Below are 56,222 nucleotides of genomic sequence, written 5' to 3'. Positions count from 1 at the left end.
GTCGACTGGATGGTTTATGATCGGGATCGCAAGGGGGCGGCCCAACTGAAGGATTACAGCTTGGCTGAGAAGCTGACGAAGGAACAAGCTGAGCAGATTAAGCAGCGGCTGGAGACGGCTTGACCGACGTTTGCAAGGACTGGTGCTCGCACAACGTCCAGATGGACGCGGCGAGATGGCCGGACGAGATGCAGCTATCCGATCTCCAGCCGCGGTTCACTTGCACAGTCTGAGGCAAGCGCGCAGCTCAATCATTCGTTCGGTCGATGAGCCGCCAAGGATGGGTACGCGCGGCTGACGGGGGCTACCCTGCCCAAGTTTGGCCGAAACGGCCCCCATGCTGGTACGAGCCATCTAAGGGGCTATCCGTTGTGTGGTTGAGCCTTGGCGGTGTCGTCCGGCAACGTCGTCGCCAAGGCTCTCACGCGCGCATTCGGTCAATGGGTGCGAAGTGGTGGCGGCCGGAGTGTGCAGGCTAGCTGAAGCATCATTCCAACGGGCCGCGCTAAACTCGCGAGCGTTTGTGATCTTACAAATGTCACAGCCGCTGGTTAGAGCGTTTTCCGATCACGTTGCGTCGTAACCAGCCGCGACGAGATAATTTTGACATTCCTCGGGTGAGAAGCGTTTGAGAGCGTTGGCGATTGCTTGCCAGAGATCGGGCATGGTGCGGGCTGCGGCGGCCCGCAACAGCGCTTTCAGTTTGGAGAAGGCCATTTCAATCGGGTTGAAGTCTGGACTGTAGGGCGGAAGATAGAGCAGGCTAGCTCCGACCGCCTGGATGGCCTCTCGAACGCCATGGACCTTGTGAGCGGGCAAGTTGTCCATGATAACGGTATCGCCCGGCCGCAGCGATGGGGCGAGCAATTGCTCGACGTAGGCCAGGAAAGCGTCGCCATCCATTGGACCGTCCAGAACAAGCGGCGCGATCAGACCGTCGGAGCGCAATCCAGCGGTGAACGTCGTCGTCTTCCAATGTCCGTGTGGGATAGCTGCACGACATCGCTCGCCGCGTGGCGAGCGCCCGTAACGCCGCGCCATTTTGGTGTTGGCGCTGGTTTCGTCGATGAAGACGAGACGCTCAGGGTCAAGGTCGATTTGCCCTTCGAACCACTCCTCACGTGCGGCATTTATATCGCCGCGCCGTTGCTCGGCGGCGTGCGCTGTCTTTTTTTAAGTGTGATCTTTCTGCGCTGGAAAAAACGCCAGAGCGACGCGATGCCAGTCGATATTCCATGACGTTTCAACAGTTCTCGCAACTCGGCAAGCGTGATATCCGGCCTCGCTGTCACCGCCTCCAGAATCAATTGCGAATGCGCTTCGATGCGCTGCGATTTGCGGTCACCGCCCTGGCGTTTAGGAACGATGTCGCCAACTTTCTTGAGGCGAGCGCGCCAGCGGATCAGCACTGGCCGCGCTGACACCAAAGCGCTCAGCAGCCTGTCGACAGGACATGCCACCGTCAATCGCGGCTACCACCCTTTGGCGAAGATCAACCGAAAGCGCCCTGGCCATACATGCTGGCCTCCCTCGCCAGCATGCAGCTTGAATCTGGCTCGCGCCGTTTTGGGAATCCCCACCCGATTCTTTCCGGTCGGAAAATGCTCTAGATACGTATCTACTGATTAGCACGGGCTCTTTCAATTGGCCATATTGCGATGGCGGCGAGCGAAGAGCGCGCTCGCCGAATCCGCGGCGGCGCATCGCAAAGGAAGAGTACAGATGTTCAAGAGACAGGTGTCGGGCCGCAAGCTTAAGTGCGCAACCAAGCGACGTCGAGCGAAGCCGAAGCGGACAGCGCGTCGTCAACTTGACGGAGCGTTCAACTTTGCAACGCGCGTATTTTCAGATTTCGACCCGACCACGGGGGTCGAGGGTGAAATACGGGACCGCATGGTCAGGACGGCTGAAGGGCGCTTCTCTTTGATAGAAGGTCCAGACATCAAGCCGAGTGCTCGTGAAGTCGTAACGCCTTATAGGCTCGAAGATGTCTTTGCGTGGTTGCAGGATTGTCCGGAGCAAATCGAGCGGACAGTGATCGTCGGCAACGCCAACTGCAATCTTTTTGAGCGCTGAGTTCTGCTTTGGGCGACTAAGGCGCGGGGCGTCAGACGACGCCCTGCGTATAACCGAACTCCCGTGGGTTTCGTCAGCTTTCCGAAAGCTTGTCCGAACAAGCTGTTGCAATGAGAATCAATTACGATAACGCCCCCTCCGACGGGCAGAGTCCGGCCCAGCAGCGCGATGCGCTGGCCGGCGCTGCTTACGGCCGCTTTAGCTGCTCAAGGACCAACCTTTTTCGCTGCTGACGAGAAAGGGAGTGAGCCAGTCAGGCGACCCCCGAGCGCGCCCCCAAGGGAAAACCCACCGGGAAAATGTCTCGTCAATGCATTGTCGGAGACTCCTCGGCAGCAATTCAAGTCACATGGTCGTCTTCGTCTCGGTCCGCCTCGAGTTGGTCGGCCTCGTCCGACGCCAGCACAGGAAACTCCCCCGCCAGCATTTTGTCCTTGCTGAGCAGGCCGGCCTCCTCGAGCATTTCCATGTCCGGAAGATCGCGCAGCGTCTCCAGGCTGAAGTGCGACAGGAACGCCTTGGTCGTCACGTAGGTGTAGGGTGCGCCGAGCTGCGGGCTGCGCGGCCCGGCTGCGACGAACTCCAGTCCGCGCAGACGGGCGATGGTATCGCGGCTGACCTCTTTGCCGAAGAAGGATGACAATTCGCTGCGATTGATCGGCTGATAATAGGCGATGCAGGCAAGGATCAGTGCTTCGGTCTGCGACAACGCCTTGTGGTCGCCGGCAGCGCCGATCGCAGCCCGGATCGCCTCGGCGAAGTTTTTCCGGGTCCGGTGCTGCCAGCCGCCGGCGACGGATACGAGCTCGTAAGGCCGGCCGCGCAATTCGTCGCGAATGTCATCGATCAGCAGGTCGATGCTGCAGTCGCGACCGACAACGCGCGCAAGGGCCTCGCGCGTCACCGGTCCGGGCGAGGCGAAGATCACCGCTTCGACCCGGCCCATCCATTCGCGCCAGCGCAGCTCCGGCGGCAGGTCGGCCAGCTCGGTGTCGAGATCCGCTTTTGGCCGCGCGCGCCGGCCCATGTCAGAGCCCGTACAATCGGAAGGTCGGCCGGCCGGTGAGCTCGCGCACCGCGCCGAGCGAGACCAGCCGCTCGAACAGCCGCCGTGTGCTGCGGTCGCTCGCCGTCTTGCCGGGGCCGGCGGACTGGGCGTCTTCCACCATCAGGATCCCGACCATGATGTCGGCATCCTTGCCACGCAACTTCGGCGCGACCGCGAGCAGGCGTGTCGCCCGCCGTGCGAGATCACTGTAGAGGTCGATCGCTGCCACGGCCGCCGTCGCGTAGGCCGCACAGAGTGCGTTCATGAAGACAGTCTCCCCTTCGAGGTGCTGCTGCGCCTTGCGCAGCGCACCGCGCGATAGATGCACCGCGAGCAGCGGCACCGGTGCCGGCCAGCGCAGCTGGTGGGCGAGGACGGCGTCGGCCAGCCACAGCGGCACCAATTCTTCGTTCGGCAGGACGCGGCCACTCGCGGCGATGATCTCCGCGGCGGCCAGCACCGGCATGGCGTGCTGCCGCTGCGTGTGCCGGCTTGCAAGTTCGACGATCTCGCTCGGCAGCGAGCCGAGCGGATGGCCGAGCGCGGTCGCAAGGGCAAAGATCCATCCCTCCACGTCGCTGGAGGAGGCGCGTTCGCCGAGCTTGCGCCAGGCGGCGAGAATACGCCCGCCCGGTCCGGGGTCGTCGGCGTCGCGGCGCAAGTACCAGTGGTCGCGCAGCGCCGCCTCGTCCTCCGTCCGCCCGCCCTGACGCGCGAGCGCGGCCGCGCAAGTGAGCGCGAGACGTTGGCGCCAAAGACTGCCGAGCGGGTGCTCGTCACGGGCGATCGGATGCAGCGCCGCCAGCGCCGCGCCGGCATAAAACACCGCTTCCGTGACGAAGTCGGGCGGTGCGCGACGACGCAACCAGGCCGGCGCGGGGGCGAAGGTCGGCGGCGGGTCGGGGACGATTCGGCGACGCGCGAGCATGCGAAAGGGTAAGCCTACGCGGCGCTTTTTGCTATCCATTTTACATGAAACCGCCGGACCTGTCAGTGGATAACAACGACCGATAATGTTGCCTTATCGATCGTTTTGCTCTTATAGAGGGCATGCGCGATATCGCCGTCCCGAACGCCGAAAACCACCCTGCAGAAGGCTCCGCACCGCCGGAAAGCCCGGCCACCGACGCTGCTCTGTCTGCGGCGGAGGCGTCGACTGAGACCCGCGGCGGCCTCCCCGCCCCGCTTCCGGCCGCGCAACCCCTGCCGACGCATCTTGCGCGCCTCGCCGAGCGCGCACGCGACTATGTCGACGCCGCGAGCTCGGCCAACACCCGCCGGGCCTATGCGTCAGACTGGAAACATTTTGCCGCCTGGTGCCGGCGCCAGGGCCTCGAGGTCTTTCCGCCCGCCCCGCAGACGGTCGGGCTCTACATCACCGCCTGCGCCTCCGGCGCCGCGACCGCCGACCGCAAGCCGAATTCGGTGTCCACGATCGAGCGCCGCCTCTCGGCCCTGACCTGGACCTACGCGCAGCGCGGCACGCCGCTCGACCGCAAGGACCGTCACATCGCCACCGTCCTGGCCGGCATTCGCAACATCCACGCCGCCCCGCCCCGACAGAAGGAAGCCGTTTTGCCGGAGGACGTCATCGCCATGCTCGAGACGCTCGATCGCGGCACGCTGCGGGGCTTACGCGATCGCGCCATGCTGCTGCTGGGCTTCGCCGGCGGCCTGCGGCGCTCGGAAATCGTCGGCCTCGACCTCCACCGCGACGACACCGAGGACGGCCGTGGCTGGGTCGAAATCCTCGACCAAGGCCTGATTGTCACCCTGCGCGGCAAGACCGGCTGGCGCGAGATCGAGATCGGCCGCGGCTCGTCGGACTCGACCTGCCCGGTCGTCGCGCTACAGATCTGGCTGAAACTGGCCCGGATCGGCCACGGCCCGCTGTTTCGGCGGGTGCGCGGGCAAGGCAAGGACGTCGGGCCCGATCGCCTGACCGACCAGCAGGTCGCCCGACTGGTCAAACGCGCGGCGCTCGCTGCCGGGGTGCGCGCCGACCTGCCCGAAGGCGAACGAGAGACGAAGTTCGCTGGACATTCGCTGCGCGCCGGCCTCGCCTCCTCGGCGGAGGTCGACGAGCGCTACGTCCAAAAGCAGCTCGGCCACGCCTCCGCCGAGATGACCCGGCGCTATCAGCGCCGCCGGGATCGGTTCCGCGTCAATCTGACCAAGGCGGCAGGCCTCTGAGGCCGCTCTCCGCTGATTAGAACCGATATGCCCAATCGCGCATTCCGATAAACATGGTGCGCCACGGCTGGTCGATAAGTTTGTTCCACGCGTAGCAACAGTGATCGAGGATGTCGTTGTAGGATTTGAACACGCGGTTCGAAAGCCAGTTGTCACGAAGGAACTGCCAGACGTTCAAAAGCCAGGATCAACTCGACGTGCAGACTCTACACAGTTCGAGAGAACGGTTAGTCGCCGATTCTTTTGGAGCGTGGATTGGCGGCTTGCCAAGGCTCAGTGTCTTCCAGTCGAAGATGATCTTCATCGGGCCTTCCCCTCTTTATTGCTGTCCAATCAGTCGGCGAGCCCGATCATCACGGACAGCATGTTGTTCAGCGCCAGCATATCGGCGCCTGACAGATGGCCTATCACCGGGCCGCATTTGGCCCGCGGATAGGCCAGAACCTTGTCGACCATGACCTGTGAGACGAGTTTGAGACCGTTCGAGGCCGTCGGCTCGATGGTGAGACGATATAGCGGGGCATCGGCGATCGTGCCCGTGAGCAAGACCACGAGCACGCTGTCCGCCGCATTGAGCACATCGGACTGGATGACGACCGCCGGACGGGGCTTCCCGTAGTCGCCCTGTGCCGAAACCGTGACGAGATCCCCTCTCCTCACGATTCAGGCCATTCAGTCGCGGCGGCAATGAAATCCAGCGCCTCAGCTTCCTCGGGCCGGCCGCGCAGCAGCAATCCCTGCCGCCTCGCTTCGGCGGCAAATTCCGGCTTGTGGGGATCAGGCACCCAGATGCGCAGCTGCTTCATGCCGCGATGCTGCTGCTGTTGGCGGTAGCGCTGAAACTTGGTCAGGCCGTCATCGGTATGCTTGGGCCGCGCCATATGAGATCTCCATCAGTTGCGCGCTACTTTACTATAAAGGTTGCGCGCGACCAAACCGTTTGACGCTGGTGACCGCCGATATCGACGAGTTCAGCCGTGTCGACGGCCTGATCGTTGAGAACTGGCTCGACTGAGGCCAAGATATCAATCTCCTAGCGTAGATATTTAATTTGCGATATTCAGATATCTCGGAAGGGATATCTGATGCCTCTGTTCATTCGTGATGATGATGTCGACGCCCTTGCGGCGAAGCTGCAGGCGGCCACAAAGTCTAGGACCAAGACCGAGGCTGTGCGTCTCGCGCTCGAGCATGAGCTGCAGCGCGTCCGTGAGAAACAGCCGGCAAGCGAGCGCGCGGCAGCGAGCATTGCCATATCCAGGACAATGGGGCCGGGTGGCGGCTCCTTCGACATGAAAACCTTCACCGACGACATGTGGGGCGACATCTGATGTATATCGATGCCTCCGCGATCGTGGCCATCCTGGGAGAAGAAAATGACGCCGGGGATCTGCTGGCGCGGCTTGATAGCTCCTCGTCCCAGTTACTCGTGTCGCCGCCGACCGTCTATGAGGCGGTGATCAGCCTCGCCCGGAAGAAGGCGGACGAGAATGGCATGAAGGGTAAGCCAGTGCCTGTGCACTTCATCGAAACCTCACAGTCGGCTGTCGCAAAGTTCTTGGAGGATTTCGGCATCAAGGAGATCATGGTTTCAGCCGATATCGGCCGAAAGGCTGTGGATGCCGCCAAATGCTACGGGAAGGTGGTCGGCCACAAGGCGGACCTGAATTTCGGCGACTGCTTCGCCTATGCCGGCGCCAAGGCCTATCACCTGCCCCTGCTCTACAAGGGCAATGATTTCGCCGAAACGGATCTGGCGTAGCGCCGCGGCTTCCGTGGAAGATGAATTCGGCCCTCATCGCGATTTTGGCCTTTGCAGGTTTTTCAGCAGCGCTTCCGACACGCGGAGGCTTGGCGCGGTGCCAACCGAACGTTCAGATCGAGGTCCGCCGGCATTCCCCGCGGTCCTCTGCGCATCGAGTTTCGCCCGCAGCAGCGCCATGACCATCGGCCAGGTCGAGAATTTACCGTCCCTCGTCCTGTCGGTCAGGCTGCGGAGATACCCTCCGGCGCTGTTGATCTGATCCGCCCGCTGGTAGATAGCGGCCAGCGTGATCGCCGCATGCTGTTCACCCATGGCCTCACGTGCTTCGCGCCAGGCGCTGGGACTGATCCCCAGTAGCGGCCGAGCAATCTCCGCCGCCGCCAGGAAGTCACGCCAGTGGCGGATTTCGCCGCCTCGTGCCAATTCCAGCAGATTCGGACAGGCATCGAGCACGATTCCCAAGGGCAGCTCACGTTTCGGCAAGCTCCGAACGTTGTCGGTTTCCTCGACGGTGCAGCTCGCTTCAACCTGTTTTGGAAGGCTATATTCAGATTCAAAATTAGGGTCTGGATTTGAATTCTGTATGTGACGACCAGAATGGGACTCATTGGCGTCCGGATTCTGTGATTTCGTGAATGTTTCCAGCTCCGCGCGTATGTCCGCATAGAGCGCATGCAAATCCATGCAGACGTCATCTAGAAGCTGCCTGGGCGCCGATCGTGGTAGCCGACCGATAATCGTCTGGTAGTTTTGCTGAACCCTACCCCAGTTGCCTGGCACCCCCTCCTCAATGCCGGCCTCAATCAGCTTGACGATGTCCCGGCGCAGCAGTGTGAGGCGTTCCTTTGCAACACGGCACGCCTTCTTCTCGGCCCCAACAGCCTCCGCTAGGTCCTTGAACTCCTCAGCCCGAGCCACGATCGGCGAGAGGTCGAAGCCATAGGCCTGCTCGATCTCCCCGCCCCGGCCCTTCCGGGCGAAGCGCTTGCCGTTCGGGCTGTCGCGCCGGACGACTAAACCGCAGTCGACCAGCACAGCGATGTGACGCCGCAGCGTCGTCGCCGGCATGCCGTTGGCCCGCGCCATGAGCTGAACGTTTGAGGGCCAAACCACGATCTCGGCATCCCCCGTGAGCGCCGTCTCCGGATGAAAGGTCAGGAGCGCGTTGAGAATCGTGAGCGATCGATCCGTCGCGCCGAGAAGTTCCCTCGCCTCCCGGATGTTCTGGAAGACCTGCCACTTGTGCACGATCGCTTCGGGCTTCGCAGTCCGTGCAGCCATCTGATTTGAGATTTGGCCGAGCGTCATCGGCCGCCGCCCGAAGGGCGTCGTTGTAATGTGCGTCTGCATTTTTCCTTCACCTATGTGTCAGGCAAAGAAAATCCGCTCACCAAAACGGCGCTAAGCTCAGCGCGAGCTCTTGACTGCGATTCGGGGAAGTGCGATTCTCAAAGTCGCCAAACTAGTGAGAAAGGGCTTCCGGAATCCGTTTCGGGGGCCTTTTTTCTTTGCTGTTTGCGTGGTGTCAGGCGATGCATATGCGCCTCGCCGTCACCACGACGAATTCACTCCTTCTTAGTTTGCGCCTCCTCTTCCTTTGCGGCCGAGAATTCCGCGTAAAGTTGGTCCAACCGAGACGAAACCCACGTCGCAAACTCCGGCACTACTTTCTCGTTGAACACCAACGCGGTCTTGCCCGCTGAGCGTTCGACGCGCCCTGCTCGTTTGCCTGCCTGCGTAACCCATACATCGGATCGCTTGGCTGTACTTTTCGGCTGCTTGTCGACGGCCTTCCACACAGCCTGAAACCGACTATCGCTGTCGAGACCGACGACTTCGGGAGCGTTCAGGAGGTTCTCGATTGCGGTCACGACCTTCCCGTCGTCCAGCTTCTCGGCGAGCCCGAGCCACCGGGCCCTGCCGGCTTTTGGAGCCGGCCCGATGCGCAAGACGAACTGCTCGGGGATACGACGCGCGATCGCAATATACCGGCTAAGATCCGCCTTATCGGTTGAAAGGGCCGCGATGATCGTTGCGCGATCATAACCGGCATCCTCGAGGCGCTTTGCGAAAAACGCCTTCTCAATGAACGACAGATCGGCGCGATCAAGATTCTCGCGCCCTTGGGCGATGACGAGCTCGGCGTCAGACAGACTTCGAACGATCGCCTTGACCGATTGACCCAGCCGGACAGCAGCGCGAAGCCGTCGACGGCCATAAGCAATCTGGAAGCGCTCAATTTTCTCGGGATGCGGGCGAACAAGGATCGGCACCTGCTGCCCGTATTCGGAGATACTGGAAACCAGTGCTTCAAAACCCGGATCGACGTCGATGGCAATTCGATCGGCAATCCTGGACCCGTCAATTTGGCCTGGATCGAGTGCGATAACTGTCTCGCCGGCGGCTAGTTGCTGTTGCAGCCGCTCGGCAGCTTTGGCCCCCTCGGTCATTTCCTGGAGCGAAGAGCCCATTGCAGCGATGGCGCCTGTGCGGACCCGATCGGTATGCTTCACCTGTGGCGTCGACGCAGCTTCGGGCTTTTTCAGAAAAAGGGAATTGATCGCATCCTTCCGGCTCATACGCGACCTCCTGCCTTGCGCAAAAGGCCACGCCCCGGGTGTTGGGAGCTCCCAACAGCAAGAAGCCAACGGGCCGAATGATGCTGATTCGGGGGAAGGGCAGTGATCGTGTTGGGAGCTCCCAACACCCCAATGGTGGAACCGGATCCCGGCGCACCAACAGAGTTTGAGGCGGTCATGCTCGCCCCCACGCGGCCTTGATGAGCCCTTCAATCTCTCCATTCACGGCCTGAAGTGATTCCATGGCGCGATCATATGTCGACCGCGTCAGGCTTTCTCGACCGATCTCGTAGAGTGTCTGCTTCGTCAGTCCCGCATCCGAAACCGCGGCGGATTTGACCATCGTATTGGTCAGAACAAAGTCATCAAACATGTTGCGCAAGAGCGCCGCCACCTTGGTCTGCGGGGCGTCCTGCGGCTCAAAGCGAGTCAGCAAATAGCGGACAAAATCGTACTTGAGCTCACCGCCGGCGTCTCGAACCACGCCAAGCAGATCGCGCGTCATCAGGAGAAACTGGCTCATGGAGGCGATATCGAGCATCTGGGGATGCACAGTTACGACCATGGCCGTCGCCGCGCAAAGCCCACTCAGCGTCAGGAAGCCAAGCTGAGGGGGGCAATCGATGACGACGATGTCATACTGATCCGCGACATCATCGAGAGCCTTGGCGACGCGCGTAAAAAACAGGCCGTCGCGCATTTGACCACCAGAGGTGAGGGCCTTTGGCGTCGTATGCTCGAACTCCATCAGCTCCAGATTACCGGGGACAAGATCTAGCCCATCGAAATAGGTCGTCCGGATGACCTCCTTCAACGACTTCTTGTGGTCGTCGTATCGGATCGCCGCATACAGGGTCTGGTTGGCGAGAACTTCCGTCTCTGGAAGCACGCCCAAAAGAGCAGAGAGGCTTGCCTGCGGATCGAGGTCCACCGCCAGAACCCTATACCCTTGGAGGGCCAGGTACTGAGCGAGGTGCGCTGATGTCGTTGTCTTGCCAGAACCGCCTTTGAAGTTGGTCACGGCGACCACCTGCAGGTGTTCACCCGGGCGGCGATGGGGAACCACGTCGATCCTATCGCGGCCGCGAAGCGACTCGGCGAGTAGTTGGCGTATCTCGTTGATCTGCGCCAACGTATAAAGACGCCGCCCATTACTCGCGAGATAAGGTTGCGGGCCCTCGCCGGCTAAAGTCATCTTTCTCAAGGTCGAGTCGGAGATGGAGATTAGCCGCGCTGCTTCCCCAGAAGTAAACTTGCGAAGCACCTTTTTTGAGGTGGGGGGAAAGAGCGCCTCACTCATAGCCTGAAGCTGCGAGCTAAGGAGATCGGCTTGGGCTCCGATAATCTCGTCGACCGAAGGAATCAGCTTTCGCGCGTGCTCGGCAGCAGGGCTCACGTTGAAATCTCTCATCACGGAAAATCAGGCGAATGCCCAATCTATCCGTGACGGTACCATCGAAACATGCCCCTGCAAGAGAGTAATGGTTAACGAGGCGTTAACAATGCCTCCCGAATCGGAGCTCTTTCAAGGCAATTCATCAATAACTTCAACACCATGGCTAAGCTGGACATTTATGAACGGCCGACGCTGCACTCATACTTTTATTAGGGGTCCGGAGCCCGGTTTTTCCGTGTTCCACGACCTTTACGGGGCCATTTTGCCCCGACTCACCCCTGCGGAGCCCGAATCGCACTCATAATTTCATTAGTCGCGCCGCCCTGACGATGATGGCCTTTAGGCCTCCGAACCCGACAGATTCGGAGCAACACGCATGCGGGCAATCGCCGTCCCACCCAAAACATACAGCAACTCGGCTGTCCTTCTCGATTCGATGCATAGACTTCGCGCCCGCGCCTTCCGCGAGCGGATGGATTGGGACGTCGACGTCAAGGACGGCCGGGAGGCCGATCAGTTCGACAACCGCCGGCCGACCTGCATCCTGGCGCTATCCGACCGAAACGAGGTCGCGGGCTGCGCCCGATTGCTTTCCACGGCAGGGCCGACGCTGCTGTCCGTGCGCTTTCCCGAGCTGATCGGGTCGGGCCTGCCTCACGCCGCCATGATCGAAAGCTCGCGGTTCTGCGTCGACACTTCGATTGAGACGGGGAGGGCAGGGAAGGCGCTCCATGACGCCACCTGGACGATGTTCGCCGCGATCATCGAATGGTCGCTAGCGAACGGCTACCGCGAACTGGACACCGAAACCGACGTTCGCATCGAGCGGATCCTGCGCCGCGTGGGCTGGCCGATGGCCCGAATCGGAGCACCCAAGCCGATCGGCAATACCACAGCGGTCGTCGGCCTGCTGCCGACCGACCAGGCAAACTTCGAGCGTGTGCGGCCAGCCTGCTACCGCTCTTCGATCAATCGCTCCCGCAAGCGGCCTGAAGGGAGCCCGTCGCGATGACGCAATTGCGTTCCCATCCGCGCCTGATCCGCAAGCTTCAGGAGGCCCTGGGTGACCAGCTCTGCGTCGCCCTCGATGATGCTTCGGTGGTGGAGATCATGCTCAACCCGGACGGCCGATTGTTCATCGAACGGCTCGGCCACGGCATAGCGGCGACCGGAGAGATGACAGCGGCTGCTGCCGAGATCGTCATCGGGAGCGTGGCGCACGCACTCAATTCCGAAGCCGATGACGAGCAGCCGATCATCTCCGGCGAATTGCCGATTGGCGGCCACAGGTTCGAGGGGTTGCTGCCCCCGATCGTCAAGGCGCCGGCCTTCACGATCCGCCGGCGCGCGTCGCGGCTGATTCCGCTCGACGACTATGTGAAGAGCCGGGTGATGACGGAGCGCCAGGCCGGCATCATTCGTAACGCCGTCGCCTCCCGCCTCAACATCGTCATTTCTGGCGGCACGGGCTCGGGCAAGACGACGCTGGCGAATGCCATCATCGCGGAGATATCCGAAGCGGCCCCCGACGACCGGATTCTGATCCTCGAGGACACCGCCGAGATCCAGTGCCCGGCCGACAACATCGTCGCGTTGCACACCAGCGACACCGTCGACATGGCCCGGCTCCTCAAGAGCACCATGCGCCTGCGGCCCGACCGCATCATCGTCGGCGAGGTTCGCGACGGCGCCGCACTCACGCTGCTGAAGGCCTGGAACACGGGGCATCCCGGTGGCGTCGCCACTGTCCACGCTAACACCGCCGAGTCGGCCCTGCGCCGGCTCGAGCAGCTCACCGCAGAGGTGAGCCAGCAACCGATGCGTGAGGTGATCGGCGAAGCCGTCGACCTCATCGTCTCGATCGAGCGGACCACGAGGGGCCGCGTCCTGCGCGATATCCTCCACGTCGAGGGCTTCGTCAACGGCCGCTACCAGACCGAATCCTATGTCCCAAAGGAGGAAGCCGATGTCGTCTGAACGCCTTGCCGCCCGCATCGTGCTGGGGCTCGCGCTCGGCCTGCTGATCGCTCATCCCGCGCTTGCCTCCTCGGGCGGCAGCCTGCCGTGGGAAAGTCCGCTCGAGCAGATCCAGAAATCCATCACCGGCCCGGTCGCCGGCTTCATCGCGCTCGCGGCCGTGGCGGTGGCCGGCGGCATGCTGATCTTTGGCGGCGAGCTCAACGATTTCGCGCGGCGGCTGATGTACATCGTGCTTGTCGCCGGCATCCTGCTTGGTTCGACCCAGATCGTCGCCTTGTTCGGCTCGACCGGCGCCTCCATCGGCATACCGGTGACGGCACCCCCCGCTTCGTCCGACATCAGGGCAGGGGAGGGGGCTCATGGCTGAAGCCGGCTCCGCGCTCGCCCGCTCGCGCATCCACCGTGCTTTGTCACGCCCCAACCTGCTGATGGGCGCCGACCGCGAACTCGTGCTGCTGACGGGGCTTGCGGCCGTCATCCTGATCTTCGTGGTGCTCACCTGGTACGCGGCGCTGTTCGGCATCGCGATCTGGACCTTCACCGTCGGTCTGCTGCGGATGATGGCGAAGGCCGATCCGGCGATGCGGCGCGTCTACATGCGTCATGTCGGCTACCGCCAGCTCTATCGCCCGACCTCATCGCCCTGGCGGCGCTTCTGAGGACCTGGCATGGTTGCGCTGCATTCCTTCCGCCATTCCGGTCCGTCCTTCGCCGATCTCGTGCCTTACGCGGGACTGGTCGACGACGGCATCGTCCTGCTTAAGGACGGATCGTTGATGGCCGGCTGGTATTTCGCCGGGCCGGACTCGGAGAGCTCGACCGACGCCGAGCGCAACGACGTCTCCCGCCAGATCAACGCCATCCTGGCCCGCCTCGGCTCGGGCTGGATGATCCAGGTCGAGGCGCTGCGCATTCCGACCACGGACTATCCCGCCCGCAAGGACGGCCATTTTCCCGACGCGGTCACGCGCGAGATCGACGAGGAGCGGCGCGCGCATTTCGAACGGGAGAGCGGACATTACGAAAGCCGCCACGCCCTGATCCTGAGCTGGCGGCCGCCGGAGCGGCGTAAGTCGGGGCTCGCCAAATACGTCTATTCCGACAAGGACAGCCGCTCGGCGAGTTTTGCCGACACGGCGCTCGGCAATTTCAGGGCATCGGTTCGCGAGATCGAGCAATATCTGTCGAACCTGCTCTCGATCCAGCGCATGCGGACCCGCACAGTCGAGGAGCGCGGTGGATCCCGCAGCGCACGCTATGACGAACTCTTTCAGTTCGTGCGCTTCTGCATCACTGGCGAAAACCATCCGGTTCGGCTGCCCGAGGTCCCGATGTACCTCGATTGGCTCGTCACCGCCGAATACCAGCACGGGCTGACGCCGACGGTCGACGGCCGCTATGTCGGCGTGGTGGCGATCGACGGCCTGCCGGCGGAAAGCTGGCCCGGCATCCTCAATGTCCTCGACCAGATGCCGCTGACCTACCGCTGGTCATCGCGCTTCATGTTCCTCGACGAGATCGAAGCGCGCGAACGGCTCGAGCGAACCCGGAAGAAATGGCAGCAGAAGGTTCGGCCCTTCTTCGACCAGCTGTTCCAGACCCAGTCGCGTTCGGTCGACCAGGACGCCATGGCCATGGTCGCCGAGACGCAGGACGCGATCGCGGAAGCCGCCTCGCAGCTCGTCGCCTACGGCTACTACACGCCCGTCATCGTGCTGCAGGATCACGATGCCGAACGGCTACGCGAGAAGTGCGAGGGCATTCGCCGTGTCGTCCAGGCCGAGGGTTTTGGCGCCCGCATCGAGACGCTGAACGCCACGGAGGCCTTTCTCGGCTCGTTGCCCGGCAACTGGTATGCGAACGTCCGCGAGCCGCTGATCCACACCCGCAACCTCGCCGACCTTCTGCCGCTCAATTCTGTCTGGTCGGGAAGCCCGATCGCGCCATGCCCGTTTTATCCGGAAAGTTCCCCGCCGCTGATGCAGGTCGCATCCGGCTCGACGCCGTTCCGGCTGAACCTTCACACCGACGACGTCGGTCACAGCCTGATCTTCGGTCCGACCGGCTCGGGCAAATCGACCCTGCTGGCGCTGATCGCCGCGCAATTCCGCCGCTACAGGGACGCGCAGATCTTCGCCTTCGACAAGGGCCGGTCGTTGATGCCGCTGACGCTGGCGGCTGGCGGCGATCACTATGAGATCGGCGGCGGGGCCGGGGAGGGGCTACAGCTCGCCTTCTGCCCGCTCGCCGAACTTGCGACCGACGCCGACCGCGCCTGGGCGTCGGAATGGATCGAGACACTCGTGGTGCTGCAGGGCGTCAGCGTCACGCCGGATCATCGCAATGCCATCTCGCGCCAGGTCACCCTCATGGCGGCGGCACCGGGACGCTCGCTCGCCGATTTCGTGTCGGGCGTGCAGATGCGCGAGATCAAGGACGCGTTGCACCACTACACGGTCGACGGCCCGATGGGGCACCTGCTCGACGCCGAGCGCGATGGGCTGACCCTCGGCGGCTTCCAGACTTTCGAGATCGAGGAGCTGATGAACATGGGCGAGCGCAGCCTCGTGCCCGTGCTCACGTATCTGTTCCGGAGGATCGAGAAGCGCCTGACCGGCGCTCCGAGCCTGATCCTGCTCGACGAGGCCTGGCTGATGCTGGGCCATCCCGTCTTCCGCGACAAAATTCGCGAATGGCTGAAGGTGCTGCGCAAGGCCAATTGCGCCGTGGTGCTCGCCACCCAGTCGATCTCGGACGCCGAGCGTTCCGGCATCATCGACGTGCTGAAGGAATCCTGCCCGACGAAGATCTGCCTGCCGAACGGCGCGGCGCGCGAACCGGGAACGCGCGAGTTCTATGAACGCCTCGGCTTCAACGAGCGCCAGGTCGAGATCGTCTCCAACGCGATCCCGAAGCGCGAATATTACGTCACCTCTCCCGCCGGCCGGCGTCTGTTCGAGATGGCGCTGGGTCCGGTCGCGCTCGCCTTCGTCGGCGCCTCCGGCCGGGACGATCTCAAACGCATCACGGAACTCAAGACAGCGCACGGCCGCACCTGGCCGGCGTACTGGCTCCAGACCAGGGGGATCGCTCATGCCGAAACGCTACTCGCCCATGACTAGATTGGAATTTTTGCGCGGCGCGGCAGTCGCGGCCATGGCGCTGCCGTTCATGGCGAGATCCGCCGTCGCCGACGGCGGCGCCCTCAGTGGCGGCGCGACCGAGTGGACGCAGATGCTCAACAACAGCGAACTCGTCTCGCTGGTCGGCAAATCGGCCGAGCAGGTGAACAACCAGATCAAGCAGATCACGCAGCTCGCCGAGCAGATTCAGAACCAGTTGAAGATCTATAGTAACATGCTGCAGAACACCGCGCAGTTGCCGAACCACGTCTGGGGGCAGGTCCAGAACGATCTTAACCAGCTCAGGAACGTCGTCAGCCAGGGCCAGGGCATCGCCTTCTCGATGGGCAATATCGACGATGTGTTGAAGCAACGCTTCCAGAGCTACGCCGACTTCAAGACCAGTCTGCCGAACAACGCCAGCTTCTCGCAGACCTATCAGAACTGGTCCTCGACCAACCGCGACACGATCGGCGGCACGCTGCGCGCCGCCAGCCTCACCGCCGATCAATTCTCGAGCGAGGAGGCGACCATGTCGCAGCTCCGCACGATGTCGGAAGGCGCCGACGGCCAGATGAAGGCGCTGCAGGTCGGCCACCAGATCGCGACACAGCAGGTCGCCCAGATGCAGAAGCTGCGCGGGCTAGTCTCGCAACAGATGACGATGATGGCGACCTGGTATCAGTCGGAGCAGGCCGAGAAGGATCTCTCCCAGGCGCGCCGGCAGGAGTTCTTCAAATCGACGGCGCCGTCGATGTCGGGCGGGCAGGAGATGCGTCCGCGATGGTGACGGCCTCCTTTCTCACCCGTCCTTCGACGGTGCTTGCCATTGTTGTCACAGGTGCCGTCTTTCTTCGCACCGTCGGTCCGGCAATCGCCGCCGCGGATGGGGGCGTGCTGACGACGGTCGAGAACCAGGTGGTCACGGCCGCGAAGGGGTGGGAATCGACCGTCACAAACGCCGCAAAATCGCTGTTCTGGATCCTCGCCGGCATCGAGGTCGGCATCGCCGCGGTCTGGCTCGCCATCCAGGCCGCGACGATCGAAGCCTGGTTCGCCGAGCTCGTGCGCCGGATCATGTTCATCGGCTTCTTCGCCTTCGTCCTGGCGGAGGGGCCGAGTTTCGCCAAAGCCGTGGTCGACAGCCTGTTCCAGATCGGCGGCGGCAGCGGCTCGGCTTCACCGGCGAACGTCTTCAATGCCGGCCTGACGGTCGCCTCCGCCATGTCGCAGAAGATTTCCTTCGGCGTGTTTCAGGACAACGCACTGGCGCTCTCGGCCTCGCTCGCCATGATCGTCAGCGTCATCGCCTTTTCGCTCGTCGCGGCGATCTTCCTTGCCGTGCTCGTCGAGATGTATGTCGGCCTTCTCGCCGGCATGATCATGCTCGGCCTCGGCGGATCGTCCTTCACCAAGGACTTTGCGATCCGCTACCTCGTCTACGCCTTCTCAGTCGGCATGAAGCTCATGTCGCTCGTCATGATCGCCAAGATCGGTTCCGACGTACTGATCGGCCTCGCCCAGGATACGTCGGTCGGCGACCAGTACCAGACCGCGCTCGCCATCGCCGGCATCGCGGTCGTCGTCTTCATCCTCGCGATGTACGTGCCGTCCATCGTCCAGGGCGTGGTTCAGGGCGCCTCGGTCAGCAGCGGCATGGAAGTGATCCGGCACGGCGCGCAGGCTGCGAGTTTCGCGGCCGGAGGCGCTGCCCTCGCGATGGGCGGGGCCAACGCCGGCGCAGCGGCCTTCTCGGCGGCGCGCGCGAGCGGCTCATCGGTCGGCGGCGCCGCCCTTGCCGGGCTGCGTGGCGCGGCCTCGGCCGGAGGCGCGCTCGCCTCGGCCGCCCGCGACAAGGCGATCGGTGCGCCCGGCGCCTATGCCGGATCTCTGCTCGGGCTCGCCAACGCCAAGCTTGAGAAGAGCGGCGGCGGATCGCCGCCCCCTCCGCCCCAAAAACACGGGAAATGACGGAAGAAACGCGTTTTGGCCTCCCCCAACAGTCCCGAAAATCCCTATATCGCCGCACGGCAGGAATGGACCGAGCGCTACGGCTCCTATGTGAAGGCCGCCAGCGCCTGGCGCATTGTCGGGATCGCGAGCCTCGGCCTCGCGCTCATGAGTACGGCCTATGCGCTCTACCAGAGCACGAAGGTCAAGCTCGTTCCCTACATCGTCGAGGTCGACAAGCTCGGTTCGTCCGTAAGTGCGGGCTTTCCGGCCCAGATCGAATACGCCGACCCGCGCGTGGTGCGCGCCACGCTCGCCGGCTTCATCACCAACTTCCGATCGGTGACGCCGGACACGGTGGTGCAGAAGCAATATATCGACCGCGTCTACGCCATGCTGCGCACGACGGACCCCGCGACCGAAAAGGTCAACGCCTGGTTCCGCTCGAGCTCTCCCTTCGACAAGGCCAAGACCGCGACGGTCGCGATCGAGGTCAACAATGTCGTGCCACTGTCGCCGCAGTCCTTCCAGATCGACTGGACCGAGTATGAGCGCGACCGCAAGGGCAAGGAAGTGGCGACCCGGCGCTTCCGGGGCGTGGCCAGCGTCGTGCTGATCCCGCCGCAGGATGAGGCGGTGATCCGGCTCAACCCGATCGGTCTCTACCTCAAGGATTTTGACTGGACCGCTCAGATCTGAAAGGCGCGCCCTTACCTATGACTGCAACAAGACCAACATTCCGGGCGGCCCTTCTGATCGCGACCGCCCTCGTTTCCATCACCGGCCTCCACAGCGCCGATGCCCAGAGCCTCAACCGGAAGGAAGCGAAGGGGATGGATATCTCCGGCCAATGGCGCGGCCGAACCGGGCTCGTGACGCGCGGCGCCGATGGCAAGGTGATCTTCCTCTATGGCGAAGTGCAGCCATCTGTTGTCTGCTCACCGCTGCAGGTCTGCGACCTCGAGCTGGAGGGCGGGGAGGTCGTGCGCGACGTGCTCGTCGGCGACACCGTGCGCTGGAAGGTCGAGCCCGCGACCTCCGGCGCGACGGGCGGCCAGGCGATCCACCTCATCGTCAAGCCGACCGAGCCAGGCCTCGTCACCTCCATGGTGGTGACGACGTCGCGACGGACCTATCACATCCAGCTCAAGTCCCACGCCACGCAGTACATGGCGCGGGTCGGCTTCGACTATCCCGAGGACGTGTCCTCGCGCCTGGCGGATGTGAACGCCCGGATCGAGACGGGCGGCGCCGGCGTGCCGGCAGAGCAATTGAACTTCAGCTATTCGGTCTCGGGCAGCGCGGGCTGGCGGCCGACTCAAGTCTATAGCGACGGCACCAAGACGTACATCCAGTTCCCGGAGTCGGTCGCCTCGCGCGACGCGCCGGTCCTGTTCGTAGTCTCGGGCGGGCAGAACCGCATCGTCAATTATCGGATGAAGAGCAACATGATGATCGTCGACTATGCGGTCGACAGGGCCATCCTTGTCTCCGGCGTCGGCTGGAGCCAGGAAAAAATCACGATCCAGAGGCGAGGGTGACGGCATGATCCGCCCTTTCTTCTCCACCTTTCGCCCGGCACGCGCGGCCGCCTTCTTCCTCACGGCCGCCCTTCTTTCCGGATGCGCGACTTTCGGAACCGGCGGACTCGTTGCCAGCACCGCCCCAGCCGAACTCTTGGCCCCCGCTGCTTCGGCCGTCGCCGGTGATCTCGTTCCACGCCTTGCCGAACAAATCGGCCAGGGAAAGGCGACGATTGTCCTAAAGCCCGACGGCTCCGCCTTCGGTTCGGCCCTTGAGACTTCGCTGCGGGGCTGGGGTTACGCGGTCACGACCGATCAGGACACCAAGGATCCTAAAGCCATCCGGCTCGCCTATGTGCTCGCCTCCATGGACGGACAGATGCTCGCCCGCCTCTCGACCGGATCGATCGAGATCGGTCGCGTCTATTCCACGACCGCGACCAGCGCGCTGCCGGCAAGCCCGGTCTCGGTGATGAAGCGCAGCTGAGGGGAGGGGAGGCATGACCCAATCTCTGCAGCTCGGCGGCGGCTCCGGCGGGACGGGCGCGCCGAAGGACATTCGCCGTCTCAACCGCCTGCCGATCATCGCCGCGGCCGTGCTCGGCATCGTGTTCCTCGCGGTGATCTTCTACGGACTGACCTCGCGGGGACTTGTATTCCGCTCAACGTCCGACACGGGTTCGATCGGCGGCGCGCCCGCCACGACCTTCGCCGATCAGATGAAGCGCGGCGTTGCCGACGGCCTCATCGGCGACGGCCAACAGCCTCCGCCCGCGGCGCCGACGCCCGAGCCGAAACCTGCCCCGCAAAATCCCTTCGTCCCGCAACAGCCTGCCGTCGCCGAGCCGAGGGGCGGCGCACTCGAATCCGAAGAAGCCTGGCGGGCGCGTCTGGCCCGCGAAGGACAGGAACAGCTCCTCCGGGAGCGGCAGCGCCAGAGAATGGCGCGTCTGCAGGCGAGCAACATCGCGCTGGATTCGCCGCTCGCCATCGACACGCAGAAGATTAAGGCTGCGTCGGCGGCCACGTCGCCGGCGAAACCGGGTGCGATGACACCGGCCTCATCCTCGCCGACCGACCTCTACAGCCTGGCGCTTCTGACCGGGCTCAACGGCCAGAACCTCGATCCCAACGGGCAAGCGAAGAAGGAGACTTTTTTCAACTCCGACCTCGCCAAGCTCGGCTATCTGCCGAACCAGGTCGTTCCCCCGCGCTCCTACTATGAGCTGAAGCGCGGCTCCGTCATCCCGGCGACGCTGATCACCGGCATCAATTCCGATCTGCCGGGCCGCATCACCGCTCAGGTCAGCCAGAACGTCTTCGACAGCGCCACTGGCTACCGCCTGCTCATCCCGCAAGGCACGAAACTGATGGGCCGCTACGACAGCAAGATCTCCTTCGGCCAGAGCCGCGTCCTCGTCATCTGGACCGACATCATCTTCCCGAACGGTTCGACGCTCCAGATCGGCGGCATGGCCGGAACGGACGCGGAAGGCTATGGCGGCTTCACCGACCAGGTCGACAACCACTACTTCAAGACCTTCGGCTCCGCGATCCTGCTCGCGATCATCGGCACGGGCATGGATATGGCGGCCCCGCAAAGCTCGACGCTCGCGACGCAGCAGACCGCGTCGGACGCCGCAAGGCGGAATTTTGCGGAAACCTTCGGCCGCGTCGCCGAGCGCACCATCAACAAGAACCTCGACGTGCAGCCGACGCTGGAGATTCGCCCCGGTTATCAGTTCAACGTCCTTGTCGATCAGGACATCGTGTTCCCGGGCGCTTATCGGGGCTGATCACACGCAATGCGACTGAAGCCGCCATCGATCGCGATGCTCGATCCACCAGTTTCTGCAATCCGGCCTCTACATTTTCGCATTTGTTGCGCCAATTATAAACAACAAGCTACGTCAGACTGCATGAGACGCGAGGAGAGTGGAACGACGCCTATGCACCAACGTCATAACCACGAAAACAGGAGCTTCGCCGAGTTGGCGAGTCAACTTAATCTATCTGTCCACGATGTGTCATGAGGATCTCGCGGTGAACCGAACCGCGTAGCGCTTCACGTTGAACCCTCGCGACAATGTGCACAAGAAGCGGCGCAGCGAAAATCGTTGTGTGGCGTGGAAGATCGCCAGCTTTTACCGTTCACAGCCGGCACCACCACCAGACATCAATCTCACCATCACTGCGTCCTGCGCCGAATCGAGCCGGGTGCTCGCCGCCAGAAAGAAGTCTTCAGAGAAATAATGGATACGAGGAGAATGGACCTAAAAACCTGGTTTCAGCGACTGACGGACGTCACTTCTGCCGCGAGAACGCAGGAAGTTCTGAGGGACGCGCTGCCGGATCTCGTGGAGGAATTGGGCTTTGACTGCTACGCCTATCTCTACATCCAGCCATCCAGAACTTATGCCTACTCGAACTATTCGCCGGAGTGGCTGAAGCACTATTTCGACAGCGACTACACGACGATTGATCCGGTCGTAAAAACCGCCAGCACGACTTTGCGCCCATTCACCTGGTGCTCCGGAGGCTCCCGCCATTCGGAAACGAAGGAGGTTCGGCGTTTCTATTCCGAGGCCGGCGACTTCGGGATCAGATCGGGTATCAGCATCCCGATACGGACGGCCTGCCGGCACATGTCGATGCTGACGCTCGCATCGAGCAAACCGTCCTTGACCCTCGATAAGGATATCGATCAGATCGCCGCCGTCACGGCGGTCGCGTTCCTGCATGCCAAGCTTGAAGAGCACAATGCGAAGCCGACCGCGCAGCCAACTTTCGAGCTGACGGCCAAGCAGACCCTCTGCCTCAAATGGTCGGCTGAGGGAAAGCCGATGAAGTCGATCGCCACCCTCGAAAATATGTCGTTCGCGACCGTGAATTTTCATCTCAACAACGCCCGCAAGGTGCTCGATGCGGGAAGTCTCGCCCAAGCCACGGCACTCGCGACGAAGCTCGGCCTGATCTGACCGCATCCTGCGCCCCTGGATCTATAGGATGAAACGGCCCCCAGCGCTGTGAACGCAGTGGGACCATTTCGAGTGGGCGCCCGACTGAGGCTGGGGCCGAGAATCAGGTGCCTACAACACAAGATCAAATACGCAGATTTTCTGCGCTGCTCTTACCACGCCTTTGATCCACCTTGACCTCGTAAGAGACTTTCTGCCCCTCACGCAAGTCTGAGAGGCCAGCCCGCTCAACCGCGCTTATGTGCACAAAAACATCTTGACCGCCGTCATCCGGCTGAATGAAGCCAAACCCCTTGGTCGCGTTGAACCACTTCACAACACCTGTCGCCACCGTCCGTCTCCTACTTAAGCAATCGCGTTGACAGTAAATCAGCTTGGACCATTCCCGCAAGCCGACCGGTGTTGATCGCTCAGCTTGTCACCCGTCTGGTGCCATGCATCGAATGGGATGCCCCCGGGCGGTTCATCGTTCTCGGCGACATGGAATTGGACAACGTCTGATCGATCGCGGGCCATCGCGCCTACTGCCACTGCAAGCGTCACATTGCACTACTGAACGCTGACCGCTGGCCGGACGGGCTGTCCGACATCGAGCCGCGGTTTGCCGGTCAGGTCTGCGCCTGCTGCTTTCGAGCGTCCGAGTCGACAGCCGGCGGAACTCGCCGGTAAGTGAGGGTCTACTTGACCCAAATCAATCTGCTTCAGAACTCCTATGGCCTTCTGCTTGGGGGGCGAACGACACGAGACCCAGGAGTTTGCAATGAGGATCAGAACGATAGCCTTTGCAGCAACCGCAGTTCTCTTAACAGCATCAACACTTGCCTACGCAGCGGAGACCTCTTCCACGGTAGGAATGGGGCATCCTAGCGCCGCCGACCTCAACGCCTTGACGGATGCGCGCGTCGGCATGATCAAGGCCACCTTGCAGCTTACGCCCGATCAGGAAAAATACTGGCCGCCCGTGGAAGGGGCCATCCGTGCGAGAGCGAAGAACCGACAAGTCCGCTTCGAGCGGGTGGCCGAACTGCGCGATAGCAGCCCAATGGAAGCGATTGGTGAACGCAATCCGGTCGAACTTATGCAACGTCGAGCAGAAATACTGAGTCAACGCGCGGTTGACCTCAAGAAGCTCGCCGACACGTGGGAACCGCTTTATAAGACGCTAACACCGGACCAGAAGAAGAGGATGGCATTCGCGACATACGCGGCGATGCGCGGGATGCGAGATGCGATTGAACATCAGATCGAAACCGAAGATGACGACGACTAGACTACCTGGCGTGACGCGTCGCGGAGCAACAAGTTTTGGTCCGCGACGATCGTCGATACACGCAATCCGGAATCAACGCATTTGATGGCGCGCCGGTGCCCTGACAATTTCGGCGATGCCCGACGTCTCAAAGGCCAGATTGATGTAGTCGGCCACCTCGTGACGGCTTTTGGCCGGCCAGATTGGCGATCTGGGAGATGATCTTTCAGACATATTCTCTCCAACAAAAGGCCGGCAGAGATGCCGGCCTAATTGGATTGGAGAAAAGTATTAGGACAAGGTCAGTATCTCGCCGCGACCGGAGCGCCGTAGCCGCCAAAGCGATAATTCAAGCGCACGGTGACCATATCCACGTCCTGGCTGATCCGGTCGTTGAGTACGGTAGCGAGGCGGGGATCGGCCACCGAGAAGGAGTTATTTGCGTGCCCCATCCACAGATGGTCGTACTCCGCACCGATCGACCAGTTGGGGGCGAAGCCATACTCAAAGCCGACACCCAAGGTGCCGCCCCAGCGCGTGCTATCCGCCGAGACCAAACCGATCCCGGTGGTGTTGTCGAATATGGTCAGGCGATTGCTGGTCACAGCAGCGCCGCCCTTCACGTAGAGCAGCGCCGAATTCCAGGCCCAACCGAGCTGGCCGGTGAAGAGACCGATTGCATCAGTCTTCGCGGTGGTCGAGAGCGTCGGATCGAAAAGGCTCACGCGCGTGTTCTTGATGTCGGCCCAATCGCCTTGAGCTTCCAATCCAAATACGAACTGATTGGTTTGCCAGCGATATCCAATTTGTCCACCGGCCACGCCGCCGGAACGATCACCGCAGCCGCTCGCGACGGTCCCCACAGCAGTGACGAAATCTACGCAGTTGTGGCTTTGGCCCCAGCCGCCGTTGGCGCCGATGTAGAAGCCGTTCCAATCGTAAATCGGAGCCACCATCGGCGGAGGCGCCTTGGTGTAGGGACGGGCCGCCAAATCCGCCGCGCTTGCCGGTACCGACAGGCTCAGCGCCATCGCGCCAATCAAAATCTTCTTCATATGTGTTTCTCCCAGTCCGCTTCAGTTGTCCCCGAAGCGTTGAGGCCAGGCAGGAGCGCCTGCTTCACTATTCCAGTTCTAATTGTAGGGGAGATGCTGCCGGTAGGCTGTAGCGGCGAAGCCACACTCGCCGGCCAAGTTCGAGGACAAGCTATTAACCCGCCCTATTCGTGAGAGCGCGGTATTTTGGTCCGACTGGTGCATCCGCACACCTCCGCTGACGAGGCGCACAGGATTGCCTTCGGCTTTTCACCGCCTGACGACCGGTACTTTGCAACGCGCTTGAGGGATGGGTTGGGTGAACGCGGGCGGACGCCCCACCGGTCAAGGACCGAGCGGCAGCAGCGCGCCGGGCAAGCTGCGGATCAGGTCGGCTTCGGGACATGCCGCGGCGAACGCAAGGCGAATGCGGCTCTTGGTCTCGACAACCCGGGCGGCGATTTTCAAGAGCCGAAGACGCAGCGTCGCGAACTCGGCAGTGGCCAATTCCCGGACTTTGGGAATGGCGTCGCGCACGGTCAGCATCAGCCAATAAGCGGCGGTATGGAGAACGAGGCGGACTTGATTGGCGAGCGCCGAACGGCAACTGGTGCGATCGGAGGCGAGCTGCGTCTTATGCAGCTTGATCAGATTCTCGGCTTGGCCGCGCGCGCAATACAGGCTGTCGTAGATCCACTCGGCCGAGCCGACATCGAGGCTGGTGACGACGAAGCGGATGTCGAGGCCGAGCATCGTCGCCTCAATACGGGCGACGGTGCGTCGTTCGCGATCCCAGGACTTTGCCTTGTGGCGCGTCTCGGTATAGCCGCGCAGAACCGGCAGGTTCTCGATGGCGCGTCGCGTGCGGATGTCGTCGGCGACCGCGTCGACTTTTCTGGCGAGCGGCTTGGTGCCGGACAGACCGAAGATGTAGTCGATGCCGTTGGTCTCGCACCACGCCATTGCCTCCGGCCGGGCATAGTGCCCGTCGCCACGGAACGTAATTCGCGTGTTGTGCCACCGCGTCCGGATATGCCGTACCAGGCGGCGCAGATGGGCACGCACCTCGACGCCGCCCGGCGTCTTGCCGGGCCGCAGCACGACCGCCACGGGCCGGCTCTTCTCCGTGTCGTAGACGTGGATCGGCAGGAAGCAGCGTTCGTCATAATGAGCGTTGAACAGCGAGAGCTGCTGATGGCCGTGGACGACATCGCAGGTATCATCGATGTCGAGCGTGACGGATGCCGGCTCGCGCGGGTAGCTATCCATCCATGCGTCGACCAAAGTGTAGGTCAGTCGGATCACGTCGCGCAGGCGCGGAGCATTCTCCAGGCGCGACAGCGTCGGTTGGGAACACAGATCGCGACCCGTGTCCGGCAGCCGTCCGCAGGCCAGCTTGAATGCGGGATCGGACCGCAGATGATCGAGGTCGTCGGCGTCCTCGTAGCCGCAGCAGATCGCGAACATGCGCGCGCGGAACATATCGACCAGGCTGTGCACGACCCGCGTCGGATCGCGCCGATCCGGGAACACCCGGGCCAAATTGTCGGCCAAGCCGAGACGCCGCTCGGCCATCGCCAGAAGCATCACGCCCCCGTTCGAGGTCAGCCGACCGCCATCGAAGGCAGCTGTGACTTTCTTGGCGTGAACGGCTGGAAACGAGAAGGGCAGAATCGTATCGTCGGTCATGGCGGGCGTGGTGTTCGCGGCTGAAGGTGATGGGGTTGGCTTTGCAACCGAATCCTACGCCGCATCAGCGCTTTACACCACGCTCGCCAGCCTCTCAGGCGCCCTCTGACGAATAAGACGGGTTAATCCGACTTAAGAATTGCCATTGCCGAATCTTGATACCCCCTATGAGGCTTGCCGCCGCAGGTCGGCATCTTCGGTCATATGCTGGGCAGCCTCGGCTATGCGCTGCTTGGGTCCCTCGCGTCAGCTTGCCGTCGGACGGACTTCCGCGATCTCGCTGATGATGGCCGGCACGGTAGGCTGCTTTGAATTGCGCCAGATCAAGTGCGCTCATGCGCCCGTTGCCTAAAGTTCCCGAGTTCACTGCCACGTCCATTTTGTACGGAGTTCTGCGATGTTGATCAGGACTACCACAGTGAGCCGCCCTGCGGTTGATGGGCAATTGGCGGCCCTTGCCGGCCAGCAGATCATCTGTAGCGAATTTACCTATCGCAGAGGGATGGAAGTATTTGGGGAGGGAGAGGAGGCCGAGTACGTCTACCAGATCGTCTCTGGTACAATCCGGACCTACAAGATGCTCTGCGATGGCCGCCGGCAAATCAACTCGTTCCATCTCGCGGGTGATATGTTCGGGCTTGAGAATGGGATAATTCACCGCTTCACCGCCGAAGCAGTGACTGAGGCCAATGTTCGCATCACGAGCCGAAGCAGCCTGCTCGATACGATTGCGCAGCGGGAGCCGGGCCAGGCAAGCCTTCTCAACCTCGTCACGCGCAATCTTCAGCACGCCGAGAACCACATGCTTCTGCTAGGACGAAAGACGGCGCTCGAGAAGTTAGCCGCATTCCTTTTGGAAATGGACGAGCGGCTTGCTCATCCGAACGTCATGAGCTTGCCGATGAATCGCCGCGACATCGCCGACTATCTTGGATTGACCCTCGAAACCGTGTCGCGCGCGTTTTCGATCTTGCGTGATGATAAGATGCTAAGGTTCGATGGACAAACCCAGCGTCAACTCGTTTTGCTGGATCGGGAAGCGCTTGTGCAGCTCGACGCCTGATCGTGCGAGCACGGCAACGTTCAAGTGCTGCGAGCTGACTTTGTACGGTCACGCCAATTCGTCCGTCGATGTCCTGCTGAAGCGTATGTTTTTGGCGCGCTCTTTCCGGCGCAGACTCGTCGGCTGCAACGAGCTCGACCGGGTTCAGACCTGCCTCGCCTACTGGATGTCGACGAGAAGCTTTTATCGAGGCGCAATATACTGTCGGTTCCCGATCAAAGTCTGGCCATAAATACGAATGCAAGAACCGCCAAAGTTTAACCCAGGTAGCTCTGCATACGTTGCCTGCCGCGGAGTGAGTTGAGCACCCGCGCAGCCGTGTTTGCGCCAGCCAATCTCACTCATGCTGCAGCCCCAGGCCTTGTGCTCGAACACCGGCCAGTAGCGCTCGGCGAACTTCCTGTCGAACCCGCTATTGTGCGCTATGACGATGACTGCATCGTCTACGAAGGTCGCGGTGGCCGCATCGTCGAATCTGTGACCGGCCACCATCTCGGCGGTGATGCCCGTGAGTGCCGTAACGTCCGCCGAAAATAGAACCACTCGGCTCGTGGAAGGCGGAGAAGGTGTCGCGGACGCCGACGATCCGCCCGTCCGGCGTATAGTCGAACTTGAGCATCCCGAGCTCTATCATCTCGTCTCTGGCGTGATCGAGGCCGGTCGTCTCGGTGTCCACTAGGACGCTGGTCTTGCAACCTGCCCGATGGTCGGCTGGGACGCGGCCCGCGGTATCAGGCGCCGCAACACTCGGTAGTCGGCCGACTGGCTCAAAGCCTCGGCCATCGCGGCCAGATCCGATGCGTCCTGAAGCATATCTTTCAGGGAATGCGATCTGATAGGCTCGGTAAGGTCGTACAATACCGTGTGCGCAGTGCACGGGGTGGCGCAAAGCCGCGCAATTCGTCGCGCCCTCGCCGGCATGTTCACGATTTTCGGCGACCATCCGCCGTCCAGAGCGGAACGGCCCTCCGTCAGGCGACTTGATCTCCCGAAGAGGCATAAATTCGGAGAGGAACCATGAAGACGATATTGGCAATAGCCTGCCTGACCGCACTCGCCTTCGCGTCGCCGGCGGAAGCCAAGGGATGCATTAAGGGCGCCATCGTCGGCGGTGTCGCTGGCCACATGGCCGGCCATGGCAAGCTCGGCGCGGCGGCGGGATGCGTCGTCGGATATCACGAAGCCAACAAGCAGAACCCGAACAACTCGAACGCTCAGGCTCCCTCGGGCCAGAAGTAGCGCGCGAGCACCTGGGCTGCGCCGTGAAGATCAGATCTCATTCCGAGAGCCACATCGTCGAGCTCGACGATGGCTCGCGCTGGAAGATATTTCCCGGCGACCTCGATCTGACGCTGAACTGGAAGCCCGAGACGGAAATCGTCGTCATGCCGGCTGACGATGATCTCAGTTCTCACCTGCTGGTCGGCGGAGACGCAAAGGTGCGGGCGATCGCCGAGGGCGAAAGCTGGTCGGCAGGTGAGGTCAAGGCGGTGCTGAAGGAAGGATAGGGATGTGCAGCGCGGCGGCCAGACCTTCAGAAAAAGTCTGCAGCGAGGTTCAGGCCATAGGTCATCGCCGCAAGAAGGGAGAGCAAAAGGCCTGCGCCGCAAAAGATCATGATGGTCTTGAGCCCATCGGAGCCGCCGACGTCCACGCTCGCGGAACGCAACAGCACTTTGGCGAATGCGATCATCGTCGGTCTCCTCGAGAGTAAGCGGCGTGACGAGGATAGCCGAGGGCAGCTTCGGCGAGTGTGAACCAGCTCTCAGGTCCGCTGGATCTCGATCGGGTGGGTAGCTTGCCCAGTGGCAGCCTTTTTGAGGGCATCCCGCTCCCGACAGAGATTATCGACCTTGGCTCGCATCCGGACGAGCAGCAGTTCAGCGGATGCCGTCGGGACGCCGGCCCGCTGCAGCATCCGGATCTCGCTCTCCTGAGCGCTGAGCTGCACTAATCAGCCCGAGGAGTATTTCAGCCGTTTGCGCTGCGCTGAGATCGGTATCCACCATCATATTGCTGGCGGGCTACGCGCAGGTTTTTGAGCTGCTTTGGCACCGTCCTAATCTTCGTAGTCGATGGAGCCGGCTGCCCCAGCCCGGCTGGCTGGGGGCCGTGGGCGGCCGAGCCGGGGCAACGCCTCGCTGGGCGGCGGGCCAGTGTGGCGCTTCCCTACGCTACGCCGCGTATTGAGCTATTCAACGGAGAACCGTAGCGAAAAGCGGCGGTTGCAACGCGAAGCGCAGCCCGGAGGAGCGCGATCGCGGCTGGCGGTGCAAGCGCTTCACTCCGGGCGCAGTCGCCCGCGCGCCTGCGTCCCGCGCTGACTTACTGACCATGTCAGCGAAAGAATGAGGCGGAGCTACGACCTGTGCCCCGCCGATCGATGCCGGAAAATGGCGGATGCGCCGCAGCAACTTAATCGCGTCGCTTTCTTGATCGCGCTCAAGCCACAAGGGTGCCTCAGCGATTCCCTGGCTTCTTCAGGTAAAGAAGCCAGGGATGCTTCCACTCGGCGCCGCCCACGCGGTATAGGCAGCATCGTCAGGTTGCATCAAAACGCAGCTTCGCGCCATTAGCCATTGGGGTTAGCGACTTTTGTCGGCATGGCACTGGATCTCCCCGCCAGCCCAGCCAAAAGCCCCTCCCGGGGCGGCTTTCGCGCGCCCTTGGGTTGCATTAAGCTTGAAAGCCGATGTTTGAGGCAGTGGGGAAAATATCATGGAAGACGCCCTAGAACGGGCCTACCCATGAAACCGCTAATCGGACTTATCGCGCTGCTCTTTACGACCGGCGCATTTGCACAAGCCGCTCCCCCGAAGGCGGCTAAAAGGCCGCCCGTTCAGATCAGGCCGCAAGCGCCAATGGGTTGCAAACTGGTCGGCACGGTCAGGGGCACCAAGATCTGGGCGGGCGACTGCATTGCTGCGGCACCCGCCGCGGAAACTCCACCACCGCCATCACCCCCGCCTGCACCGCCTAGTGGCCTCAGCGCCCCTGCAGAGAAGCAGTGATTAGGCGACGTTCCGCCGGCCGGTTGAGAATCGGTTGAGGCAAAGAAATGACAGTCGTCGACCTAAAGGAGCTAGCCCGTCTTATTCGTCAGAGGGCGCCTGAGAGGCTGGCGAGCGTGGTGTAAAGCGCTGATGCGGCGTAGGATTCGGTTGCGAAGCCAACCCCATCACCTCAACCGCGAACGCCACGCCCGCCATGACCGACGATACGATTCTGCCCTTCTCGTTTCCAGCCGTTCACGCCAAGAAAGTCACAGCTGCCTTCGATGGCGGTCGGCTGACCTCGAACGGGGACGTGATGCTTCTGGCGATGGCCGAGCGGCGTCTCGGCTTGGCCGACAATTTGGCCCGCGTGTTCCCGGATCGGCGCGATCCGACGCGGGTCGTGCACAGCCTTGTCGATATGTTCCGCGCGCGCATGTTCGCGATCTGCTGCGGCTACGAGGACGCCGACGACCTCGATCATCTGCGGTCCGATCCCGCATTCAAGCTGGCCTGCGGAGGCTGCCGGACACGGGTCGCGATCTGTGTTCCCAACCGACGCTGTCGCGGCTGGAGAATCCGACTGACCTACACTTTGGTCGACGCATGGATGGATAGCTACCCGCGCGAGCCGGCATCCGTCACGCTTGACATCGATGATACCTTCGATGTCGTCCACGGCCATCAGCAGCTCTCGCTGTTCAACGCTCATTATGACGAACGCTGCTTCCTGCCGATCCACGTCTACGACACGGAGAAGAGCCGGCCCGTGGCGGTCGTGCTGCGGCCCGGCAAGACGCCGGGCGGCGTCGAGGTGCGTGCCCATCTGCGCCGCCTGATTGAAAATCGCGAGGCACCGTTTCTTGCTGAAATCGAACGTCTTCGGTTGTAGGAAAGCCCGAAATCCAGTGAGGCCAAGGGTCTGAATGAAATAGAGCGCGTCAGCCATTTGTTTCCTTCGCCGTCGGAGGATTTGCTCGGTTGCCCGCGAGCTTGACTATCGCCGTTTTCGCCTTAGCCACGGCATCTGGCGTTGGGGATGCCTGTAGGAGATGTGCTCCAAGAATGTCGGCGAGGCCAACATCCACGCCTTCTTTTTCGAACAGGTGTTTGGCCAGTCCGGCTAAGAACTCCGCGGTTGACTGACCTGGCTCTTTCTTCTCTTGCATGCGCGCTCTCCCGGAGCAAAATTATAGCTTCACCACTTTTGGATGCATACCGAAATCGGGGTACGTACGCGGAATTTAGCGCTGTCCTCGCCATCCATTGGACACCACAAGACAACTGTAGACCCGAGAGGCCAATCGTTATTTGAGAAGCGATGGCTCGCACACGCGAAGCAGCTGAGATCAAATTTCACCCGTGGATGCGGTCAGATCCACCGTCGCGAACCTTATGCTGTGACCCTGAATGACAACCGTCTCGTCTAAGGTTCCCCAGATGGACGGATGCAAGAGCAAACCCTGAGCGTGATCTGCCAGGGGATCTCCGCGGCCAACCTGTGAGCGAAGATAGGCATACCCGGACCCGCCTTCCATCATTCAGGTTTTCGGTGATCGTGCCGATCGCTTTGATGGCCATCACGGAAACGGCTTTATCCTGATTATCAAAGGGCAAACCGTGTTTGCGCGTATACGACGACTTGATCGCGATGCGGTCCCCGGGGCGCATAGATCGCACCAATTCGAGGTACCTGTCTTCGTAACCGTTTTCCCAGATCCCCTCCGCCAAGAAGCGTGGCATCTGATCTTCTGTACCGCCGTAAGTTGCCCCCACGAACCAAGTCGCCTTTGATCCGCTTTGAGTTGGTGCGTTGTTCATTTTGCTCCTTCAGCAGCACTGGTCGATTTAGCAATGTATCCGTTAGAACGCTCGTTTTTGGTACATCCCACGCCGGAGCCTTTGGCCTCGAACCTGTATGTGTAGTTACGAAGTACCAAGCGCGTTCTCGGTCAGCCATTCCTCGACAAGCATAAAATGCTTCAACTTTGACCACCTGCGTCGCCCCGACACGTTAGAAAATGCTCGTCGGGCTTGCTTGGATCAAAGGCGATAAATTCGATCCTATGCCAATAACTGCGCCCACAATCGGCATGTGAATGAAGCTATACAACACGGGGCTTCCCGTCGCCTGGGCGATCATTTGACTGTACAGGGCGAGTTGAGGCGAAAATTCCTTCGCCTTTTCGACCCAGGTGTCTGGCGCACCCGGGAATGACTTGTGATCGATGATCACGAAACCCTCAGCCGTCTCAAGCAACAGGTCAATTCGGCCGCTAGCGCGTTGATCGCCGATACGGCTGAACACAGGCAGCTCATGATGCCGCCGGGCTTCGGGCCAGCGATCCGTGATAAAGCGGTCGAGTCTTTTGCTGGCTTCGATTAGTGACGCGGGTAATAAGGCCCCGCCGACGCCCCAGCGATCGAGTGCTTCTTTCGCCATGGCCTCGCGCTCTGCTAATGGTCGGTTGATGCGGTCGGCCGCGAGGAAGCCGTGAACCGCCTCTCCAAGGAGGCGCATGTCATGGTTACCGCTGATGGGCAAGCGCCGTCCGATTTCGATCGGTGTATCGGCGATAGGGGCGCGATGGTCGTTATTGTCTTGCGAGGCAGCACTCGGCGACAGCCGCGCTGGAGGAAATTTAGGCGGCTCTCCCGAAAGAGGGAGTGGAGCGAACCAGGCGACAGCAGGAGCCTCATCCTGAACAGCGGCTGCTGGGGTAAGACCTGCAGACCGCACCACCATGGTGAAGGTTTCGCCGTCGACATTCACCTGGGTTTCGCCATCTGTTGCCGGCAGCGTCAGGACGGGCGTGCCGTCTGCTCGCGTCAGGATGTCTATCCAAGACGATGACGCAGATGGTCGGGTAGCGAATACCAAATAATCTCGCGCCCGGGTCATCCCCACATAGAGGAGTCTAACAAGCTCGGCGAGCTCAGCTTCGGTTCGAGCCTGAGCCTGTGGACTGGCAGACGCCGTGGCGTCGAGATGTACGTCCTTCTCCTGGTCACCATACGGCCACGGCCAAAATCGAATCCAACGTCCTGCTAATGGGTTCCAGGGATCCAATCCGCCGGCAGGCGATTCCGAGTAAACTCCGAAGGGCGAGCGCTTCGCTCCATCTTGGAGGTCAAGCAAGATCACGACTGGCCATTCCAGGCCTTTGGCGCGATGATAGGTGAGCACGCGCACGGCATCGTCACCTTCAAAGGCTGGACGCTCACCGCCGTTCTCCAAGCCCTTCGAGAGATACGCGACCAACCCGGCAGCCGTGGCGGCGCCACGCGTGGCTCGACAGGCATCCTCGTACAAAAGCGCAACTTTACGGAGCGCATCTAAATTCGCTAGCCGCTCGCCCGGGCGGTCCCACCGGTGGACGAGCTGGTCGATGCGGGCCGCAGCGATTGCTGTTTCTAGCGCCTCCGCAGGTGTCAGATGGGCGAGGTTGTCGCGTTTTTCGTCGAGAGCGACGATCGCCTCGCATTGGGACTTCACCACACCGGCGCCCTTCGTCAACCAGACGGCCAGCCAGTTGCCATTGCCTTCGTTGAAATGGGCAAGCTCGGCAACAGCCAACGAGTCCGCGGGGTCAACCAAGTAGCGCAACGCTGCAACTGCCAGAACTGCCTCCGCTGTATCGAGGAGACCGTTTCTCGGCATCGCAGCGGGGATGCCTAAGGCGCCAAGCACATCGGCAACGGCCTTGCAGCGTTCATTCTGACGACAAAGGATGGCTATATCGCTCGGCTTCAGTGGTCGGCTTGTTCCGTCCGCGCGGTTGATTACCGGGGTTGCAGCTGGCGATGCCAGCATTGACTGAATACGCCCGCCCAGGGCTTGCAGCGCGGACGGCCAGTTCTTCCCATCTAACTTCCAATGGTGCAAGGCCGCCCCGAAGCCAGGCGGCTCGGGCCGATGGAAGTTCGGGATTACGACTTTGTCGGCGGGGACACCCTTTGGCGGAAATGCCGCGCCGAAGACAGCATTTGCAAATCGGACCAGACTGGGACGCGAGCGCCGTGACGTATCGAGGGATTCCTCGGCGCCCCCTGTCGCCGGCCTAATTTTCTCGATCACCGCATTTACGAGCGCAGGATCGGTCTGCCGAAAGCCAAAGATGGCTTGCTTCTGATCGCCGACCCAAAGCGAGCGCTTGACGGCTTTTGCCATCTCTAGGAATACCGCCAGCTGTATAGGGCTGGTGTCCTGAAATTCATCGACCATCAAAAGGTCGAATCGCTCCCGCATCCGAGCGCGCACCTCGGGCTGTCGAAGGAGCTCAAGGGCGAGCGCCTCCTGGTCCGTAAAGTCGAGGAGCCCGCGAGCCCGCTTGAACTCCGAGAAATGATCAAGCGCATCTGCCGCGCAGGAAAAAACGAGATCGATGAATTCGCGAAGGTCGGCGTGCAGACGTGGATGCGTCGGATGATGCGCGGCAATCGCCCTAACCGTCTGAAGGAAGGGTTCGGATGCCTTCGCAGCTTTGAGCTTTGAAATCCGCGCCCATGCGTCCCACGCCAAGGGACGTCCATTCGACATCTGAGACGCGATCCGGCGTAGCGTTGTCAAAGCGTCTTTTGTTGTCTTGGTCACGTCGCCGCCCGCGTCGATCTGCGAGATGCAACTCCGAATGGCCTCGACCAAGGCGCGGTCAAGATCGGCCGCGGTTTCATTGGCGGCGACCGGGGCAAGAAGTGGTTCGATGCCCTGCCAAGATTTAAGGGCAAAGTCGGCAAATTGCGTTGGTACCAAGCCGCTTCCACGCGCCAGATTGACGATGTCCAATACGGTCTTTCGCCAGTCGTCTTGCCGCAGGCGTTCCGCGATCGGGTCTATCTTTGGCGAGAATTGTTGGATCGCTTCCTCGGTTGCCAAACCGAAAAGAGAATTGGCCATCTCCGGTGGGATTACCTCGGCGACCGGCGAAAGGCCCCCGTCGATTGCGAAGTCACTTACCAAGCGGCCGCAGACGCTGTTCACGGTGCCGACTAGTCCGGCTAGCGCGCTTTGAGCCGCTTCGGCGTAGCCCTCTTGAATAAGGCGAGCGCGGACTCGTTCCACCAACTCGGCGGCTGCCTTGATGGTGAAAGTCGTCGCAATGATGCGCGCCGGAGACGCGCCGTTCTGGGCGACGTTCACATATTCCGTACTTAGTCGCCATGTCTTTCCAGTACCAGCTCCAGCACTGACAACGGAGATCGGCCCCATATCGGTCATCGCCGACCTCCTTCGATCGACGCGCCACAAAGTGAGCCGTAGTCGCAAAATCTGCAGCCGGGTTCGACCTGGGGCATGGGATCAACGTCTGTATCATCAGTTCCAGCCTCAACGCCCCTTACCAGAACATCACCGCGCTCCAACTGCTCCATACGATGGTCGTATGCCGCACGTAACGCCGCCCATGTCTGCTTAAGATCTGAGCCGGGCACATGGTGGGCGGCGGGGAAGGGATAGGGGCTGGTGAAGAGGAGGCTCTGTTGTCGCAGCATAAAGTACCCGGCTCCCAACGGAGTGCGCCCGGCCTGTTCCTCAAGCCAGGTGTATCCAGCCAGCTGAAGGGCGCGCCCTTCCTGAACCTCTTCACGACGATATTTGTCTCGCGTTGCCCATTTGAGATCGAGGACGACCGATCTTCCCTTCGGATCCTCCAGGACGAGATCCAGATAACCTTCGAAGTCTTGACCTGGGGCAAATGCGACAACCACTTCTTCTTCGCATCCCCTAACGGTCAAGCCAGCATCGGAAATCATCTGAACAAGCAGACGAATCGAATCGGATACGCGCGCCTTGGCTCTCTCATATTCGACGGCATAGCCGAGTCGCAGCAAAGGCGCAGCCGTTTGGACCACAAGGCTATCAAACATTTTTGCAGACGCGCTCGCGGCTTCTTGCGGAAGCCAAGTCTTTCGTTGGGCGAAAAGATTCTCGACGACGGCGTGGGCAAGTATGCCGACCAGATTCGCATCATCGGGCAAGACGTTGAGGGCGCCAGGACGAACACGTGCGCCATAGTTCAACGCCCAGGCTAGCGGGCATTCGATCATCGTTTTGATGCTGGTGATTGACTCGATAGGTCGGCGGGCAATCGTCGAAGCGGGGACGATCCATCGGCGTCGCGCGGTCGGTAATGCGAGCGGGCTAATTCCTTGACGCTTGATCTCGCGATCGCCGAGCCGAGCTGTTTCGCCGATCGCGATGGCCTGAGCCGGAATTCGCGCTTTAGTGACGGCCTGCAGCAACTCGAGCTGCGCAAATATTTCGTGCCACAATGGATGCGGCGTCGCTGTTTCTCCTCGAAGACGGCGAGGCATTATGAGGATCGCCCGAGACCGTGCTCCTAGGAGCGCTTGGCGCCAACTGGCGGCCTCGCGCAGGACGGCGTCTTCGATCGGTTCGACATGGGCATCGACCGCGGCCAGTGCTGCGATTTCGGCGCTCGACCAAGGCTGACGAGGCGGCGAGCTGACGTCACCCGAGAATCCCCACCAAACCACGGTGTCGGCTGTCCCCCAAACCTGACCGGGGGCATCAACAACCGACCAAGGAGCAGCCTCCTCGGTTGCTGCCGGCGCCGACGCGCCTTCGGCGGTTACCGCATCGATGATGCGGCCAAGTTGGATTGCAGGGATGTGAGACACGCCTAGGGCTGCGATCGATTCGCTGAGCGCCGAGGAATGTGCTGCAGCCGTCAGGAAAAGGTAGTCTCTATCGCGTTGTGCACCCCCCCCGGACCATTGAGCGATGCGATGGCATACGTCTTGGACCCGTTGAACGGGGATGCCGTCGGATCGACGAAATCGCTGCGGTTCGAGCCAGAACTTCCATTCGTCCTGTGCCTTCCGAATTTCGCTCTCGATGGCAGCATCATCCAGCCCGTCGGCACGCCGCCAGCCGGTCAGGTCGCGGATGCAGTCTTGCCACGCTTCTATCCATCGCTCTCCACCGATGCCCGGTTCGTCCATCAGGGCACGAACAAATCGCCGAGACACAAATGGGGGAAGGGGAGATCGTGGCAGGCTTAGGAATTCCAGAATCCTCGCAGGCTCGAGTGGGTCCCACAAAATCTCTAACGCTAGCGGCAACACCTGAAGTGCGCTGCGTTGAGGCGATGTTTCGGTCCAGCCCGGACGGGGAAGGCCCAATCTGCGACAGGCGGCATCAAGAGCTGGGCATCCGTTTCCGCGGACTATGACTGTTTCCCGATTGTCTCCTGAGGAGAGCCAGGCAGCTACGGCATCGGCCGCTTGCCACTCATCGTCGGCGTCAAGAATGACGAGGCTTCCATCTCCAACGAATTTTTCCGCTTTGTCGCCGCGTAGCGCGCATTGGATGGCTACGAGATCGGAGTCGCCCGTGTTCACCGAGGGCTCCAACGCGCGGATAGTGATTCCGCTGGCGCGGAGACGGGCTAACAAGCGTCGCCACATCAATGGGAGCCGTTCTTCGGACGAAACGACATCGATTGTTTCGACCGGGAGGTCGTGCCCGTTGGTTAGGACCTCTAAGATGGCGTGAATTCTCTCTCCTGGACAACTTCCTAGAGGTTGGCTCCCTGCCATCTCGAGCGACGCCATCGTTTCGAGGCGCGGTCCTGCGCTTTCGATCTGCTGGCCTTGCCAGCCGGACGCATAGAGCTCGTCACGCCAGGCCAGTATATGTTTCGCTGTTGCCCAGGCATCCCGCACGAAGGAGCCGGAATAGAAGCGTGATCCATCATCGTGCGAACGCAGACGCCCCTGATATCTGGCAATGCGAACTGCTGCCGGCGTATTGGGGCCAACCAAGCCGAGGGCGGATTCGAGCAGGTTAAGAAAGCCGCTTGGGCCAACCACAGGCTGGCCAATTGCGGCTGACGACCCATTTGCTGTTTGCGGATGACATGGGCCGTCGAGCTTCCATCCAAAAACGACGTGCATCTCCGCCCCATCCCATGGAGTGCAAACTTTAAAACGAAAGAATTCTAGTCATTTACTGCGGATTAAAGGAACTTGGCTCGGATTAGAAATATTGGCGGCCGGAGGCAGCAGGTCTCATCGACTCAGTGCCTATAATGCATATGTAAATATTATGTGTGGAAGAATTATTCAGGCGTCCGGCCCCCTTCGTTACCAGTTGGTCGATGGACGGCGACGCCAAGGCCCGGCACGAGGCGGCGAACCGGGCGTCCATTGCGACGGATCAGGCGGTCGCGCACGCGGCCGGTTCAGCAACCTAGCGCGCGCTTTCGATTTTCTGTATTAGCCGCGCGAACTCCCGCTCAGGGTCTAGCTAGCCCGGCAGGACGACGAGGTCATCGCGGCACATGCCGCCAACGAGCTTGTGATCGGTGGCCGTTATCAGACACGGTTCTCCTCAGCGTTCATGGTACCCCGCGCCGATTCACATAAACGCGGCGCGTCAGTGACCAAGGCGGGGACACACTTCAAAACCTAGCTTGCGAGGCTTTGATGTTCACTATATGTTCATATAACATCCTCCTCGAATTTGTTCTACCGAACGAGCGCGACGTGCCTGATCAGATCGTCATTACGGAGAAAACCAGCCAGGCAAAAGACGTCCGCGCAGCGGTTGGTTCTCGCTACGGAGATGTCCTCCCGGCCGAGGGCCATTTGTTCGACCTCCTCGAACCGGAGGACGTTGTGCCGGTCTGGAAGTGCTGGTCACCGATACTTTTGCGGCCCGAAGGTCTTTACGACACTCGCCCGGCAACGGGCGGAAACAAAGCCGCCAAGCTCAAAGCGATTCGCGAGGCTCTGCGTTCCGCCAAGCGAGTTTGGCTCGCCACCGATTGCGATCGCGAAGGTCAGCTAATTGGTCAGGAAATTCTCGAGCACTACAAATACCGCGGCGAAGTCATGCGGGTACTGTTCACCGCGCAGGACCCGCAAACCATCCGTGACGCATTCGGCCGGGCAAAGCCAAATGCCGAATACGCCCGCCTTTACGCCGCCGCCGTCGCGCGCCGGCAGGCCGATCAGATCTACAATTTATCACTCACTCGCACTGCGACCGTGATCCTGGGTCGAGGTACGCGGAGAGTGATCGGCGTCGGCCGAGTGAAGACGCCGACCTTGGCCATTGTGTGCAAGCGCGAGTTGGAAATCCGCGATTTTGTGCCCCTCACCTATTTTGAAGTTGTCGTCACCGCGAAGGTAGCGGAAGGCCAATTCCAGATGCGGCACGCGCCGCAGGACCGGATCGTTAGACACGAAATTGCTGAGGACGCCGTCAAAGCAGCCGAAGGCTTCGAGGGCACGCTCGCCGTGCGCGTCGAAGATAAGCGTCAAGGACCGCCTAAACTGCATGATTTGCCGTCGCTGCAGAAACTCTGCGGCTCACGCTTCGGCTGGTCGGCGAGCAAGACACTTGAGGTGGCGCAGGAGCTCTATGACGGTCAGGGCAAGAAGATCATCACTTACCCGCGCGCCGAGGTGCGCTACCTGCCGCAGAGCTTGATATCGGACGTACCGCGGATCGTGGCCGGCCTGCAGGCGGGCCAATCGTTCAGCGCGATTCCGGTGCCCGTGCCGCCGGTTATCCGTAGAGGCGCGAGCGGCACGTTTTACGACAAGGGGTTGGAAGGCGCGAGTCACCACGCCGTTATTCCCAACGTCAATACGATCGACCAATTACGGGACGTCTGGCCTCGTCTGTCGGCTGACGAGAAGAAGCTATTCGACATCATCGCGCGGGCCTATCTCGCCGCCCTGATGCCTGACTTTCGCTACCGGCAGACAACCGCAACGCTCGACGTGCGCGGCTTCGAATTCCGTGCCGCCGGCCGCCAGCCTATCGATCTCGGCTGGCGAGCAGCATTTCCGGAGTGGCAACCCGCCGACGAAAAGGGCGACGACGCGCAATTGCTGCCGCCGCTGCGCAACGGCGAGACCGCAATGCTGCAGGACCCCAAAATTGAGGCCAAGGAGACCCGACCGCCGCCGCGTTACAACGAAGGCACGCTGATCGAGGCGATGCAGAATGCCTGGCGTTTTGTCGACGATGAGGTTCTTCGGGATCGCCTGAAGGAAGCTAAGGGCATTGGCACGCCGGCGACCCGAGCCGAGATCATCGGCGGGCTGAAGAAGCAGGGTTTTCTGATTGCCCAGGGAAAGCACATCGTGCCGACCGAGGCCGGCCTATCGCTGTTCGGCATTCTCAAACAGGCAGATCCGGCGCTGGTTGATCCGGGCGTGACGGCGCAACTTGAATGCCTGCTCGACGATGTCGTAGTCGGCAAGCAGGAGATGGTCGGCGCAATCGATGCCGTGTGTGATGTTGCCGAACGCATCATCGGCAAACTCAAGGAGGGCGCAGCCGCCGGAGGGCCTCCCCTGCTTGGCGCCTCAGTCGGCAACGGCGCTGCAGCATATCCACCCACGCCTGCGATGAAACGCTTTGCCGACAGCCTCGCCCGGCAAAGCGGCATCAAACCGCCGCCCGGCTACAAGACGTCGATATCAATCTGCGGCGCGTTTCTCAAGCAGCACGCGCCCAAGAAAACCGATGGTGAAGCAACTGGGAAGCTCGAACCCAAATCAGTTAGTCCAGCGCAGTTGTTGTACGCCAAGAAGATCGCGCTCGGGAAAGGCGTCGTCATTCCCGACGAGGCCAAGGGCAACTCGGCTGCCATGGCCGCGTGGATTGACTCGAACAAAGGCACGAGGCGCCGCAAGAGCGGTCGCAAGACCGCCTTCCGGCCGCCGGGATCGATTGCACCTCAATCGACGGCACCGAGGAAGATTGCCCGAAAACGAAAGGCTGCTGCTGCCGCCGATGCATCAATGCCCGCCCAACCAAATCCGGCGGCAGGGACGCCGCTGCGGATTCCTTATGGAAACAAAGAGATCGCTATGAAGCTGGGCGCCCGCTATGGCTCAGGTGGATGGTATGCTCCGCCGGGTGTTGACCTTGCCGCGTTCGGCGAGCGCGGATGGTTATGACGAACAGCCGCCGTTATTGCTTTTTCTGTGTCATTCCAGGAAAACATCGTTACCGGTCGTGCCACCCATTACCAGAAATGGTCGTTCGCTCTCGATCGCGCATAGTAGCAAGTAGCCGACAGAGCCGGTCCCGGAAATCTGCACAGGACGATAAGTGGAATTCTGCCTGACAGGAGCGAGTCGTACAGATCATCGAAGAGTTTTCCGACGACCGCCTGAAGAATTGGCGCATCCATTGCGGCGGCTGGCTGGCTGGTCAACCTTCGATTCCGACAACACCGAGGTGAAGGTCGACACATCGTCCTGGACCGGAGCAGACACGTGACGACTATTCGCGTTCCCGTTCGGGCTCGCCTCCCCAAAGAGTATCGTTCACCGCCTTGAACACCCGGTTGCCGCAGAATTCGCAGCGGGGCTGGCGGGGACGCAAGACACGGCGCCGCCCGAGCGGCGGATGCCAAGGGCTCACTCTCCAGTAGTTGAACCTGGCTTCGCCGCGTTTGGCACCCCTCCTTCGAAGTACTTCGAGAGCGAGAAGGGTTCCTGCCAAGACCGAGACAAAAGCAAAAGGCGCCACGATCCGTCGACCCTCCAACGACTGAAGCGTCCCCTCTCCGCAGAGCTGTTTGAACAACGTGTCATAGGCTATCCCGACGAGCGCGGATGCTTTGAGATTGGGAATTCGTGCTGCAATCTTCTCCGCCGCTGAGCCGCTTATGCGTTCCAACCGCACTTCGTCCACGGACACGCCAAGATGTTCCGCGATGTGATGCTCTCGGGTGAACTCTTCTTGGTCCGCTTCATAGATGCAGCTCAGACAGGCTTGTAGCGTAGGCTGCTTGTGGTGATGGATCACGACCTCCCGAATATCGGTCGTCGAGGCGTCAAACACCTCTCCGGGAAACTCCCTCTGGATTATTCGCCTGGCCCGACGACTATCTACAGCGACGAAAAGCCGTTCCAACCAGGGACCGTTCGATTTTTCCGGCAAATCCTGCAAGCGCAGTTTTCTGGGAGTCAGTTTCAGGCGGGGAAACGAACCTTGAGCCAGAGACGCTAAGCGGTCGGCCTTTGGGAGACCGATGTCGTCCTTCGTAAACCAGATCTGCCGGTTCAGATTTCCCGAACTAACGTCGTCGTCGTCGTCGATATCGAGGCTGCCACGGAAGTCCAGGTGTCTTGCCGCCCAAAGGAATCCGTTTCCAATGGCGCCTGCACCCGCGAGGTATGCGTGTCCAATATCCACCGGAGCCTCGAACACCGTCGGCTCGATTCCCAATTGATCAAATGACACGCGAAGCGGCGACGAACCTTCAAACGGAAGTCGATCTTGGAAGACCGTCTGCATGGTCGCCGCAGCCGCATAGCACGCGACCAAAAGGCAAAGGACGCGAGGAATGCCCGCGCAGCGCTCGCGTGCGGGTTCGCCGCCGATCACGGCGCCCTCCGATCCGACTTGAATGCGGAGGCTCCGGCGGTCGGTTTTGGCGCCGGCGTCTCCGATCAATATCTCCAGAACGACTGCCTCACCAGGTTCGCCCAAGTTGGCGGATCTAATGGTTCTACGGAGCAGAGACGCCAAATCCGTTGCTATTGCGGTCGCGGTCGCGTCCGTCGGGTCCGCGGTGATGGCGACGTCGAACTGCAGCGCCTCGCCCGCCGCTTCCAAACCGATACCGAGCGCAGCGGCAAGCATTGCCGCGTTTTCGCGTTTCGCTTCAGTCGTCAGAGTATCCGTAGACATTCCTGAACCACCTGCGCCCTTGGAACCTCGTCCCACGTTGCCCTATCGGAGAATCTGAATACCTTCGTCTGCTCAACGAAGTTCGCGAGGGAGGTGTCTCGGGCGAACCTGGGCACGACAAGCGACAACGCCCGCTCATGTCGGACGATCGCCCAGGCGTCATCGGCTTTCGAATGAAAGGCCTCTTGCGGGTGCGAATGGACCTGAGCCGCCACCATGAGACGTCCGGAGCGAAGTTTCGTCCGCAGCATATCCATTCCTTCTGGTGGGATCTGGAATCGATCTGCTCTCGCAATTTGATGGGGCAGATAGGCTTCGACGATGTCTGCTCCTTCCGGTCTCGGCCGACCTAGCCAGAGAACGACGCATTCGCTGTTGCGCTCTCCCGCCGCGCGCAGAAACGTCAAGGTTTCGTCGATCATGCTAACGGGACAATTGATCATCAGCCTGTTCCCTTGAGCCAAGCATTCCAAATTTGAGTCATGATGCCGCCGATCGTATAGCTCGATCCTCCTCGGCAGGTGTCCCAGAGATCCGTTACATGGCTGGGATGCGTGTGATACTCCCGCGACCCGCGCATGCAGACAAAGGGCAGATTCGTCAGATTGTGCGGCCCCGCGTGGAAGACGCCAGTGGGGTTTGGCAAAAGCGCCCGCAACGGCTCGCCCGACGGCGTCTCAAGACGGATCGAGGGGGGCAAATCGTTCCAGTTGTCGCATGTCAAGTTCATCCGCAGCGACGTCCTGCCGCTGGCGCTAAAGGAACAGTTGATGATCGGGAAGTCGATGCGATGCATCGTCCACCCACGGCGGGCGCACAGAGCGGGACCGAGACACTTCGTCTCCTCTTCGAACAAGGCCTGCGCGGCAGCGGGATGCATTAGCCACCGCCTCCCTCGCTCGGACCCCAATCGATCTCGGCCTTTCCGAGAGTCCGTTTTCAGCGTAGCTCTTGGAAGGATCCAGAGTTCTTTTCCCGGCGGCCGTGATGACGCTTGCGATCCAGCCGGTGACGTCCTTAATCCGGAGCTCGTGCTGCGCCTTGTGCAATTCGTGCTCGATCGCTTGCTTTTCGGGAACCGAGTCGAATCCTTCGGCCGGATAGAAGCCGGCGGTCGTCGAGATGGAGACTTCGATGTGCTCCTTCTTGTCGATGCGCTCGAACTCCTTCTCGGCCTCCTCAAGTTCGTTTCGCGCCTTGGCGATCTCCCTTTCGGCCTCGGTGTAGTGAGCCTCGGCCTTTTCAAGATCTGCGCGCGCTTTTGCCAAATCGTGCTCAGCCTTCTCCAATTCATTGCTCATCATCGTTCTCCAAAACGGGAAATCGGTTCGATCGATATATAATGGCCCTTTTTTATGTAGTCAATGGCCATTTTTAGTGTGTTCATTATTGACTTTATGGCTAAACAGTCCATACTGGGGCCAATTCAGCAAGCAAATTCAAGGTTTGGCCATGGATCGTCGGCAGATGACGCTCATCTTGAGCGACAAGGAAATGGAAGTTCTGGACGATCTTTCGCAGCGGCGCGGCATGTCAAAGACCGCCCTGCTCCGCCAAGCGCTCCGGCTCTACCAATCCGTTACCGAGCGCATCGAGCGCGGGGAGAAGGTCTTCGTGGAGCATCCCACGACAAAGGATAAGGCTGAGCTCGTCGTACTATGAAGAAGCTGCTCGGCGACCGCGTCCTGCTGAATCGGCATACCGGCGAGATGGAGCCGGCGCAGATTTTCTTCGGATCCGACGACACCAACCGTCGCCATTACGAAGAACTTTGGAAGCCGGACCTCGTGCGGCGAAATGCGGACTTCGCCGACTGGGCTGCGTCCGTGGAAGGCAACGCCCAAGATTCGCACTGGGGATGGGACGACATAATGAAGTCGACCCTGGCCTACGAGAATTTCGTAATCGAATGCGACGGCCTCACCCAAGGAATCATGAACGTCAACATCGCGACCAGATTTGCAACATTGCCTCCGCACAAAGGCCGAGAGCTTGCGTACATAGACCGCATCGCGACCGCGCCATGGAACAGACACAAGCTCTCTCCGAAGCCTAAATACATGGGCGTCGGCCGGGCGCTCTTCGCCACCTGCGTCAGCTTGAGCTTCGATCTCGAGTTTGGCGGTAGGGTAGGACTGCATTCGCTTGAGCAATCCGAAACCTGGTACCGGGATGAGCTGGGCCTAACAGATTGCGGCTTCGACGAGACCGAGGAAATGCGTTACTTTGAAATGACGGAAGAACAAGCGATCGAATTCCTCAGGGGAGCGGAGGTTCGGCCATGAAACTCCTGTTTTCAACGGAATGGCTTGAACAAAAGATCAAATCGGATCCGGACATAGAGACGGACGCCGGACGGGCGCTCGAACGGAATATCGTGGCGGACGATCTGGCGCGCGGGAAATCATCCATCGTAGCTCCGCGAGCCGCCGTGCAATTGAGGATCGCGTTAGGGACGCTCGTTCGCCAATTGCGAATGCGGGATGGCCTGACGCTGCCCGAGGTAGCCGTGCGTGCCGACGTCTTGGAAGACGAACTGCGACAGGTCGAGACGAATCCGAGTTACACGGCCCGACCTCGCCTTCTCCATAATCTTTCGAAATTCTTCGGTGTATCTTTGAACAATCTTTCGCAGATGTCCGGTGCGACGATCGCCGTCGATCGGAGATTGTATAACGAGGCGGTCCAGTTCGCTGCCCATTCGGATGATGTTTCCAGTCTTTCGCGAGAGCAACTTGAAGTGCTGGAGGCGTTCGTCGGAATGCTGAATGAATCGGCGTAGCGGATGAAAAGATGATCGAGGCCGAAGTCGGAGAATACGAGAGGCGGGAGATCGACGCCCAGGTCAACCGCATTCTGCGCGACCTCGGCAATCCCGAGCCGCCAATCCGCCTTGCGGAGGTCCGGAAGCTTCTGAACTTGGATCTTCGATACTACAAAAGCACGGATCCCGGCCTTCTCGATGAGCTCTCGCATCGCTTCAGGCTGTTCGCGAGAAAGACGATACCTGACGTCGGCAAGTATCTCAGCGAGGCACTCACAAAGTCCAAGTTGACGGCGTTCTGGGTGCCGGCATCCATGCGTATCCTTTTGGACGAAACGGTACCCGAGCCGAAGCACCGCTGGATCGAAAGCCACGAGATCAGCCACAGCGTCATCGGGTGGCATAAAGACTTCCTGTTAGGTGACAACAATGTCACCCTCGATCCAACGTGCCATGCCACGATCGAGGCCGAGGCCAACTATGGAGCGGGACGCCTACTCTTCATGACCGATCGCTTCGCCACTGAGGCTCGCGACCTGAGGCCTAATTTCGAAACGGTCAAGAGGCTCGCCAAACGCTACGACAATTCCATCGTGTCGACGTTCTGGCGGTTGATCGAAAGTCGCGATCCAGAACAGGCTATGTTCGGCGTAGTCAGTTCGCACCCCAGGTTTCCTGAGATCGGCGCCCATGACGGTCCCATGGCGTGGCGGTACTTCATCAGATCGCCTGCCTTCAAGAGCAGCTTCTCGAACATCGAGCCGGAAATGGCGTTCTCATTCGTCAAGGCGCATGCCACAAATCGAACTAGGGGCCCCGTATTCGAGGTCACCGACGTCCTCACGGACGCTCGCGGCGAGGGGTGGGAGTTTCGCATCGAGTGCTTCTCGACGACACGAGCCGTGCTAACACTGGGCGTGGCGTCGAATAGGAGAGCGGCGGTCTTTGGAGGATGACAATCTTGCGGGCCCTGACTCAGATGTTGGTCGTACCGCATCGATGGTCTCACTCTCTCGAGAGTGTTCGCTCGATTCTCCGCAACCGGTGGCGACGAAAACGTCGTGTTTTGATAAGACGGGAAATCGTCGGGATCGATCGCCCAAACCGTGGCCGCTGGTGCCCCTGCCATGCCTCCACACGAACTCGCTTCAAGGCGACGATGGCTTGTTCGTCAGGGCATATCCTCACACTTCGGCGGCACAGTATCGACCTCAACGGGAATGTGTCGCCGAGCGTGGTTTGTCCCGCCCCGCGCTGCAACTTTCACGAATTCATCCGACTCGACGATTGGACCTTCGGAGAGGTCGATTAGGGCAGTCCGATGTTTGGGAAGAGCGGCGTCGGCTCCATGCGCTGCGACATATGCTTCGAAATGAAGGCGCTCTGCGATTGATCATGGGCCCAGACGAAACGGCGAGCGCGGCCGACCAAAAACCGGTTGGAGTTGTGGACGATGTCGCGGGGCGGCAGTTTGCGCAACTGCTGCAGGCGGTCGGGGCTGTTGATGGCCACGAAAAGCTTGGTCGGGCCGATCGGCAAATACGCCACCCCGTCGGCATTGTTGAGATTGGCGAACACGGCAGCACGGTCCGATAGGAGGAAGCGGTACGGCGAGTGACCGACGTCGATCACGCCCCAAGTCATGTTATTGAGGTGTTTGCCCAGAATCTCATTGTCGAACACCTTCACGATCATGTTGACGCTGACCTTGATCGCGGTCAACGGATCGCGCGCCGCAAGATATTCGTCGAAAGTCGGCGGGTCCTCGGGCTTTCTGATCGCCTCATACTGGGTTTGATAGGCATCGCCGCCCCCATCCCACACGGATTTGGCAGCAGCACGCAATTCCGGCATCGCGTCGGGATGACGCAAATGCAGTGCGATGACGAAGCGCGACCAGGCGCTGATCAATTCGGTAGTCCACGGCGCCGGCGCCGCCGACAGGTGGTTTCGCAGCGCATCCGCCGCAACGCGATCCGCATAGTTGAAGAAAACGGCCTCGAGGAAATGCGCGGCATCGGGCGGCAACTCCGGAAACGAATACAAGTGCTGCTCGTACCCTGTCGCCCGCGGCCCGACGGGTTTCGCGATAACCTTGTCATGCTTGATCGTGTATTCGACCAGTTTGCCGCTGCCGTCAGCCCATTGCGCCAAGAAAAACGCCGGGATGAAATGATGGTCGATCGGAGCGCTCATCACGGCGGGTCACGCGGCACAAGGTCGGCGCCGAGCCGGCGCAGCTCGGTTCGCAGGAAATCCTCGTCGCAACGAGGGCCGGCGATGATCTCCCGGATCGTGTTATCGGCGAAAGCGGCCCTGAAATCGAAGTCGAGGTGCAAGTGCTGCGGAAAGGCAATCTCGGTACGATCGTCCAGGACGAATTTGCCGATCCCGAGCGCGGACAGCGAGATGCGCAGTTCGCGCTCTTCGGCGAACCGTCCTCTATCCTTCAGGTAGGTGTACATGATCGGGTTGGGCAACCGGGACTCGTTGGCGCGATGGCTCTCCCAATCGACGTAGTTGACGATGCCATAGTTCAGGTCGAAGATCTGGCGGCACCGGGCGCCATTGAATTCCAATGCGGCTCCGCCTGATAGCAACGCGCGGTTCAGGGTGGCGCGGAGCTTGTCGAAGTCGAACACCAGGCCGACGTTGCCCCTCGCTGTGCCGCCGCCGTAGGTCCAGGCGTGATCGGTGTCTTCGAGCGCGGCGCAGAAGGCGTATGTCCGCGATCGCGACTGGTCGTAGTAGTGGGCAACAGAGAACCCCGGCGCCTTTGCGAAGGTCGCGGCCGCGTTGCCCGCGCGGTCGCCCGGCAATTGTTCGCCGTCGTGACGGTCGGCGTCCGGGAAATCCTTGTAGGAATCGACGCGATTAAAATGCAGATAGCCGCCCTCGATGGAACGGACGCAATTCTCCACGCTCATGACCTTGTACAGCAGCTGACCGCCGGGTGGCTGCCGAAGCAGCCCGGCGTGAGGTTCGATCCAACCCGGCAGAGCCAGGGCGGTCGGAGTCGGAGCGTGAAGCATGGCCGCGATGTGGGTATGGCGGGTCCCGAATCCAAGCGATGACGGGCTCAAGTTCAGGCTTCCGCCGGCGGCTTGGTTTTTCCGAATCCCGACTTTCCCCGGTTCTATGGCCCTGCGCTAACGAAATCGTTCGTTAGCCCTTCGTTTTCCACCATATCCACAAGCTCTTGAGCAGAGCACGAGTAGCCGAGCTCGAGCAACACAAGTTAGCGCTCGGAGGTTCAACCAACCTCTGGAGCATGACATGGAATACACGCACTATTGGAAGCAGACGCGATGGATCGAGGTCGCCGAATGGCGACGCATCCTGAGCGAAGTCAGGCGCATTCTCGAGTTCTCGACCGAGGCGCTCGGCATCGCGATCGGGGACGGCAGAGGGGCCCGCGGTACTCCGGCGTTACATTCCGCGCGAAGTGTTTGAGCCCGACGGCTCGGGCTAAGGGTTGCCGGTAAGGACGAACGCCGCGGAGTTTTCGGAAAGGACCGGTTTTATTTTCTGGCCGAGGACGGTCTGGGTCGGCAAGGTCGGCGAAAATGAAAACGATACCGGTTTCGTCTTGTAGGTGAAATCCTTGAGGAATTCCGGCAGCAGCGGGCCAAGGCCGCGGGTCAGCCCGTTGATAAGTCCTGCAGCGGGAGGACAGGCGAGCGCGAAGTTCACGTTCTGCAGCACCAGCGACAGCGGGCTGGGCTGGAAATGCAACTTGAGCGCCAGACCGTCGAGTTTGCCCTCGTACGAAAGGTCCGACGAAGCGTCCTTTCGCACCAAAGACATGGCGGTCGCGACGGACTGCAGGGGTATCGAGGCCGTGATCCGCTTGTCCGCCGTCCACTCCAACGGACAGAGAACGTGCCCGGCCACGTCGAGCGGCACGAACTTGAAATGGGTATCGATATCGGCCTTCCCGTCCGCTTCGAGCGCGAGAGTGACTTTGTCCATGTTCTCGCTGACGTGGACATTTCTGAAACATATCCTCAGATTGCCGTTTCCGGCGACGCTGCCGTCGATGTTTGCCAAGTTGCCGGTGCGGTGAAGTCCGTCGATGACGCCCTTCTCTCCCTCGCACGCGAATTTTTCCGACGTCTTGGCCGCCTCGCAAGCGACGCTTTCGGCTTTCTTGTCCGCCTCGCATTTCAACTTTGCGGTCGAGTACAGGCCGTTTTGCGTCGCCTTTTCGGCCTCGCACACCGCATCCATGATAGGGCCGAGCGCGTTGCAAGCGTTGAAGTCGGTGTCATAGGCGGCATTTTGTGCGGCCTTGGCCGCCTCGCAGAAGGGGTCGTTGCCGTGAGTTATGCAATGCCCGAACGCCGAGGCGATGCACTTGTTGCATTCCCGCTCGTCGTGATTGTGCGTGCAGTTGCGCGGCCGTCGGCAGTCTCTGGTGTCTTCCTGCAAGTCGCATTGCCGCGTAGGCGTGCAATCCTTCCGTGGCGTGCAGTCGATCGACGAAGCGTCAGGCGTCGGAACCTTTTGCGAAAATTCCTCGCGCGGAATGGACCCCTCACCCGTCAGACACGGCTGCGCTTCCGAGAAGGCGTGGTCGAGACTCTTCGCGATAAGGGCTTTGCCGATCGCGAGCCATATCCCGGGCGGGGGATCGGCGATGCCGAGCGCGTCGTTCGTGCTGTTCCGAATTACGGTTTTGACTTCGTCGAACGTTCCGACCTTCTCGGGCGGTTTCGGTGGCAAGTCTCCGAGGGGCGCAAGCTGAAAGACGGCTTCGATCTTGCCTTGATCGATCAGCCAAGCAGCGGCGGCCAGGCCGAATGGGCTTTTCACGGAATGCGCCGCGAGCGTCAATTTGAGGTCCGGAGCTTCCTTGAGATCGACGTGGATCGGTCCGGACACGTCGAACTCCTTCTGAAGAGTGGTCGGAAGTTCGATGTTCAGCACCGGATCGCCGCCGATCGCTGCACTGAGGTTATCCGCATAGCGATTGAGGACGGCCGCCAGGAGGTCGCCGGCTTCGGTCATATCGTAGCGGCCGGCCACCGTGAGTTTTTGGATCTCGAGACCACGCACGACCGGTAAGAGCTTCACGCGCAACGTGCGCTCCGCAGACGAGGTCAAGTCGGCGGCGGCGCCGAGGAACACGTCGATCCGACCGGCGACTTGGGGCTTCAGTTTGGAGAGGAGATCCGCCTTGTCGAGTCCGGGAGGCATATCTTCCGGTTTGAGCACTATGTCGAAGTCAGCAGTCAGGCGAAGGAGCTGCCGCTCGGCAGCGAGCGCGAGTTTCGTGACCCCCCGTTTGCTCAGTTCGTTCTGCAAAACCCCCTGGATCGTCGCGACATCGGTCCCGGCGGCCACGTTGGGAGCCGTCAGAATACTCGCGGCCGTCGAGGCGGAGTCGACGGCTTTTTGTCTCTGCTGCTCCACGTCGACCGGTGGAAAGCGCCGGTTTAGCTCGGATCGAAGAGGATCGTCACGCAATGAGTAGTAGAGGCCGCCACCGACGAGAGCTATTGTGAGCAACACCCAAAACCACCGCATGGCAATCTTCCTCCCGGTTCGCGAGAAGTAAAGTCGTTCCCGTTAACGTTGTCACGGCCACAAATAACATCCACGTCAGATTCGGATTTCGTCAGTTGAACGAGCCGTTCGACGAGGCGCCGCGACCCGACACACGGAAGGAGCTTGGGAAGATGTGACAAGACGATGTCACGACGTGGGCCTGCGGAAAATCGATTGCCTCAACGGAGGCGATCTCCTAAGTCGAAGCTTTCACGGGCTTTGTTCTACCAAAAGGGTAACCATCATGCTGCCGTTGGCTCGCTTTTGGACTTGGTTGGGCGCGGCTTACGTACCGGCTGCGGCCACCGGAATCTTTTTCGTTTACAACGGCACTCATCGTGGCGTTCTGATTTCCGCCGGCTATCTCGGCCTTGCGGCGAGCTTCGCGGTCGGAGCGATCCTCGCGTCGGTATTGGCTCTCTACGTCATGGGGGCCCGCAAGTCCGCAACGTCGACCGTGGCACCTCCCAACACGCTCTTCGAGGATGAAACTCACCGAAGCCCGCTCTTTTCTTGGGGAACGGTGCTTGTGTTCGCAATGGCGGTACTCACCGGGCTCGCGTGTTTCGGCAACAGGTACGTCGATAGCCGCATTCACCTCTGGGACTCTCCGACACCGATCTCCGATTCCTTCTTCGGAAGTCGATCGAAGGCGTTCGCTGCTGGCTGTCCGAAGGGACCCTGTTTCGCAATGGGCCAGCGCATGGAGGGCAAGAAGGCCACGGACCACGTGGTCGAGTATGTCCTGTATTGGACGGACGGCCTTTTGGTATTCCTTTTCTTGTGTCTTTTGGCGGCGCTGGCGTTTCTAATCCACGCATGGCGTAGGCGGTCCGAGCCTCCTCGTTACGAACTGTAGAAGCGCTGAGTTTCGGTCGTCGACCGGGCTCGTCACCGGCGATGCGGAGCATATCGGTGGCAGGGAGTAGTGCGGCGTCGCGCAAGACCCCGGTCATGCGCGCGACGTCGCTGCCGGCGAAAGCGTCCCGGATGACTGCGAGACTCGCGCTGGAGACGCCGGCCGTGGCCAGTGCCATCGCGTAGGAGTCGGTGCCCAATCCCTCGGCTACACGCCTCAGGTTATTCGTGAACGGATCTGGCAGGCCGGCAGCCGTGTGGGCGATGCGGTCATTGTCCAGCAATGCGGCGCCGGCTGCTTTCCGAAGAATATCGTCGTCCATCGTGAGTCCCCTCCGGCGTCACCGTGCACCGAATTGCGAATCTTTGAGCTTAGTGGGACAGGCATCGACGGTCTGCAATGCGACGGAAGCGTGGCGCATCACTACTGCACCGGAGCTCCGATCGACCCTCGTCACCAATCCCGCCGCTCGGCCGACCGGTCTTCTTCTTCGGCTTCGCGCTCGTAGCTCTCGGCGAGCAGGTTGAGCAGGGCGCGGGTCCTCACGTTCGCGATGCCGGCGGCTTTGGCAAAGGCACGATAGCGGGAAGCGATCTCGCGCTCGATGCCGCCGCCCTCCGTCGTGCGGCGCACGGAGGACCCGTGCTTGTTCCGCTCGGCGATGAAGAACCCGTTCTCCAATTCCTTGCTGCTGGCGTGCTCTATGATGTGTCGGACCGCTTCGGGCGGCCACGGGGCGCCATCCTTGTTGGGCACCTTCGACAGGATCGCGCCGATCTTGCTTTCGGCGACCACGGAACGTCGTTCCTCCCGGGCCAGTCGGAGGACTTCCTCGACCCACGATCGGAGGGCCTCCGCGTTGATCTCGCCGTCGGCCCGGATACCGGGCACCGCCGACCAAGCCTGCAGCACGTGGAAGGCCTGCTCGGCGATCTTGCGCTCGGCTTCCGAGAATTCGGGCGGTTGCGCTTCTCCCTCCGCTGGATACACGTGAGCCAGCAGACGCACGAAGAAGCTCGGGTCCGCGGCGATCGCTTCGTCCAGGCACTTCGCGGGACGCGGACCATGCTCGAGCAGGCGGTGGTAGATCCATTCCAGACCGGCTATTTCCAGTCTAGGGAACGACGCGTCGGCATCGAGCCGCTTGAACAGTTCCGTGGCCTCGTGCTGGAACATGTCGCCGTCCTGGATGTCACCGCCGTCGATCGTGGATGGATGGCGCAGGACGGAAGCGACCAAGGAGGCCGGTACTGGCATCTTGGGATTGGCGGCGATCCATGTCATCGCGGTTCGGCCGCGATCGACTGCGAGAAGCTTCTCGATGACGTAGTCGGGGTCGGCTATCGAATCGGAAGCGAACGCATTCATGCGCTTCCAATATCGCGTCGCGACGTCCGCGCCGGCACGCTCGATCGCGTCCCAATTCCGCCTTTCCTGAGTCAGCTGCACGGCGATTCTCGCGAGCAGATCGGGATCTTCGTTTCGCTCCGCGCCCTTCTCCAATCGGTCCAGCAGCCAGGGCTCTCCTCGCGAAACGCGTAGCGTGGAGAGCATGCCGCGGACAAACTCCTCCATTCCCGAGTCCGGGAGCGCCCTCTCCAACAGATCGTCCTTCGTTTCGTCGGGTACGGAGGCGGCGGCGACTGCGTCTCCCAGCAGGCGGGGATTCCGGACCGTCTTCGCCATCGCGATTACGGCCTCCGGCGAAGAGGTCTCGAGGATTTGCTCCGCCGCGGCATGCCGAGCCTCTTCCGCCTCCTTCTGCAATTCGTACCAGTTGCGGTCGCTGCGGAACTTGTAGTCCGGCGCTCCGAACAGCCAGCCATGACGTACGATCGGATCGGTCGGTTCGAGCCTTTCGTAGAGCGTCTTCAGTGGAGCGAGCGCGTCGGCCTTGAGGGTCCAATGCGCCTCGGAAAATTGTTCGTGCTTTCCGATGAGTCGGCGGAGCATCTCGCGGAACGCGACCCTCTGCTCGTCGGAGGCTGCATCGATGACCGCGGAAAGCGCGTTTTCGGCGCTCTTACGCCACTCGTCGTCGAATCCGTTCCAATGGTCGAACAGGTTCGACCAGCGCTCGAGGTCGGTGCCGGCCCCGGCCACCATCCGGGCACCGATTTCGCGGTGGCCGGCGGAGGGCGAGGATCCGCGCGCCGCGGCTTCGGCCGAAAAATCCCGCCATGTCGGAAACGCGGACGGCTCGATTACGGGATGGACGCGGGGAGCCAGTGCGACCAGCAGTTTCCAGCCGACCGTCGGAAATTTCGACACGACGGCATCGACGACCTCCATCCGCTCGGCCATCGAAGCGAACGTGCGAGGCGACAGCGGAAGAAAGATGGTCCGCAAGGTCGCGTCGGGACGGTTGGAGAACGTGCCTCCCGGATCCAACTCGGCCAGCCGCGCAAGCACGAGCGCGGCGCGTCCCAGATACTCGGGACTCCAGGCGAGTATCTCGAGCGCCCACATGAGTTCGGCCAAGTACTCGATCCTGTGGAGGAAACCTTCGTCGCTTCTGAACAGCGGCATGACGGGCCTGGCATCGTCTCGTAGCGCCTGCTCCAGCGCGTCGAGAAGCGCCTCGGGGCACGCTTCCGCGAGCAGACAGAAGTCGTCCGACAGCGACCACCACCTCCGCTCGTCGGCGTCTTCCAGCAGTTTCCGGATCGCCTGGTGGCTTCGGTATTTGCCGTCGAGGACGCCGTTCGCCCGCTCCGGAAACACCGCCAGAGCGATCAACGCTTCGGCGAGGCCTCGCCGGATCAGTTTCGAAGCGAGCTTCGGCGGCCCCGCGGCGACGGTCCAACGGCTTTCGGGGGTTGCGTCGAAGTCGGGATCGTCCGCCGAAAACACGTTCAGGAAGTTTTCGACCAGCAGATCCACCTGATGCGAGGTCAGTTGGTCGGCGAGTAGGAACCAGGTGTCGCGCAGCGATGCCAGCTTCCATGCCGAGCCCGACCTGCGCAGCGGCCCGTCGAAGCCGGCGAACGCGGTCAGATCGGCTACGAAGTCTGCGTAGTTGCGGCCGCTGAGACGCTCCATGATCTCCCGATCGACGGGATGGGAGCCATCCCACGCTCCGGCGAGCATCGCCGCGACGAGGGAGGGCGAGACCGGCGCCGCGCTCCATGAAGGCTTCTTGGCGGAACTTGTCATCAACCTGCGCAGGACCGTCAGACTGCGACCGCATCCGCCGGCCGAGACCTGGGCCTTCTGTTGGTCGACGCCCATCCTCTCGAGCGCGCGCCGGATCGTGAGCTTCCAGGGACGCGCCAAGCGGGAAGGACCTCGCGCGCCGCCGGTGTCCGATCCCAGCGCGACGAACACGTGATGACCGTCCTTCACGAGTGATGCGGCGAGGCCGGGATCGGCGTCCGTCAGAACGATGGCGAGCTTGGCGCTCAATCCGATGCAGCTGCGCGCGGCCTCGCCAGATTCGGCGACGAAAAGGCGGCTTTCCCAGAAGAGCCTGTGGAGCACCGGAAGCGGGTCGATCGCCGCACGAAGGAACGCCGTCGCCTCCTCTGACGATTCGGCCTGCATGGTCAGCACATCGGGCGGACCCTTCAGCCAGCGACGGACCTGCGTCGCCTGCTCGTCCCGGTCGCCGAGCAGCAGTTCAGCGCTCAATGGGGGGTCCGTCGCGAGCGACCATTCCCCGAACACCTGACCGATGTCGCGCAGGTCGTTGCGTCGCTTGCCGATGCGGACCGAAAGCCAGCGCGA

Annotated in this window: 51 protein-coding genes and 3 pseudogenes (1 of these 54 cut by a window edge); 29 read left to right on the top strand and 25 right to left on the bottom strand. The window is 61.3% G+C overall.

Going from position 1 to position 56,222, the window contains the following annotated elements:
• Positions 1–567: 567 nt before the first annotated feature.
• Positions 568–1,515, bottom strand: a pseudogene (locus HAP41_RS49860) (IS630 family transposase).
• Positions 1,516–1,722: 207 nt separating this feature from the next.
• Between HAP41_RS49860 and HAP41_RS49855 the strand changes: the two are divergent.
• Positions 1,723–2,076, top strand: a complete 354-nt coding sequence (locus tag HAP41_RS49855; protein ID WP_166107268.1) for a hypothetical protein — start codon at positions 1,723–1,725, stop codon at positions 2,074–2,076.
• Positions 2,077–2,416: 340 nt separating this feature from the next.
• On the opposite strand, the gene scpB is transcribed toward HAP41_RS49855, so the two are convergent.
• Together scpB and HAP41_RS49845 are read right to left on the bottom strand one after the other, a co-directional pair.
• The gene (scpB, locus tag HAP41_RS49850) at positions 2,417–3,103 is read right to left on the bottom strand and encodes an SMC-Scp complex subunit ScpB (RefSeq protein WP_166107266.1); all 687 of its coding nucleotides are present in this window, start codon (positions 3,101–3,103) and stop codon (positions 2,417–2,419) included.
• A gap of 1 nt (position 3,104) precedes the next feature.
• Positions 3,105–4,052: a DUF1403 family protein gene (locus HAP41_RS49845; RefSeq protein WP_166107264.1), complete on the bottom strand. Its 948-nt coding sequence runs from the start codon at positions 4,050–4,052 to the stop codon at positions 3,105–3,107.
• Positions 4,053–4,174: 122 nt separating this feature from the next.
• Between HAP41_RS49845 and HAP41_RS49840 the strand changes: the two genes are divergently transcribed.
• The gene (locus tag HAP41_RS49840; RefSeq protein ID WP_166107262.1) at positions 4,175–5,317 is read left to right on the top strand and encodes a tyrosine-type recombinase/integrase; all 1,143 of its coding nucleotides are present in this window, start codon (positions 4,175–4,177) and stop codon (positions 5,315–5,317) included.
• 16 nt (positions 5,318–5,333) lie between these two features.
• On the opposite strand, the pseudogene HAP41_RS49835 reads toward HAP41_RS49840, so the two are convergent.
• The 3 genes and pseudogenes from HAP41_RS49835 to HAP41_RS49825 all read right to left on the bottom strand — a co-directional run.
• A pseudogene (locus HAP41_RS49835) lies at positions 5,334–5,492 on the bottom strand (IS630 family transposase); the annotation flags it as partial.
• Positions 5,493–5,650: 158 nt separating this feature from the next.
• Positions 5,651–5,977, bottom strand: coding sequence for a type II toxin-antitoxin system PemK/MazF family toxin (locus HAP41_RS49830; RefSeq protein ID WP_130230294.1), 327 nt, complete (start codon positions 5,975–5,977; stop codon positions 5,651–5,653).
• Complete coding sequence (locus tag HAP41_RS49825) at positions 5,974–6,198, bottom strand: antitoxin MazE-like protein (protein WP_028152591.1); 225 nt, start codon at positions 6,196–6,198, stop codon at positions 5,974–5,976. Before HAP41_RS49825 ends, HAP41_RS49830 begins: the two co-directional genes overlap by 4 nt.
• Positions 6,199–6,402: 204 nt before the next feature.
• On the opposite strand from HAP41_RS49825, the gene HAP41_RS49820 reads away from it, so the two are divergent.
• Complete coding sequence (locus HAP41_RS49820) at positions 6,403–6,648, top strand: type II toxin-antitoxin system VapB family antitoxin (protein ID WP_166107259.1); 246 nt, start codon at positions 6,403–6,405, stop codon at positions 6,646–6,648.
• On the top strand, positions 6,648–7,079 hold the full coding sequence (locus tag HAP41_RS49815) for a type II toxin-antitoxin system VapC family toxin (protein ID WP_166107257.1): 432 nt from the start codon (positions 6,648–6,650) through the stop codon (positions 7,077–7,079). The genes HAP41_RS49820 and HAP41_RS49815 overlap by 1 nt, the downstream gene beginning before the upstream one ends.
• 33 nt (positions 7,080–7,112) lie before the next feature.
• Here HAP41_RS49815 and repC read toward each other — a convergent pair whose 3' ends face one another.
• The 3 genes from repC to repA all read right to left on the bottom strand — a co-directional run bounded on the left by repC (position 7,113) and on the right by repA (position 11,072).
• Positions 7,113–8,432 (bottom strand): plasmid replication protein RepC, encoded by a 1,320-nt coding sequence (gene repC, locus HAP41_RS49810; protein WP_166107256.1) that lies wholly within the window; start codon positions 8,430–8,432, stop codon positions 7,113–7,115.
• A gap of 215 nt (positions 8,433–8,647) precedes the next feature.
• Complete coding sequence (gene repB, locus HAP41_RS49805) at positions 8,648–9,661, bottom strand: plasmid partitioning protein RepB (RefSeq protein WP_166107255.1); 1,014 nt, start codon at positions 9,659–9,661, stop codon at positions 8,648–8,650.
• A 175-nt stretch (positions 9,662–9,836) separates the two neighbouring features.
• Entirely contained in the window at positions 9,837–11,072 is a 1,236-nt protein-coding gene (gene repA, locus HAP41_RS49800) for a plasmid partitioning protein RepA (protein ID WP_175618600.1), read from the bottom strand.
• Positions 11,073–11,433: 361 nt separating this feature from the next.
• On the opposite strand from repA, the gene traI reads away from it, so the two are divergent.
• From traI to HAP41_RS49740, 12 genes are all read left to right on the top strand, one after another.
• The gene (gene traI / locus HAP41_RS49795) at positions 11,434–12,069 is read left to right on the top strand and encodes an acyl-homoserine-lactone synthase (RefSeq protein ID WP_166107254.1); all 636 of its coding nucleotides are present in this window, start codon (positions 11,434–11,436) and stop codon (positions 12,067–12,069) included.
• On the top strand, positions 12,066–13,034 hold the full coding sequence (trbB, locus tag HAP41_RS49790; protein WP_166107253.1) for a P-type conjugative transfer ATPase TrbB: 969 nt from the start codon (positions 12,066–12,068) through the stop codon (positions 13,032–13,034). Before traI ends, trbB begins: the two co-directional genes overlap by 4 nt.
• Entirely contained in the window at positions 13,024–13,404 is a 381-nt protein-coding gene (locus HAP41_RS49785; RefSeq protein WP_224581100.1) for a TrbC/VirB2 family protein, read from the top strand. The genes trbB and HAP41_RS49785 overlap by 11 nt, the downstream gene beginning before the upstream one ends.
• Positions 13,397–13,696 (top strand): conjugal transfer protein TrbD, encoded by a 300-nt coding sequence (locus HAP41_RS49780; RefSeq protein WP_166107251.1) that lies wholly within the window; start codon positions 13,397–13,399, stop codon positions 13,694–13,696. Before HAP41_RS49785 ends, HAP41_RS49780 begins: the two co-directional genes overlap by 8 nt.
• Positions 13,697–13,705: 9 nt before the next feature.
• Positions 13,706–16,159 carry a conjugal transfer protein TrbE gene (locus tag HAP41_RS49775; protein WP_166107248.1) on the top strand — a complete coding sequence of 818 codons (2,454 nt, stop codon included), beginning with the start codon at positions 13,706–13,708 and terminating at the stop codon, positions 16,157–16,159.
• On the top strand, positions 16,131–16,949 hold the full coding sequence (gene trbJ / locus HAP41_RS49770) for a P-type conjugative transfer protein TrbJ (protein ID WP_166107246.1): 819 nt from the start codon (positions 16,131–16,133) through the stop codon (positions 16,947–16,949). The genes HAP41_RS49775 and trbJ overlap by 29 nt, the downstream gene beginning before the upstream one ends.
• The gene (gene trbL / locus HAP41_RS49765; protein ID WP_166107244.1) at positions 16,943–18,130 is read left to right on the top strand and encodes a P-type conjugative transfer protein TrbL; all 1,188 of its coding nucleotides are present in this window, start codon (positions 16,943–16,945) and stop codon (positions 18,128–18,130) included. Before trbJ ends, trbL begins: the two co-directional genes overlap by 7 nt.
• Before the next feature lie 15 nt (positions 18,131–18,145).
• Positions 18,146–18,808 (top strand): conjugal transfer protein TrbF, encoded by a 663-nt coding sequence (gene trbF / locus HAP41_RS49760; RefSeq protein WP_166107241.1) that lies wholly within the window; start codon positions 18,146–18,148, stop codon positions 18,806–18,808.
• A 17-nt stretch (positions 18,809–18,825) separates the two neighbouring features.
• Entirely contained in the window at positions 18,826–19,650 is an 825-nt protein-coding gene (gene trbG, locus HAP41_RS49755) for a P-type conjugative transfer protein TrbG (protein ID WP_166107238.1), read from the top strand.
• Between the two features lie 4 nt (positions 19,651–19,654).
• Positions 19,655–20,119 (top strand): conjugal transfer protein TrbH, encoded by a 465-nt coding sequence (gene trbH, locus HAP41_RS49750; RefSeq protein WP_166107236.1) that lies wholly within the window; start codon positions 19,655–19,657, stop codon positions 20,117–20,119.
• Positions 20,120–20,132: 13 nt separating this feature from the next.
• Complete coding sequence (trbI, locus tag HAP41_RS49745; RefSeq protein WP_166107234.1) at positions 20,133–21,428, top strand: IncP-type conjugal transfer protein TrbI; 1,296 nt, start codon at positions 20,133–20,135, stop codon at positions 21,426–21,428.
• 330 nt (positions 21,429–21,758) lie between these two features.
• Positions 21,759–22,610, top strand: a complete 852-nt coding sequence (locus tag HAP41_RS49740) for an autoinducer binding domain-containing protein (protein ID WP_224581099.1) — start codon at positions 21,759–21,761, stop codon at positions 22,608–22,610.
• 124 nt (positions 22,611–22,734) lie between these two features.
• Here the strand turns inward: HAP41_RS49740 and HAP41_RS49735 are convergent, their stop codons facing one another.
• Positions 22,735–22,941, bottom strand: coding sequence for a cold-shock protein (locus HAP41_RS49735; RefSeq protein ID WP_166107232.1), 207 nt, complete (start codon positions 22,939–22,941; stop codon positions 22,735–22,737).
• Positions 22,942–23,370: 429 nt separating this feature from the next.
• On the opposite strand from HAP41_RS49735, the gene HAP41_RS49730 reads away from it, so the two are divergent.
• Complete coding sequence (locus HAP41_RS49730; protein WP_224581098.1) at positions 23,371–23,880, top strand: Spy/CpxP family protein refolding chaperone; 510 nt, start codon at positions 23,371–23,373, stop codon at positions 23,878–23,880.
• A 281-nt stretch (positions 23,881–24,161) separates the two neighbouring features.
• On the opposite strand, the gene HAP41_RS49725 is transcribed toward HAP41_RS49730, so the two are convergent.
• Together HAP41_RS49725 and HAP41_RS49720 are read right to left on the bottom strand one after the other, a co-directional pair.
• Positions 24,162–24,914 carry an outer membrane protein gene (locus HAP41_RS49725; protein ID WP_166107230.1) on the bottom strand — a complete coding sequence of 251 codons (753 nt, stop codon included), beginning with the start codon at positions 24,912–24,914 and terminating at the stop codon, positions 24,162–24,164.
• Between the two features lie 324 nt (positions 24,915–25,238).
• Positions 25,239–26,582, bottom strand: a complete 1,344-nt coding sequence (locus tag HAP41_RS49720; protein ID WP_166053720.1) for an IS1380 family transposase — start codon at positions 26,580–26,582, stop codon at positions 25,239–25,241.
• 171 nt (positions 26,583–26,753) lie between these two features.
• Here HAP41_RS49720 and HAP41_RS49715 point away from each other — a divergent pair.
• The 4 genes and pseudogenes from HAP41_RS49715 to HAP41_RS49700 all read left to right on the top strand — a co-directional run.
• Positions 26,754–26,886, top strand: a pseudogene (locus HAP41_RS49715) (SulP family inorganic anion transporter); the annotation flags it as partial.
• A gap of 93 nt (positions 26,887–26,979) precedes the next feature.
• Entirely contained in the window at positions 26,980–27,645 is a 666-nt protein-coding gene (locus HAP41_RS49710) for a helix-turn-helix domain-containing protein (RefSeq protein ID WP_166107229.1), read from the top strand.
• Between the two features lie 1,017 nt (positions 27,646–28,662).
• On the top strand, positions 28,663–28,884 hold the full coding sequence (locus HAP41_RS49705) for a hypothetical protein (RefSeq protein WP_166107228.1): 222 nt from the start codon (positions 28,663–28,665) through the stop codon (positions 28,882–28,884).
• Positions 28,885–28,907: 23 nt separating this feature from the next.
• The gene (locus tag HAP41_RS49700; protein ID WP_166107227.1) at positions 28,908–29,153 is read left to right on the top strand and encodes a hypothetical protein; all 246 of its coding nucleotides are present in this window, start codon (positions 28,908–28,910) and stop codon (positions 29,151–29,153) included.
• A 26-nt stretch (positions 29,154–29,179) separates the two neighbouring features.
• Here HAP41_RS49700 and HAP41_RS49695 read toward each other — a convergent pair whose 3' ends face one another.
• Entirely contained in the window at positions 29,180–29,338 is a 159-nt protein-coding gene (locus HAP41_RS49695) for a hypothetical protein (protein WP_166107226.1), read from the bottom strand.
• A 72-nt stretch (positions 29,339–29,410) separates the two neighbouring features.
• Entirely contained in the window at positions 29,411–29,563 is a 153-nt protein-coding gene (locus HAP41_RS49690; RefSeq protein WP_414643412.1) for a hypothetical protein, read from the bottom strand.
• A gap of 1,289 nt (positions 29,564–30,852) precedes the next feature.
• Between HAP41_RS49690 and HAP41_RS49685 the strand changes: the two genes are divergently transcribed.
• The gene (locus tag HAP41_RS49685; RefSeq protein WP_166107224.1) at positions 30,853–31,530 is read left to right on the top strand and encodes a transposase; all 678 of its coding nucleotides are present in this window, start codon (positions 30,853–30,855) and stop codon (positions 31,528–31,530) included.
• Between the two features lie 49 nt (positions 31,531–31,579).
• Here the strand turns inward: HAP41_RS49685 and HAP41_RS49680 are convergent, their stop codons facing one another.
• The 3 genes from HAP41_RS49680 to HAP41_RS49660 all read right to left on the bottom strand — a co-directional run bounded on the left by HAP41_RS49680 (position 31,580) and on the right by HAP41_RS49660 (position 38,555).
• The gene (locus HAP41_RS49680; RefSeq protein WP_166107223.1) at positions 31,580–31,807 is read right to left on the bottom strand and encodes a hypothetical protein; all 228 of its coding nucleotides are present in this window, start codon (positions 31,805–31,807) and stop codon (positions 31,580–31,582) included.
• Between the two features lie 845 nt (positions 31,808–32,652).
• The gene (locus HAP41_RS49665; protein ID WP_166107222.1) at positions 32,653–35,856 is read right to left on the bottom strand and encodes a UvrD-helicase domain-containing protein; all 3,204 of its coding nucleotides are present in this window, start codon (positions 35,854–35,856) and stop codon (positions 32,653–32,655) included.
• Positions 35,853–38,555, bottom strand: coding sequence for a PD-(D/E)XK nuclease family protein (locus HAP41_RS49660; RefSeq protein ID WP_166107220.1), 2,703 nt, complete (start codon positions 38,553–38,555; stop codon positions 35,853–35,855). Before HAP41_RS49660 ends, HAP41_RS49665 begins: the two co-directional genes overlap by 4 nt.
• 531 nt (positions 38,556–39,086) lie before the next feature.
• Here HAP41_RS49660 and HAP41_RS49655 point away from each other — a divergent pair.
• Positions 39,087–41,579: a type IA DNA topoisomerase gene (locus HAP41_RS49655; RefSeq protein ID WP_175618599.1), complete on the top strand. Its 2,493-nt coding sequence runs from the start codon at positions 39,087–39,089 to the stop codon at positions 41,577–41,579.
• A 328-nt stretch (positions 41,580–41,907) separates the two neighbouring features.
• On the opposite strand, the gene HAP41_RS49650 is transcribed toward HAP41_RS49655, so the two are convergent.
• The 4 genes from HAP41_RS49650 to HAP41_RS49635 are packed head-to-tail and all read right to left on the bottom strand — an operon-like array spanning position 41,908 to position 44,624.
• Positions 41,908–43,323: a ThiF family adenylyltransferase gene (locus HAP41_RS49650; protein ID WP_166107218.1), complete on the bottom strand. Its 1,416-nt coding sequence runs from the start codon at positions 43,321–43,323 to the stop codon at positions 41,908–41,910.
• Positions 43,305–43,766: an MPN domain-containing protein gene (locus HAP41_RS49645; protein ID WP_166107215.1), complete on the bottom strand. Its 462-nt coding sequence runs from the start codon at positions 43,764–43,766 to the stop codon at positions 43,305–43,307. The genes HAP41_RS49650 and HAP41_RS49645 overlap by 19 nt, the downstream gene beginning before the upstream one ends.
• On the bottom strand, positions 43,766–44,119 hold the full coding sequence (locus HAP41_RS49640; protein WP_166107213.1) for a putative metal-binding protein: 354 nt from the start codon (positions 44,117–44,119) through the stop codon (positions 43,766–43,768). Before HAP41_RS49640 ends, HAP41_RS49645 begins: the two co-directional genes overlap by 1 nt.
• Complete coding sequence (locus tag HAP41_RS49635) at positions 44,079–44,624, bottom strand: hypothetical protein (RefSeq protein ID WP_248577275.1); 546 nt, start codon at positions 44,622–44,624, stop codon at positions 44,079–44,081. The genes HAP41_RS49640 and HAP41_RS49635 overlap by 41 nt, the downstream gene beginning before the upstream one ends.
• A gap of 166 nt (positions 44,625–44,790) precedes the next feature.
• On the opposite strand from HAP41_RS49635, the gene HAP41_RS49630 reads away from it, so the two are divergent.
• From HAP41_RS49630 to HAP41_RS49615, 4 genes are read left to right on the top strand one after another with little or no spacing between them, the layout of a single operon-like run.
• Positions 44,791–44,985 carry a ribbon-helix-helix protein, CopG family gene (locus HAP41_RS49630; RefSeq protein ID WP_206706280.1) on the top strand — a complete coding sequence of 65 codons (195 nt, stop codon included), beginning with the start codon at positions 44,791–44,793 and terminating at the stop codon, positions 44,983–44,985.
• The gene (locus tag HAP41_RS49625) at positions 44,982–45,608 is read left to right on the top strand and encodes a hypothetical protein (protein WP_166107207.1); all 627 of its coding nucleotides are present in this window, start codon (positions 44,982–44,984) and stop codon (positions 45,606–45,608) included. Before HAP41_RS49630 ends, HAP41_RS49625 begins: the two co-directional genes overlap by 4 nt.
• Positions 45,605–46,105 carry a helix-turn-helix domain-containing protein gene (locus tag HAP41_RS49620; protein ID WP_166107205.1) on the top strand — a complete coding sequence of 167 codons (501 nt, stop codon included), beginning with the start codon at positions 45,605–45,607 and terminating at the stop codon, positions 46,103–46,105. The genes HAP41_RS49625 and HAP41_RS49620 overlap by 4 nt, the downstream gene beginning before the upstream one ends.
• An 11-nt stretch (positions 46,106–46,116) precedes the next feature.
• A complete protein-coding gene (locus HAP41_RS49615) occupies positions 46,117–47,043 on the top strand; it encodes an ImmA/IrrE family metallo-endopeptidase (protein ID WP_166107203.1) in 927 nt (308 codons plus the stop codon).
• 352 nt (positions 47,044–47,395) lie between these two features.
• Here the strand turns inward: HAP41_RS49615 and HAP41_RS49610 are convergent, their stop codons facing one another.
• Together HAP41_RS49610 and HAP41_RS49605 are read right to left on the bottom strand one after the other, a co-directional pair.
• Entirely contained in the window at positions 47,396–48,283 is an 888-nt protein-coding gene (locus tag HAP41_RS49610; protein WP_166107201.1) for a DUF4238 domain-containing protein, read from the bottom strand.
• Positions 48,283–49,014: a hypothetical protein gene (locus HAP41_RS49605; protein WP_175618598.1), complete on the bottom strand. Its 732-nt coding sequence runs from the start codon at positions 49,012–49,014 to the stop codon at positions 48,283–48,285. The genes HAP41_RS49610 and HAP41_RS49605 overlap by 1 nt, the downstream gene beginning before the upstream one ends.
• 349 nt (positions 49,015–49,363) lie before the next feature.
• On the opposite strand from HAP41_RS49605, the gene HAP41_RS49600 reads away from it, so the two are divergent.
• Positions 49,364–49,540, top strand: coding sequence for a hypothetical protein (locus tag HAP41_RS49600; RefSeq protein ID WP_166107199.1), 177 nt, complete (start codon positions 49,364–49,366; stop codon positions 49,538–49,540).
• Positions 49,541–49,555: 15 nt separating this feature from the next.
• Here HAP41_RS49600 and HAP41_RS49595 read toward each other — a convergent pair whose 3' ends face one another.
• Positions 49,556–51,616, bottom strand: coding sequence for a hypothetical protein (locus HAP41_RS49595; RefSeq protein WP_166107197.1), 2,061 nt, complete (start codon positions 51,614–51,616; stop codon positions 49,556–49,558).
• A gap of 265 nt (positions 51,617–51,881) precedes the next feature.
• On the opposite strand from HAP41_RS49595, the gene HAP41_RS49590 reads away from it, so the two are divergent.
• Positions 51,882–52,496 carry a hypothetical protein gene (locus HAP41_RS49590; RefSeq protein WP_166107195.1) on the top strand — a complete coding sequence of 205 codons (615 nt, stop codon included), beginning with the start codon at positions 51,882–51,884 and terminating at the stop codon, positions 52,494–52,496.
• A 453-nt stretch (positions 52,497–52,949) separates the two neighbouring features.
• On the opposite strand, the gene HAP41_RS49585 is transcribed toward HAP41_RS49590, so the two are convergent.
• Positions 52,950–56,222, bottom strand: the 3' portion of a protein-coding gene (locus tag HAP41_RS49585) for a hypothetical protein (protein ID WP_166107193.1). It continues 717 nt past the right edge of the window; the window shows 3,273 of its 3,990 coding nt (coding positions 718–3,990); its start codon lies beyond the right edge, outside the window; its stop codon occupies positions 52,950–52,952.

It is taken from the genome of Bradyrhizobium barranii subsp. apii (assembly GCF_011516635.5).
GTDB classification, from domain to species: Bacteria; Pseudomonadota; Alphaproteobacteria; order Rhizobiales; family Xanthobacteraceae; genus Bradyrhizobium; species Bradyrhizobium barranii.
Note: the sequence above shows the minus strand (reverse complement) of the source record. Positions and strands in the feature narration are given on the sequence as shown.

Coding starts and splice junctions, on each gene's coding strand:
- HAP41_RS49855 (WP_166107268.1), top strand. CDS start 1,723: ATGTTCAAGAGACAGGTGTCGGGCCGCAAGCTTAAGTGCGCAACCAAG.
- scpB (WP_166107266.1), bottom strand. CDS start 3,103: ATGGGCCGGCGCGCGCGGCCAAAAGCGGATCTCGACACCGAGCTGGCC.
- HAP41_RS49845 (WP_166107264.1), bottom strand. CDS start 4,052: ATGCTCGCGCGTCGCCGAATCGTCCCCGACCCGCCGCCGACCTTCGCC.
- HAP41_RS49840 (WP_166107262.1), top strand. CDS start 4,175: ATGCGCGATATCGCCGTCCCGAACGCCGAAAACCACCCTGCAGAAGGC.
- HAP41_RS49825 (WP_028152591.1), bottom strand. CDS start 6,198: ATGGCGCGGCCCAAGCATACCGATGACGGCCTGACCAAGTTTCAGCGC.
- HAP41_RS49820 (WP_166107259.1), top strand. CDS start 6,403: ATGCCTCTGTTCATTCGTGATGATGATGTCGACGCCCTTGCGGCGAAG.
- HAP41_RS49815 (WP_166107257.1), top strand. CDS start 6,648: ATGTATATCGATGCCTCCGCGATCGTGGCCATCCTGGGAGAAGAAAAT.
- repC (WP_166107256.1), bottom strand. CDS start 8,432: ATGCAGACGCACATTACAACGACGCCCTTCGGGCGGCGGCCGATGACG.
- repB (WP_166107255.1), bottom strand. CDS start 9,661: ATGAGCCGGAAGGATGCGATCAATTCCCTTTTTCTGAAAAAGCCCGAA.
- repA (WP_175618600.1), bottom strand. CDS start 11,072: ATGAGAGATTTCAACGTGAGCCCTGCTGCCGAGCACGCGCGAAAGCTG.
- traI (WP_166107254.1), top strand. CDS start 11,434: ATGCGGGCAATCGCCGTCCCACCCAAAACATACAGCAACTCGGCTGTC.
- trbB (WP_166107253.1), top strand. CDS start 12,066: ATGACGCAATTGCGTTCCCATCCGCGCCTGATCCGCAAGCTTCAGGAG.
- HAP41_RS49785 (WP_224581100.1), top strand. CDS start 13,024: ATGTCGTCTGAACGCCTTGCCGCCCGCATCGTGCTGGGGCTCGCGCTC.
- HAP41_RS49780 (WP_166107251.1), top strand. CDS start 13,397: ATGGCTGAAGCCGGCTCCGCGCTCGCCCGCTCGCGCATCCACCGTGCT.
- HAP41_RS49775 (WP_166107248.1), top strand. CDS start 13,706: ATGGTTGCGCTGCATTCCTTCCGCCATTCCGGTCCGTCCTTCGCCGAT.
- trbJ (WP_166107246.1), top strand. CDS start 16,131: ATGCCGAAACGCTACTCGCCCATGACTAGATTGGAATTTTTGCGCGGC.
- trbL (WP_166107244.1), top strand. CDS start 16,943: ATGGTGACGGCCTCCTTTCTCACCCGTCCTTCGACGGTGCTTGCCATT.
- trbG (WP_166107238.1), top strand. CDS start 18,826: ATGACTGCAACAAGACCAACATTCCGGGCGGCCCTTCTGATCGCGACC.
- trbH (WP_166107236.1), top strand. CDS start 19,655: ATGATCCGCCCTTTCTTCTCCACCTTTCGCCCGGCACGCGCGGCCGCC.
- trbI (WP_166107234.1), top strand. CDS start 20,133: ATGACCCAATCTCTGCAGCTCGGCGGCGGCTCCGGCGGGACGGGCGCG.
- HAP41_RS49730 (WP_224581098.1), top strand. CDS start 23,371: ATGAGGATCAGAACGATAGCCTTTGCAGCAACCGCAGTTCTCTTAACA.
- HAP41_RS49725 (WP_166107230.1), bottom strand. CDS start 24,914: ATGAAGAAGATTTTGATTGGCGCGATGGCGCTGAGCCTGTCGGTACCG.
- HAP41_RS49720 (WP_166053720.1), bottom strand. CDS start 26,582: ATGACCGACGATACGATTCTGCCCTTCTCGTTTCCAGCCGTTCACGCC.
- HAP41_RS49710 (WP_166107229.1), top strand. CDS start 26,980: ATGTTGATCAGGACTACCACAGTGAGCCGCCCTGCGGTTGATGGGCAA.
- HAP41_RS49705 (WP_166107228.1), top strand. CDS start 28,663: ATGAAGACGATATTGGCAATAGCCTGCCTGACCGCACTCGCCTTCGCG.
- HAP41_RS49695 (WP_166107226.1), bottom strand. CDS start 29,338: ATGATCGCATTCGCCAAAGTGCTGTTGCGTTCCGCGAGCGTGGACGTC.
- HAP41_RS49690 (WP_414643412.1), bottom strand. CDS start 29,563: ATGCTGCAGCGGGCCGGCGTCCCGACGGCATCCGCTGAACTGCTGCTC.
- HAP41_RS49685 (WP_166107224.1), top strand. CDS start 30,853: ATGACCGACGATACGATTCTGCCCTTCTCGTTTCCAGCCGTTCACGCC.
- HAP41_RS49680 (WP_166107223.1), bottom strand. CDS start 31,807: ATGCAAGAGAAGAAAGAGCCAGGTCAGTCAACCGCGGAGTTCTTAGCC.
- HAP41_RS49665 (WP_166107222.1), bottom strand. CDS start 35,856: ATGACCGATATGGGGCCGATCTCCGTTGTCAGTGCTGGAGCTGGTACT.
- HAP41_RS49660 (WP_166107220.1), bottom strand. CDS start 38,555: ATGCACGTCGTTTTTGGATGGAAGCTCGACGGCCCATGTCATCCGCAA.
- HAP41_RS49655 (WP_175618599.1), top strand. CDS start 39,087: ATGTTCACTATATGTTCATATAACATCCTCCTCGAATTTGTTCTACCG.
- HAP41_RS49650 (WP_166107218.1), bottom strand. CDS start 43,323: ATGTCTACGGATACTCTGACGACTGAAGCGAAACGCGAAAACGCGGCA.
- HAP41_RS49645 (WP_166107215.1), bottom strand. CDS start 43,766: ATGATCAATTGTCCCGTTAGCATGATCGACGAAACCTTGACGTTTCTG.
- HAP41_RS49640 (WP_166107213.1), bottom strand. CDS start 44,119: ATGCATCGCATCGACTTCCCGATCATCAACTGTTCCTTTAGCGCCAGC.
- HAP41_RS49635 (WP_248577275.1), bottom strand. CDS start 44,624: ATGAGCAATGAATTGGAGAAGGCTGAGCACGATTTGGCAAAAGCGCGC.
- HAP41_RS49630 (WP_206706280.1), top strand. CDS start 44,791: ATGACGCTCATCTTGAGCGACAAGGAAATGGAAGTTCTGGACGATCTT.
- HAP41_RS49625 (WP_166107207.1), top strand. CDS start 44,982: ATGAAGAAGCTGCTCGGCGACCGCGTCCTGCTGAATCGGCATACCGGC.
- HAP41_RS49620 (WP_166107205.1), top strand. CDS start 45,605: ATGAAACTCCTGTTTTCAACGGAATGGCTTGAACAAAAGATCAAATCG.
- HAP41_RS49615 (WP_166107203.1), top strand. CDS start 46,117: ATGATCGAGGCCGAAGTCGGAGAATACGAGAGGCGGGAGATCGACGCC.
- HAP41_RS49610 (WP_166107201.1), bottom strand. CDS start 48,283: ATGAGCGCTCCGATCGACCATCATTTCATCCCGGCGTTTTTCTTGGCG.
- HAP41_RS49605 (WP_175618598.1), bottom strand. CDS start 49,014: ATGAGCGTGGAGAATTGCGTCCGTTCCATCGAGGGCGGCTATCTGCAT.
- HAP41_RS49600 (WP_166107199.1), top strand. CDS start 49,364: ATGGAATACACGCACTATTGGAAGCAGACGCGATGGATCGAGGTCGCC.
- HAP41_RS49595 (WP_166107197.1), bottom strand. CDS start 51,616: ATGCGGTGGTTTTGGGTGTTGCTCACAATAGCTCTCGTCGGTGGCGGC.
- HAP41_RS49590 (WP_166107195.1), top strand. CDS start 51,882: ATGCTGCCGTTGGCTCGCTTTTGGACTTGGTTGGGCGCGGCTTACGTA.